The 56,614-nt window shown below is 61.8% G+C and carries 53 protein-coding genes, 1 pseudogene and 1 riboswitch (2 of these 55 running past the window's edge); of the genes and pseudogenes, 41 read left to right on the top strand and 13 right to left on the bottom strand.

Going from position 1 to position 56,614, the window contains the following annotated elements; genetic code table 11:
• Positions 1-392: pseudogene (locus tag LPB73_RS12780) on the bottom strand (IS1595 family transposase) (its annotated part extends 76 nt beyond the left edge of the window); the annotation flags it as partial.
• A 285-nt stretch (positions 393-677) separates the two neighbouring features.
• On the opposite strand from LPB73_RS12780, the gene eno reads away from it, so the two are divergent.
• Together eno and LPB73_RS12770 are read left to right on the top strand one after the other, a co-directional pair.
• The gene (gene eno, locus LPB73_RS12775) at positions 678-1,961 is read left to right on the top strand and encodes a phosphopyruvate hydratase (RefSeq protein ID WP_231080787.1); all 1,284 of its coding nucleotides are present in this window, start codon (positions 678-680) and stop codon (positions 1,959-1,961) included.
• A 210-nt stretch (positions 1,962-2,171) separates the two neighbouring features.
• Positions 2,172-4,193 carry a glycoside hydrolase family 113 gene (locus tag LPB73_RS12770; RefSeq protein WP_231080786.1) on the top strand — a complete coding sequence of 674 codons (2,022 nt, stop codon included), beginning with the start codon at positions 2,172-2,174 and terminating at the stop codon, positions 4,191-4,193.
• Positions 4,194-4,269: 76 nt separating this feature from the next.
• Here LPB73_RS12770 and LPB73_RS12765 read toward each other — a convergent pair whose 3' ends face one another.
• A complete protein-coding gene (locus LPB73_RS12765) occupies positions 4,270-4,950 on the bottom strand; it encodes a hypothetical protein (protein ID WP_231080785.1) in 681 nt (226 codons plus the stop codon).
• A 215-nt stretch (positions 4,951-5,165) separates the two neighbouring features.
• Here LPB73_RS12765 and LPB73_RS12760 point away from each other — a divergent pair, with 215 nt between their 5' ends.
• The 4 genes from LPB73_RS12760 to LPB73_RS12745 are packed head-to-tail and all read left to right on the top strand — an operon-like array spanning position 5,166 to position 9,467.
• Entirely contained in the window at positions 5,166-6,446 is a 1,281-nt protein-coding gene (locus LPB73_RS12760; protein ID WP_231080784.1) for a hypothetical protein, read from the top strand.
• 18 nt (positions 6,447-6,464) lie between these two features.
• Positions 6,465-7,052: a protein-S-isoprenylcysteine O-methyltransferase gene (locus LPB73_RS12755; protein ID WP_231080783.1), complete on the top strand. Its 588-nt coding sequence runs from the start codon at positions 6,465-6,467 to the stop codon at positions 7,050-7,052.
• Positions 7,053-7,092: 40 nt separating this feature from the next.
• Positions 7,093-8,229 (top strand): zinc-binding dehydrogenase, encoded by a 1,137-nt coding sequence (locus LPB73_RS12750; RefSeq protein WP_231080782.1) that lies wholly within the window; start codon positions 7,093-7,095, stop codon positions 8,227-8,229.
• Complete coding sequence (locus LPB73_RS12745) at positions 8,226-9,467, top strand: MFS transporter (RefSeq protein ID WP_231080781.1); 1,242 nt, start codon at positions 8,226-8,228, stop codon at positions 9,465-9,467. The genes LPB73_RS12750 and LPB73_RS12745 overlap by 4 nt, the downstream gene beginning before the upstream one ends.
• A 5-nt stretch (positions 9,468-9,472) precedes the next feature.
• On the opposite strand, the gene LPB73_RS12740 is transcribed toward LPB73_RS12745, so the two are convergent.
• On the bottom strand, positions 9,473-10,084 hold the full coding sequence (locus LPB73_RS12740; protein WP_231080780.1) for a LysE family translocator: 612 nt from the start codon (positions 10,082-10,084) through the stop codon (positions 9,473-9,475).
• 70 nt (positions 10,085-10,154) lie between these two features.
• Positions 10,155-11,906, bottom strand: coding sequence for a caspase family protein (locus LPB73_RS12735; protein ID WP_231080779.1), 1,752 nt, complete (start codon positions 11,904-11,906; stop codon positions 10,155-10,157).
• A gap of 324 nt (positions 11,907-12,230) precedes the next feature.
• Between LPB73_RS12735 and LPB73_RS12730 the strand changes: the two genes are divergently transcribed.
• From LPB73_RS12730 to LPB73_RS12680, 11 genes are all read left to right on the top strand, one after another.
• Positions 12,231-12,785 (top strand): NADPH-dependent FMN reductase, encoded by a 555-nt coding sequence (locus tag LPB73_RS12730; protein WP_231080778.1) that lies wholly within the window; start codon positions 12,231-12,233, stop codon positions 12,783-12,785.
• Between the two features lie 67 nt (positions 12,786-12,852).
• Positions 12,853-13,170: an FtsB family cell division protein gene (locus LPB73_RS12725; RefSeq protein ID WP_068730817.1), complete on the top strand. Its 318-nt coding sequence runs from the start codon at positions 12,853-12,855 to the stop codon at positions 13,168-13,170.
• 274 nt (positions 13,171-13,444) lie between these two features.
• On the top strand, positions 13,445-14,476 hold the full coding sequence (gene pdhA / locus LPB73_RS12720) for a pyruvate dehydrogenase (acetyl-transferring) E1 component subunit alpha (protein WP_068730816.1): 1,032 nt from the start codon (positions 13,445-13,447) through the stop codon (positions 14,474-14,476).
• Between the two features lie 32 nt (positions 14,477-14,508).
• On the top strand, positions 14,509-15,909 hold the full coding sequence (locus LPB73_RS12715; protein WP_231080777.1) for a pyruvate dehydrogenase complex E1 component subunit beta: 1,401 nt from the start codon (positions 14,509-14,511) through the stop codon (positions 15,907-15,909).
• A 3-nt stretch (positions 15,910-15,912) separates the two neighbouring features.
• The gene (locus tag LPB73_RS12710; RefSeq protein WP_068730814.1) at positions 15,913-16,218 is read left to right on the top strand and encodes a DUF5076 domain-containing protein; all 306 of its coding nucleotides are present in this window, start codon (positions 15,913-15,915) and stop codon (positions 16,216-16,218) included.
• 2 nt (positions 16,219-16,220) lie between these two features.
• Positions 16,221-17,588: a pyruvate dehydrogenase complex dihydrolipoamide acetyltransferase gene (locus tag LPB73_RS12705; RefSeq protein WP_231080776.1), complete on the top strand. Its 1,368-nt coding sequence runs from the start codon at positions 16,221-16,223 to the stop codon at positions 17,586-17,588.
• Between the two features lie 19 nt (positions 17,589-17,607).
• Positions 17,608-17,856, top strand: a complete 249-nt coding sequence (locus LPB73_RS12700; protein ID WP_092142489.1) for a hypothetical protein — start codon at positions 17,608-17,610, stop codon at positions 17,854-17,856.
• Entirely contained in the window at positions 17,849-19,270 is a 1,422-nt protein-coding gene (gene lpdA / locus LPB73_RS12695; protein ID WP_092142492.1) for a dihydrolipoyl dehydrogenase, read from the top strand. The genes LPB73_RS12700 and lpdA overlap by 8 nt, the downstream gene beginning before the upstream one ends.
• A 163-nt stretch (positions 19,271-19,433) precedes the next feature.
• A complete protein-coding gene (locus tag LPB73_RS12690; RefSeq protein WP_231080775.1) occupies positions 19,434-19,679 on the top strand; it encodes a hypothetical protein in 246 nt (81 codons plus the stop codon).
• A gap of 289 nt (positions 19,680-19,968) precedes the next feature.
• Entirely contained in the window at positions 19,969-20,649 is a 681-nt protein-coding gene (locus LPB73_RS12685; protein WP_231080774.1) for a dihydroxy-acid dehydratase, read from the top strand.
• Positions 20,636-21,448 carry a tetratricopeptide repeat protein gene (locus LPB73_RS12680; RefSeq protein WP_093758718.1) on the top strand — a complete coding sequence of 271 codons (813 nt, stop codon included), beginning with the start codon at positions 20,636-20,638 and terminating at the stop codon, positions 21,446-21,448. The genes LPB73_RS12685 and LPB73_RS12680 overlap by 14 nt, the downstream gene beginning before the upstream one ends.
• 222 nt (positions 21,449-21,670) lie before the next feature.
• Here the strand turns inward: LPB73_RS12680 and xth are convergent, their stop codons facing one another.
• Positions 21,671-22,462, bottom strand: a complete 792-nt coding sequence (gene xth, locus LPB73_RS12675) for an exodeoxyribonuclease III (RefSeq protein ID WP_093758717.1) — start codon at positions 22,460-22,462, stop codon at positions 21,671-21,673.
• A gap of 169 nt (positions 22,463-22,631) precedes the next feature.
• Here xth and LPB73_RS12670 point away from each other — a divergent pair, with 169 nt between their 5' ends.
• From LPB73_RS12670 to LPB73_RS12660, 3 genes are read left to right on the top strand one after another with little or no spacing between them, the layout of a single operon-like run.
• Complete coding sequence (locus tag LPB73_RS12670) at positions 22,632-23,762, top strand: efflux RND transporter periplasmic adaptor subunit (protein ID WP_089264722.1); 1,131 nt, start codon at positions 22,632-22,634, stop codon at positions 23,760-23,762.
• Between the two features lie 3 nt (positions 23,763-23,765).
• Positions 23,766-26,894 carry an efflux RND transporter permease subunit gene (locus LPB73_RS12665; protein WP_231080773.1) on the top strand — a complete coding sequence of 1,043 codons (3,129 nt, stop codon included), beginning with the start codon at positions 23,766-23,768 and terminating at the stop codon, positions 26,892-26,894.
• Between the two features lie 11 nt (positions 26,895-26,905).
• Positions 26,906-27,748, top strand: coding sequence for an amidohydrolase family protein (locus tag LPB73_RS12660; RefSeq protein WP_231080772.1), 843 nt, complete (start codon positions 26,906-26,908; stop codon positions 27,746-27,748).
• A gap of 26 nt (positions 27,749-27,774) precedes the next feature.
• Here the strand turns inward: LPB73_RS12660 and erpA are convergent, their stop codons facing one another.
• The gene (gene erpA, locus LPB73_RS12655; protein WP_093758714.1) at positions 27,775-28,122 is read right to left on the bottom strand and encodes an iron-sulfur cluster insertion protein ErpA; all 348 of its coding nucleotides are present in this window, start codon (positions 28,120-28,122) and stop codon (positions 27,775-27,777) included.
• A 100-nt stretch (positions 28,123-28,222) separates the two neighbouring features.
• Here erpA and LPB73_RS12650 point away from each other — a divergent pair, with 100 nt between their 5' ends.
• The 11 genes from LPB73_RS12650 to serS all read left to right on the top strand — a co-directional run bounded on the left by LPB73_RS12650 (position 28,223) and on the right by serS (position 39,589).
• Complete coding sequence (locus LPB73_RS12650) at positions 28,223-29,437, top strand: deoxyguanosinetriphosphate triphosphohydrolase (protein ID WP_256461301.1); 1,215 nt, start codon at positions 28,223-28,225, stop codon at positions 29,435-29,437.
• A gap of 168 nt (positions 29,438-29,605) precedes the next feature.
• Positions 29,606-31,399 carry an arginine--tRNA ligase gene (gene argS, locus LPB73_RS12645; RefSeq protein WP_231080771.1) on the top strand — a complete coding sequence of 598 codons (1,794 nt, stop codon included), beginning with the start codon at positions 29,606-29,608 and terminating at the stop codon, positions 31,397-31,399.
• A gap of 105 nt (positions 31,400-31,504) precedes the next feature.
• Positions 31,505-32,989, top strand: coding sequence for an SPOR domain-containing protein (locus tag LPB73_RS12640; protein ID WP_231080770.1), 1,485 nt, complete (start codon positions 31,505-31,507; stop codon positions 32,987-32,989).
• A 46-nt stretch (positions 32,990-33,035) separates the two neighbouring features.
• Positions 33,036-34,061 (top strand): beta-N-acetylhexosaminidase, encoded by a 1,026-nt coding sequence (gene nagZ, locus LPB73_RS12635; RefSeq protein ID WP_231080769.1) that lies wholly within the window; start codon positions 33,036-33,038, stop codon positions 34,059-34,061.
• The gene (locus tag LPB73_RS12630; protein ID WP_089264484.1) at positions 34,058-34,885 is read left to right on the top strand and encodes a segregation and condensation protein A; all 828 of its coding nucleotides are present in this window, start codon (positions 34,058-34,060) and stop codon (positions 34,883-34,885) included. The genes nagZ and LPB73_RS12630 overlap by 4 nt, the downstream gene beginning before the upstream one ends.
• A gap of 21 nt (positions 34,886-34,906) precedes the next feature.
• Positions 34,907-36,013, top strand: a complete 1,107-nt coding sequence (scpB, locus tag LPB73_RS12625) for an SMC-Scp complex subunit ScpB (protein WP_231080768.1) — start codon at positions 34,907-34,909, stop codon at positions 36,011-36,013.
• A gap of 141 nt (positions 36,014-36,154) precedes the next feature.
• Positions 36,155-36,394 carry a twin-arginine translocase TatA/TatE family subunit gene (locus LPB73_RS12620; protein ID WP_231080767.1) on the top strand — a complete coding sequence of 80 codons (240 nt, stop codon included), beginning with the start codon at positions 36,155-36,157 and terminating at the stop codon, positions 36,392-36,394.
• Between the two features lie 85 nt (positions 36,395-36,479).
• Positions 36,480-37,004: a Sec-independent protein translocase protein TatB gene (gene tatB / locus LPB73_RS12615; protein WP_231080766.1), complete on the top strand. Its 525-nt coding sequence runs from the start codon at positions 36,480-36,482 to the stop codon at positions 37,002-37,004.
• On the top strand, positions 37,001-37,816 hold the full coding sequence (tatC, locus tag LPB73_RS12610; protein ID WP_089264481.1) for a twin-arginine translocase subunit TatC: 816 nt from the start codon (positions 37,001-37,003) through the stop codon (positions 37,814-37,816). Before tatB ends, tatC begins: the two co-directional genes overlap by 4 nt.
• A gap of 77 nt (positions 37,817-37,893) precedes the next feature.
• Entirely contained in the window at positions 37,894-38,205 is a 312-nt protein-coding gene (locus LPB73_RS12605; protein WP_231080765.1) for a hypothetical protein, read from the top strand.
• A 79-nt stretch (positions 38,206-38,284) separates the two neighbouring features.
• Positions 38,285-39,589: a serine--tRNA ligase gene (gene serS / locus LPB73_RS12600; RefSeq protein WP_231080764.1), complete on the top strand. Its 1,305-nt coding sequence runs from the start codon at positions 38,285-38,287 to the stop codon at positions 39,587-39,589.
• Positions 39,590-39,610: 21 nt separating this feature from the next.
• Here the strand turns inward: serS and LPB73_RS12595 are convergent, their stop codons facing one another.
• Positions 39,611-40,114, bottom strand: a complete 504-nt coding sequence (locus LPB73_RS12595) for a hypothetical protein (RefSeq protein WP_231080763.1) — start codon at positions 40,112-40,114, stop codon at positions 39,611-39,613.
• 256 nt (positions 40,115-40,370) lie between these two features.
• Here LPB73_RS12595 and surE point away from each other — a divergent pair, with 256 nt between their 5' ends.
• Positions 40,371-41,138, top strand: a complete 768-nt coding sequence (surE, locus tag LPB73_RS12590) for a 5'/3'-nucleotidase SurE (protein WP_231080762.1) — start codon at positions 40,371-40,373, stop codon at positions 41,136-41,138.
• Between the two features lie 27 nt (positions 41,139-41,165).
• Here surE and LPB73_RS12585 read toward each other — a convergent pair whose 3' ends face one another.
• Entirely contained in the window at positions 41,166-41,543 is a 378-nt protein-coding gene (locus LPB73_RS12585; RefSeq protein WP_120289904.1) for a response regulator, read from the bottom strand.
• 291 nt (positions 41,544-41,834) lie between these two features.
• Between LPB73_RS12585 and LPB73_RS12580 the strand changes: the two genes are divergently transcribed.
• From LPB73_RS12580 to metE, 3 genes are all read left to right on the top strand, one after another.
• Positions 41,835-42,485 (top strand): protein-L-isoaspartate(D-aspartate) O-methyltransferase, encoded by a 651-nt coding sequence (locus tag LPB73_RS12580; RefSeq protein WP_231080761.1) that lies wholly within the window; start codon positions 41,835-41,837, stop codon positions 42,483-42,485.
• A 107-nt stretch (positions 42,486-42,592) separates the two neighbouring features.
• A complete protein-coding gene (locus tag LPB73_RS12575) occupies positions 42,593-43,996 on the top strand; it encodes a M23 family metallopeptidase (RefSeq protein WP_231080760.1) in 1,404 nt (467 codons plus the stop codon).
• A 168-nt stretch (positions 43,997-44,164) separates the two neighbouring features.
• A riboswitch (cobalamin riboswitch) is annotated at positions 44,165-44,376 on the top strand.
• Between the two features lie 104 nt (positions 44,377-44,480).
• The gene (gene metE, locus LPB73_RS12570; RefSeq protein ID WP_231080759.1) at positions 44,481-46,856 is read left to right on the top strand and encodes a 5-methyltetrahydropteroyltriglutamate--homocysteine S-methyltransferase; all 2,376 of its coding nucleotides are present in this window, start codon (positions 44,481-44,483) and stop codon (positions 46,854-46,856) included.
• Between the two features lie 47 nt (positions 46,857-46,903).
• On the opposite strand, the gene LPB73_RS12565 is transcribed toward metE, so the two are convergent.
• Positions 46,904-47,887, bottom strand: coding sequence for an ATP-binding protein (locus tag LPB73_RS12565; RefSeq protein ID WP_231080758.1), 984 nt, complete (start codon positions 47,885-47,887; stop codon positions 46,904-46,906).
• A 194-nt stretch (positions 47,888-48,081) separates the two neighbouring features.
• Here LPB73_RS12565 and yajC point away from each other — a divergent pair, with 194 nt between their 5' ends.
• From yajC to LPB73_RS12540, 5 genes are read left to right on the top strand one after another with little or no spacing between them, the layout of a single operon-like run.
• Positions 48,082-48,453: a preprotein translocase subunit YajC gene (gene yajC, locus LPB73_RS12560; protein ID WP_093758697.1), complete on the top strand. Its 372-nt coding sequence runs from the start codon at positions 48,082-48,084 to the stop codon at positions 48,451-48,453.
• Positions 48,454-48,497: 44 nt separating this feature from the next.
• Positions 48,498-50,096, top strand: a complete 1,599-nt coding sequence (secD, locus tag LPB73_RS12555; RefSeq protein WP_231080757.1) for a protein translocase subunit SecD — start codon at positions 48,498-48,500, stop codon at positions 50,094-50,096.
• Positions 50,097-50,127: 31 nt separating this feature from the next.
• A complete protein-coding gene (secF, locus tag LPB73_RS12550; RefSeq protein ID WP_170849718.1) occupies positions 50,128-51,129 on the top strand; it encodes a protein translocase subunit SecF in 1,002 nt (333 codons plus the stop codon).
• Between the two features lies 1 nt (position 51,130).
• The gene (locus LPB73_RS12545) at positions 51,131-51,514 is read left to right on the top strand and encodes an Mth938-like domain-containing protein (RefSeq protein ID WP_089264470.1); all 384 of its coding nucleotides are present in this window, start codon (positions 51,131-51,133) and stop codon (positions 51,512-51,514) included.
• On the top strand, positions 51,511-52,356 hold the full coding sequence (locus tag LPB73_RS12540) for a phytoene/squalene synthase family protein (protein ID WP_231080756.1): 846 nt from the start codon (positions 51,511-51,513) through the stop codon (positions 52,354-52,356). The genes LPB73_RS12545 and LPB73_RS12540 overlap by 4 nt, the downstream gene beginning before the upstream one ends.
• Here the strand turns inward: LPB73_RS12540 and LPB73_RS12535 are convergent.
• The 3 genes from LPB73_RS12535 to LPB73_RS12525 form a co-directional block, all read right to left on the bottom strand.
• Positions 52,348-53,451: a serine/threonine protein kinase gene (locus LPB73_RS12535; protein WP_231080755.1), complete on the bottom strand. Its 1,104-nt coding sequence runs from the start codon at positions 53,449-53,451 to the stop codon at positions 52,348-52,350. The two genes, LPB73_RS12540 and LPB73_RS12535, sit on opposite strands and share 9 nt — an antisense overlap.
• A 30-nt stretch (positions 53,452-53,481) precedes the next feature.
• Positions 53,482-54,915: a methylenetetrahydrofolate--tRNA-(uracil(54)-C(5))-methyltransferase (FADH(2)-oxidizing) TrmFO gene (gene trmFO, locus LPB73_RS12530; protein ID WP_089264467.1), complete on the bottom strand. Its 1,434-nt coding sequence runs from the start codon at positions 54,913-54,915 to the stop codon at positions 53,482-53,484.
• A 200-nt stretch (positions 54,916-55,115) separates the two neighbouring features.
• Positions 55,116-55,268 carry a DUF1127 domain-containing protein gene (locus LPB73_RS12525; protein WP_081421766.1) on the bottom strand — a complete coding sequence of 51 codons (153 nt, stop codon included), beginning with the start codon at positions 55,266-55,268 and terminating at the stop codon, positions 55,116-55,118.
• Between the two features lie 774 nt (positions 55,269-56,042).
• Here LPB73_RS12525 and LPB73_RS12520 point away from each other — a divergent pair.
• A complete protein-coding gene (locus tag LPB73_RS12520) occupies positions 56,043-56,273 on the top strand; it encodes a hypothetical protein (protein WP_349768809.1) in 231 nt (76 codons plus the stop codon).
• A 61-nt stretch (positions 56,274-56,334) separates the two neighbouring features.
• Here LPB73_RS12520 and LPB73_RS12515 read toward each other — a convergent pair whose 3' ends face one another.
• Positions 56,335-56,614: the 3' end of a lytic murein transglycosylase gene (locus LPB73_RS12515; protein ID WP_184516344.1), read on the bottom strand. It continues 533 nt past the right edge of the window; 280 of the gene's 813 nt are visible here — the last part of the coding sequence; the start codon falls outside the window, past its right edge — the gene reads right to left on this strand; its stop codon occupies positions 56,335-56,337.

Raw genomic sequence — 56,614 nt, 5'->3', positions numbered from 1 at the left:
CGCATGGTGTCATTGATGCCAAGCGCAGTGCGGTTGTTATAGCGGAAATCAAATTCAGCCAGATAGCGGTGCAAGTGCTGTTCGCCGCAGTGCTGATAGACGCCCTTCATGCCGCGCTTGAAGATCGAAAAGAAGCCTTCAATCGTGTTGGTGTGGACGGTGCCGCGAACGTATTCTTTGGCGGTGTGATTGACTGTCTCGTGCGAAGCGTAGGCTTTGCCAGTGTACGTGTAGAGCGCGCTTTCGTCGGTGTGCAGCGTGGTATCGCGCTTCACATTGGTGAAAAGGATGGTGCGCAGGTTATCGGCGTTGGCTTTGTCAACTTTGAACGAGCGGACTTTGCCACCACGCTCAACGAGCGAAACGATTGCGATCTTGTGAGCCGCGCGGCCGGTACGGCAGGTATATAAATAGGAATATAGTCGCAGATCTGTGCGAACGGAGATATTTTCCGAACGGAGATGTTTTTCCTGTGAAATTGCTCCGTTATTTCCGTGGGAAACCATTGATATTATTGAGTAAAATATCGGCCCAGGGCATCTTTGACATAAATATCTCCGTTATGGCGGTTCATAGCCAATCCCGGGCCAGTCGTCACGTCAGGCGGGGTTTTCCCGCCGGGAGGCTTGCTGTAGAAGCGGCGCCAACGACCCACCCCCAGCACAAAGAGGGCATTCATGACCGCCATCGTCGACATCATCGGCCGCGAAATTCTCGATAGCCGCGGCAATCCCACGGTTGAAGTCGACGTCGTCCTCGAAGACGGGTCGATGGGCCGCGCCGCGGTTCCGTCGGGTGCCTCCACCGGCGCCCATGAGGCGGTCGAGCTGCGCGACGGCGACAAGTCCCGCTATCTCGGCAAGGGCGTGCAGAAAGCGGTCGATGCCGTCAATGGCGAGATCTTCGACGCCATCGGCGGCATGGACGTGGAGAACCAGGTCCAGCTCGACGAGATCATGATCGAGCTCGACGGCACCCCGAACAAGTCGCGCCTCGGCGCCAATGCGATCCTCGGCGTCTCGCTGGCCGCCGCCAAAGCGGCTGCGGAATCCTTCGATATGCCGCTGTATCGCTATGTCGGCGGGACCTCGGCCCGCACGCTGCCGGTGCCGATGATGAACATCATCAATGGCGGCATGCATGCCGACAATCCGATCGACTTCCAGGAATTCATGATCATGCCGGTGGGCGCATCCTCCTTCGCCGAAGGCCTGCGCTGCGGCGCCGAGATCTTCCATACGCTGAAGGGCGAGCTGAAGAAGGCCGGCCACAACACCAATGTCGGCGACGAAGGCGGTTTCGCACCCAATATCGGTTCGGCCGAAGCGGCGCTGGACTTTGTGATGGCCGCCATCACCAAGGCTGGCTACAGCGCCGGCAAGGACGTGATGCTGGCGATGGATTGCGCCGCCACCGAATTCTTCAAGGACGGCGCCTATGTCTATGGCGGCGAGAACAAGACCCGCAACATCTCCGAGCAGGCCAAGTATCTCGCCCAGCTCGTCGCCAACTATCCGATCGTCTCCATCGAGGACGGCATGTCGGAAGACGATATGGACGGCTGGAAGCAGCTCACCGACCTGATCGGTTCGAAGTGCCAGCTGGTCGGCGATGATCTGTTCGTCACCAATGTCACGCGTCTTGCCGATGGCATCAGGAACGGCCGCGCCAATTCGATCCTGATCAAGGTCAACCAGATCGGCTCGCTGACCGAAACGCTGAGCGCCGTCGAGATGGCCTACAAGGCTGGCTATACCGCGGTCATGTCGCACCGTTCGGGTGAGACTGAAGATTCCACGATTGCCGATCTCGCCGTCGCCACCAATTGCGGACAGATCAAGACCGGCTCGCTGGCACGCGCTGATCGTACCGCCAAGTACAACCAGTTGCTGCGCATCGAGCAGCAGCTCGGCACCCAGGCGAAATATGCCGGCAAGACCGCACTGAAAGCTCTCGCGTAAAGCGCAAGCGCGGCCTTCGGCCGAGCAAGAAACTACGCGATCAACGCCGTTCGCTGAAATAGCGGGCGGCGTTTTTCATTGAATGACCCTGACCGCGTAAGCCTACAACGAGGTTCAATTTGTAGACGTCATCATGATACCCCATTGCGGTCGCGAAGGTATCACGTTGCGGGTTCAGGCTTCTCCAGGCAATGCCGATGGAGAGCGCGAATGCCCAACATCTTTAAGGTCCAAGGTTTCGGTGCACTATCGGAGTGGAATGGACAGTTCTCCAGTGCGTCGGCCGATCAGGCGTTTCAGGCCATGGCGTCCCTCGGATCGAATTCGATCGCGCTGACGACGCGGATATGGACCGACAGCCGTACGGGCAATGACGTGCTCGCCGTGCCGGACAAGACCGAAAGCGATGCGAGCCTGCTGGCTGGCTTTCAGAAGGCCCATGCTGCGGGGCTGGATGTTGTCTTCAAGCCAGGCATCACAGGTCTCGACGGCACGATCTCGCACAGTCTGGCGCCGTCGGATGCCGGTGCGTTCTTCGCGTCGTACAAGGCCGAGATCGTGCATCTGGCCGAAATTGCGGAGCAGGGTGATGTCGCCAGTTTCGCTATCGGCAACGAGATGAGCAGCCTGTCGGGCGACGCCTATCGCAGCTACTGGGTCGATATCATCGACGCTGTGCGCGGCGTCTATCATGGCGAAGTTACTTACGCGGCGGCAACCGACGAGGCATCCAAGGTCAGCTTCTGGGACCAGGTCGATACGATCGGCATCAACGCCTATCCACCCTTGACGGCCAGCACGACGCCGACGGTGAACGATCTCGTGCACGCCTGGAATGAGGTGCCGTATAATCCGTATTACGCCAAAGCGTTCGGCTATCAATCGCCCGTCGATTTCTTTCATTCGCTGTCGATGGATTACGGCAAGCCGGTGCTGATGACCGAGGTCGGCTATCGCAGCATCGACGGCACGGCTATCAATCCGGGCGGTGGATCATCCAAGGCGCCTGCGGATCTCGCCGAACAGGCCGATGCCTATAATGCCTTCTTTCAAGTCTGGAGCGCGCATGGCGGCAGCTGGCTGAAGGGCGTCGAGTTCTGGCAGTGGGACCTCAACAACTTCTACTCCGAGACCGGCTATTCGGTCATGGACAAGCCGGCGCAGGATGTGGTGGCGCAGTATTTCCATGGGACAGGAGTAACGCCGGGTATCACCGTCACGGGCTCGTCGATCGGCGATACCATCGATCTCGGAGGCGGCAACGACGTCATCTTGGGTGGGCTCGGACACGACGAGATCTATGGCGGTGCCGGGAATGACACGATTGTCGCCGGGCCCGATACTGCGGGAAAGCTCGCAACAACCACCATCAGCCTGACGGGCTATGGTTCGGTGGTGAACGGCATCGGCGCGCAGGCGCAGGTTCTGGTCAATGGCCAGCCGGTTTCGGGCGTGCTTGAATTCACGCCCGCGAGCGATCCGTCGGGCTACCAGACCTACACGATCACTTTCGACAATCCCGCCAGCATCTCCAGTGTCGCGATCAATCTCGCAAATTCCGAGCCCGGGCGCGCGCTGCATTTCAAGGACATTGCCATCAATGGCGTCGATCTGGTGCCGGCCGACGGCACCAATGCCAGTTCACCCGGCTCGTTCGATCTCTATGTCCGCAGCATCCAATTCGACACGACCAAGCATCAGGACTGGTTCTTCGGTGCCTCAAGCGACAACGATGTCGTCCGCGGTGGAGATGGCGATGACTACATTGCTGGCGGGATCGGCAACGACATCATCAATGGCGGCAACGGCACCGACACCGCGGTATTCTCCGGCAATGTGGCCGACTACAGCATCAGCCGCAGTGGCGCTCAGACGATCGTCACCGACGGAATCGCTGGCCGCGACGGCACTGACTATCTCACCAATACGGAGTTTCTGAAATTCGCAAATGCCAGTATTGCCGTCGATACGCTCGGCCAAGCACTTGCAAGCAGTACTGGCAGTGAGAACTTTGCTTTCAGCCCGACGTCCGGCCACACGACGTCCGCGCACACGGAGGTGCAGAATAGTGCGCAGGGCGAGGGCGCTGCGGAAGTCGCTCTTGCTCAGGTCCTGACGGCGTCCAGCCATCCCGTCGCGGCCGCGCCGGCACCGGACGACGCTCTCGGCACACACGATGCCGCGCTCGCGCCGGTGACGCCTCCGTCACATCATGACGTGCTGATCGTCTGAGGATTCCGGATGGCCAAAACAATTCAGCCGAGGTGACGATCACCTCGGCTGAATGCGTTTCGATATTTGCCGCGTATTATTGCGGAGCAGCCGAGACCTGCGCAGGCTTCGGCGCCGCCGGCTTGCGGCGAATACCGCCGCCGGTCACGGCCATGACACGGGCAATGGCCTGACGCTGCAGGCTGTCGTCCTTGTCGATCGAGAAGTGGTTGGTGGTGGCGTTCTCGTTGACGTTGGCAAGCTTGCCCTTGAAGCGGGGATCCGCAGACACCGCGCGCCCCCAGCCGGCAGGTACGTAATAGTTCACGATCTGCTTCACATTGTTGGGGACGGCATCGGGCGCCACCGGATCGAAGTTCACGATCAGCGCCACCGGGATGTTGTACTGCGCGAGCTTGCGGGCAATCGAGATGGTCACGTCGGCACCGGCCGAGTGGCCCATCAGGATGATCGGTTCGCGGTTACCGGCCTTGTACCGGGCAATCATGTCGTCTGCCTGGCCGCTCCACAGCGTGTGATTGCTGACCGAGGAGGCGACGCCGGCGGCTTCGAGCTTGTAGGCGATCTGATCCATGCCGAGCGAGAACACGTTCATGAGGCCGCGATAGAGGTAGACATGGCCGGGGCGACGGCCGGGCGCCGCATCGGCATCCCCGGAACTCGCGAGTGAGGCCACAACGAGCGACGACAGAATCAGCAAAACGGCCGCTGGAGAGGTCCACGACGGCCGTTTGAAGCCCTTGAGAGCAATCGACATAGTGCTTTCTTTCTTCGAAAAAACCCGCGACATGTTCAGACATAAGACCCTGCCGTCAATCACAGTCCTGCCTCGATTCCCGGAATTGTGATGAAGGGGGTTGCGAAAGAGCGGCTGTGTGACCTGAGGGCGACAAAATCCTGCCGGACGCTAGCGTTTTGGGCATGGGCAGGTTTGTCGGCGCAGGCGAATTTGCTATGCACCGGATCAGAACGGTGCGTGATGCACTCGGGAGCGAACGGACGATGATCGCGCGGCGACATGTCTTTCACATTGGCGGCTACGACCCGATTCTGCCGGACACGCAGCTCGAGCGGTTCCGCCGTTCGCTGTCGAGTTTCGAGAAGACGTGGAGCGTGTCTGCGAAAGCCTCTGGCGTGCTTGACGCTACGGAAGTGAGCGCCTCCTGGCGGGCCGAGACCTCCGGGCCGAACTGGAAGACGGAAACCACCTACGAGATGCTGCGCTGGGATGACCTGATCCTGCAGGATCACACCCGAAGCATGCTGTCGCGATTGGGCGCCGCCTTTGTTACGCTGGGCGACTGGCTGGTGACGGGAACCCTGTTCCGCTTCTTCTTCGCGAGCTGGAAATATGCCGGCTTCTTCCTGTTCTCCTATCTGTGGATCGCGGGCTTTGCTGCATCTGGCGCAGCGGTGGGCTATGGGCTGACCTGGCTGCTTGGCATGAATGCCGCCGCCGCATGGATCGCTGGCGCAATTGTTGCTGCTGCCGTCTTCACGGCGCTGTTGCACCATTACGGCTGGCGCAAGCCGATCAATCATGTGTTCGACGACTGGATCTTCTCGCGGCAATATGTCCATGGCCAGCGGCCAAAGATGACGGCGCGCGTCGATGAATTCGCCAGGGTAATCGCGGCGCGCGCGCAGAAGGCCGATGTCGACGAGATCGTCATCGTCGGGCATTGCCTTGGTGCGGCATTGGTGATGGAGGTGGTGGCCCGCGCACTCGCGCTCGACCCGGATCTGACAAAACATGGCCCGACCATCTGCGTGATGACGGTGAGCGCGACCATCCCGAAATTCTCGCTGCATCCCGCCGGCAAGAGCGTACGCGCAGCAACGCGTCTCGTCGCCGACACGCCGGCGATCCGCTGGACCGAATATCACGCCCGCGACGACGTCATCAGTTTCTACCGCTTCGATCCGGTGACCTTGAAACGCCGCAGTCGCGATCGCGACGAGGGCAGGCCGAACATCCGGCGCGTCCAGATGCATGCCATGATGGGCATGGAACAGTTCAAGCGCTATCGCTTCAACTTCATGCGCATTCACTATCAGATGGTGATGGGCAACCAGTGCCGCGCGCCCTACGACTATTGCATGGTGATCTGCGGTCCTCTGCCGTTTGACGAGATCACCGCGGGCGAAGGCGGCCTCAAACGCTTCGGTGCGGATGGCGCGCTGCTAGACATGCCACTGTCCAAGATCACATCCTCTCAATCGCAAGCCGGGGCATCCGTGAATGCCGCATGATGGCCTGATCGGACGACAATGACCGCGTCACTTCTTGGAACATATGTCTGGGCGATCGGTCTGATCGCCTGGTTCATCATTCGCTACCCCTATGCGCGCAAAGCCCGCCGCACGGCGACGCTGCGTGCGGTCGGCTGGAGCCGTGAACGCATCCTGCTGGCGATCGCCACCATCGGCCTATTCGTGGTGCCGCTGATCTGGCTGGTGACCGGCTGGCCGGCCGCGCTGAACTATCAGCTGAATTATGTGGCGGTCGTGGTCGGCGGCGCACTCTATGTGCTGTCGCTCTGGCTGTTTCGCCGGTCGCACAAGGATCTCGGCCGGCAGTGGTCGGCCAGCCTGGAAATCCGCGAGGCTCACCAGATCGTGCGTGCCGGCGTCTATCGCAGCATCCGCCATCCGATGTATGCCTCGTTCTGGTTGTGGGCACTGGCGCAGGCATTCCTGCTGCCGAATGCCATGGCCGCGCTGGGCGGGCTGGTCGCGATCGCGATCCTGTTCTTCACCCGCATCGACTATGAAGAGCGGATGCTGATCGAGGCATTCGGCGACGACTACCGGGCCTATATGCGCGAGACCAAGCGCATCATTCCGGGCATCTACTGACGCGGCACCAGACCGCCGGACATATTGAGGGGGATCGATCATGACTGACATCACATCCGGACTTGAACTGCGTTCGCTCATCAAGAGCAGCGGAGAACTGGAAATCTCGTTGCAGCAGGTGTCGATCCCGGCGCCGGGCCCCGACGAAGTTGTGGTGCGCATCGAAGCCGCGCCGATCAATCCGTCGGATCTCGGTCTCCTGCTCGGCGCGGCCGATCCGGCCAGCGCGAAAGCCTCCGGCTCTGGCGCGTCCTCGATCGTCACAGCAACCGTGCCGCAGGCCAATATGAAGGCGATGGGCGGTCGTCTCGACGAGTCGATGGCGGTCGGCAATGAGGGCGCCGGCACGGTGGTGAAGGCCGGACCGTCCGAAGCCGCGCAGGCGCTGCTCGGCAAGACCGTCGCGCTGATCGGCGGCGCCATGTATGCGCAGTATCGCGTCATCAAGGCCAAGGAATGCCTGCCGCTGCCCGAGGGCACGACGGCCACCGAGGGCGCATCCTGCTTCGTCAACCCGCTGACCTCGCTCGGCATGGTCGAGACCATGAAGCGGGAAGGGCACACGGCGCTGGTGCATACGGCCGCCGCGTCCAATCTCGGCCAGATGCTCAACAAGATCTGCCAGAAGGACGGCATCGATCTCGTCAACATCGTTCGCAGCGAGGAGCAGGAGAAACTGCTACGCGGGATCGGCGCGAAATATGTCTGCAACTCGACGTCGCCGAGTTTCATGGAAGACCTGACTGCCGCATTGATTGCCACCAATGCCACGCTGGCTTTCGACGCCACCGGTGGCGGCAAGCTGCAGGGCCAGATCCTGCAGGCGATGGAAGTCGCCGCCGTCAAGGCCATGAAGGTCTATAGCCGCTATGGCTCGACGACCCACAAGCAGGTCTATGTCTACGGTCGGCTGGATCTACGCCCGATCGAATTCGTCCCTGCCGGGATGGCCTGGGGCATGGGCGGCTGGCTGCTGTTCCCGTTCCTGCAGAAGATCGGCGCGGCTGATGCCGCGAAGCTCCGTGCCCGCGTGGTCGCCGAACTCAAGACCACCTTCGCCAGTCACTACACCAAGGTGATTTCGCTCGAAGGCGTCTTGCAGCTCGACAATCTCCGGGCCTATGCGAAGCGCGCCACCGGCGAGAAGTATCTGATCAATCCGAACATGCCGGGATGACACTCGCCGATCAGTCTGCCGGCGTGGTCACGGACGGGGCGCGGCTTTTGCTGCGCCATCCGCCGTATCTGTACTATATGGTGTCGCGCAGCTTCTCGCGCTTCGCGTCGCAGATTGCCGCTGTCGCGGTCGGTTGGCAGATCTATGATCTGACCGGCAGCGCGTTCCAGCTCGGCATGGTCGGCCTCGCGCAATTCGTGCCGATGCTGGCGCTGGTCTTCGTCGCCGGCCATATCGCCGACCGCTACGACCGCCGCCGCGTGGTGCAGATCTGCCAGATGCTGCAGGGGCTGACGGCGATCCTGCTCGCCTGGGGCACTTATGCCGGCTGGATCACCGTGCCGCAGATATTCGTGGCGTTGGTGGTGATCGGCGCTGCCACGGCCTTCGAGGCGCCGGCCGGCTCGGCACTGCTGCCCGGCGTCGTACCGGAGGGGCGCCTGCAAAAAGCGACGGCACTTTCCACCGGCGTGTTTCAGGTTGCGATGATCTGCGGCCCGGCGCTCGGCGGTATTGCCTATGCGCTATCTCCGTCGACGCCCTATGTGCTGATGGCGGCATTCTGGCTGATCGGCGGCGCGCTCAACAGTGCCATCAAACTGGCGCGCGATGTGGCGGTGAAGGATCCGCCGTCGCTGCGGACTTTGTTTGCCGGCGTTGGCTTTGTGCGCAGCAATCCGGCGATCCTCGGCACCATCTCGCTCGACCTGTTCGCGGTGCTGCTCGGCGGTGCCACCGCGCTTCTTCCGATCTATGCGCGCGACATTCTGCAGACTGGTCCGTGGGGCCTAGGCCTTATGCGCGCGGCGCCGGCAGTCGGCGCGCTGCTGACCACCATCGTGCTGACGCGCTGGTCGATCAACCGCCGGGTCGGCATGCGGATGTTCCAGGCTGTTATCATCTTCGGCCTTGCGACAGCGGTGTTCGCGGTGTCGCACTGGCTGTGGTTGTCAGTCGCCGCACTCGCGGTACTCGGCGCGGCCGATACGGTCAGCGTGGTGATCCGTTTCTCGCTGGTGCAGCTCGCGACCCCGGATGACATGCGCGGCCGGGTCGGCGCGGTGAACTACCTGTTCATCAACACCTCGAACCAGCTCGGCCAGTTCGAGAGCGGCGTCACCGCGGCGCTGTTCGGCACTGTGCCCGCCGCCCTGATCGGTGGCCTTGGCACCGTCGCCATTGCGCTGCTGTGGATGCGGCTGTTCCCGACGCTGCGCAATGTCGAGCGGCTGGAATAGGCGCGTCAGCGATCCGCGAAAGCCAGCTTGGCACCGAGCACGGCAAACGCGCCGGCAAAGCTGCGGCGCATGCAGGTCAGCACCCGTGGCCGTGTGATGACGTGGTTGCGGATCGACGCAGCAAACAGGCCGTAGAGCGCAAAGACAACGAAGGTCATCAGCATGAATACCGCGCTGAGCAGCAGCATCTGCGATAGCGGATGCGCCTCGTCGGCGCTGATGAACTGGGGCAGGAAGGCGAGGAAGAAGATCGACAGTTTCGGATTGAGGATGTTGATCAGGATCGCTGTGGTCGTTACCTGCAGCGCGGACTGCGCGCTATCGTCGGTCTCGACCTTCAGCGTGCCATGCTCCTGCAGCGTCTTCCAGGCCATATAGAGCAGGTAGGCGACGCCGACATATTTGAACACCTGAAACGCCACGGCGCTGGTGTGCAGCAGTGCTGCGAGACCAAGGATCGCGGCGGCCATATGCGGAACGATGCCGAGCGTGCAACCGAACGCGGCGACGACGCTGCTGCGGCCTCCGCGCGAAAAGCCGGTTGCTAGTGTGTAAAGGGCGCCAGTGCCCGGCGACGCCACCACGATCAGCGAGGTGATGAGAAATTCGATGGTCACAATGATGGCTCCGGCTTGCAAACTTGGATCGTCAGAATGTCGCTTGCGATCCTGTCAGGCAAGCACGTCGTCAGTTGCACACCTCGACATTGGTGAGGCCGATGCGCATGTCGCGCGACACCAAGCGGCAGCCGGGACGCACCGGACGGCAGCCGGCATTGTCGCAGACGATCTGGCCGGACGGCTGTGCGCGCGGCGAGCGGGCCTGAATTTGCGGGCGATCAAGCTCATCGCGCTCGCGGCGCGGCGCGTTGCGTTTGGCCTCGTTGCGGTTGCGCTTCTTCTCACATTCATTGTCGTCATTCAGGAACGTGCCGGCGCGGCATACGATTTTCACACAGCGGTCGCCGTCCGCCTCTGAACCATGCGCACAGACCAGCGGGCAGACGCGGGACGACCTGGTCTTGATCGCGTCGAGCGCATCGGTGCTGGCTGCCTTGGCATCGAATTTGGTCGACGCGTAGCGATTGAAGCGTTCGAGCGACTTGCGGGAAGCCGCAGTCCATGTGTTGTCGACTGAGCCCTGCAGGCAGCCCACCCGCTGAAGCTCGACCTGGATCTGACGGGGTAGATCGGTCGGTGCGGGTGTTCGTGACACATCGGCTGTGGGGGAAGGGAGTGTCGCCAACTGCGGTCCGGCGGCAGGCGTGTCCAGCTTGCCGGCATCGACCCTGGCTTCCGCTGCCGCGCGGGCGCGCTCGCCGGCGGCGGCGCGTTCCTGCTCGGCGGTCTTGAGTTTCTCGGCAGCGATCCGGGCATCCTCGGCGGTCTTGGCATCGGCCGCTGCCTTGGTCTGTTCGGCCTTCCTGGCGCCTTCGGCAGCCAGACGGGCTTTCTCTTCAACGGCGAGGCGGGCTTTCTCCGCAGCAGCGGTATGGGCGTCCTCGGCTGCGAGCTTCGCTAGTTGGGATTTGGCCAGCGACGCATAGAAGCCGTCGGGGTGCTGGGTCAGGAACGCGTTCCAGCCGTCTCTGGTCGCAAGCTGCAAAGCCAGCTCGTAGTCACGGCGGGTTTCGGCCTGGACACTGACGGCGGGCGACGTGGCGACGGCAGCCACCGGGACCAGCGGCACGTCGTCGCCGCCGAGCGAACCGTAGACATACGGTTCCTGGCGGTTGCTGGTGTTCTTCATGACGTCGTCGCGGATGAAGCCGAAGGCCTTGCGGAGGTCGAGGCCAGGCGTCGCGATGTGGCGGACCAGCGCGGCCGTGAAGGGGCTGTTCTTGCTGTCGCCGTCCAGCGCCGTCGAGCCGGCCTTGGCCGAATAGGCGATCAGCGTGTTGGGGCTGGCCGGCTCCACCTTGGCGAGGCCGCGGGTGATCGCCCGGGATGCCGTGGTGCGCTTCATGTTCTTGATGAAGGGGTTGTCGCGGCAGGCATCGAGGATCACCAGCCGCAGCTTCCTGGCCGGCTCGATGGTCACGAGGATGCGCTCCAGCGAGAACGCCTCGTCATAGACGTCGGTGTCGCGTTCCAGCAGTGCGTCGACCGGAATCAGGTAATTGGTGCCATCGACCTCGATGCCGTGGCCGGCGAAATAGACCAGAGCAACGTCCGCATCGCGCGCCTTGTCCGCGAAATCGCGCAGGGCCCGGCGCATCTCAGTCGCCTTCAGATCCCGTCGGGCTTCGACAATGTCGAAATTCGCGGTCTTCAAGGTCTCGGTCATCGCCGCGGCGTCGTTGGCCGGGTTGGCGAGCTTAATGACGTTCTGGTAGGCCGAGTTGCCGATCACCAGCGCGACGCGTTTGTCGGCGAAGGCCGACTGACTGAGCAAGCTCAAGGCGAAGACTACGGAAGCCACAAGACCAAGGTTGCGCATCGGAAGCCCCGCAATTGCGACGGTCGAATTCGAGCAGCCTGGCCAGACGTCGCAGATCAGTCGGGACTGGCGTGCGTGGTTTGTCTTACGTGGTTTGTCGCGCAGCACTCTCCGAAGGTTCGATCACAGCGGCGCTCCGGGCGTCATCCATTTGAGCGATATCAGCATAACGAAGATGTGTTTGGGCGGGCGAGGCGGACGTGCCGGTTCGGTACGATTACGGCCGTCAAATACAATCCATGCACTTGCATCTTTTGCCGGGATAGGTGACAGGTTCCAGATGCGCTCCGCGCTTTTTGGAAGCAGTTATTCAGGGGATATCTCATGGCCACCTACAGCGTTGCCGTCATTGTCGGCAGCCTCCGCAAACAGTCATTCTCGCTCAAGGTTGCGAATGCACTCGCCCAGCTGGCGCCGCCGTCGCTGAAGCTGAACGTCATCACGCTGAACGAGCTGTCATTCTTCAATCAAGACCTGGAAGCCGCGCCGCCGGCCGACTGGGTCAAGTTCCGCGAAGCGATCCAGGCCTCGGATGCGGTACTGTTTGTCTCTCCGGAATATAACCGCTCAGTTTCGGGTGTCCTGAAAAACGCCATCGACGTCGGTTCGCGGCCCTATGGCAAGAGCTCGTTCCTCGGCAAGCCCACCGGCATCGTGGTTAGCTCGCCCGGTCCGATCGGTGGCCTGGGTGCAGCCCTCAGCTTGCGCCAGACCCTGCCGGGGATTGTCGGTCCCATCATGCAACAGCCTGAAATCTATCTGAATGCCGTCGGTGACGCGTTCAGTGAACAGGGCGAGATCGTCAAGGAATCCATCCGGCCGGTGCTGCAGGCCTATATCGACGCTTTCGCCGTCTGGGTCGACAAGCTGAAGAAATAACCGGCGCAAATTCAGGTTGCGGCCCGGTTGTTAGGTTCGCCTTAACCGGGCCGTCGCATTTTCGGGAATGGTCAAGCATACCCGTCTCAAATCGATCCTCACCGGGCTCGTGCTCTATGCACTGGCGGCGATGATGATCAGCTATTTCGGGGTCAATGCCTATACCGGCAAATACGGCCTCAATGCGCGGCAGGAGCTCGACCAGGAGATCGTCGCGCTGACCTCCGAACTGGTGCAGTTGAAGAAGGAACGCACCAAGGCCGAGCAGCGCGTGGCGCTCCTGCGATCTGGTGGACTCGATCCCGACATGCTCGACGAGCGCGCGCGCTACCAGCTCGACTACGCGCATCCGCGCGACCTCGTGAAGGTCATCAAGCCAAACTAAGATTCTCTCTTCGGCGGCGAGTCGTCCTCGCATGAAGCAACACAGCTTTGCATCAAAGCTATGGATCGCTCGCGCCTGCTCATCGTGACGGCAACGTGACCACGACACGCGCTTTCATTCCTCAAATTACAAAACCGATCCAATTCGATTTCGAAAGTTTCACGCCTTCGCTGCAGTGCGAAACAACCGTGTGGCATTCCGCGCGACGCAATCCCTTTCAAGCCGCAAGCACTTGGAGTAGGAAGGGCCATTCACTCTCGCATCCGGAATTTTCATGGCCGCACCGAAGAAAAGCGTCGCTCCCGCAGGGCAGGCAACGAGCAATGGCGCAACCCCGTCATCGCCGCCAGATTTCACCCGCGATCAGGAGATGCACGCGCTTCGCGACATGCTGCTGATCCGGCGTTTCGAGGAGAAGGCCGGCCAGCTCTATGGCATGGGCGCGATCGGCGGTTTCTGCCATCTCTATATCGGTCAGGAAGCCATCGTCGTCGGCATGCAGATGGCATTGAAGGATGGCGATCAGGTCATCACGGGCTATCGCGACCACGGTCACATGCTGGCCTGTGGCATGGACGCCAAGGGCGTCATGGCCGAGCTCACGGGGCGCAAGGGCGGCTACTCCAAGGGCAAGGGTGGCTCCATGCACATGTTCAGCCGCGAGAAGAATTTCTATGGCGGCCATGGCATCGTCGGTGCGCAGGTGTCGCTCGGAACGGGTCTCGCTTTTGCCAACCGTTATCGCGGCAATGATCTCGTCAGCCTCGCTTACTTCGGCGACGGCGCGTCGAACCAGGGCCAAGTCTATGAGAGCTTTAACATGGCGGAGCTGTGGAAGCTCCCGGTGATCTACATCATCGAGAACAACCGCTACGCCATGGGTACCTCGGTGACGCGCTCCTCGGCTCAGACCGACTTCTCCAAGCGCGGCATCTCCTTCAACATTCCGGGCGAGCAGGTCGACGGCATGGACGTCCGCGCCGTGAAGGCCGCCGGTGACCGTGCGGTCGCCTGGTGCCGCGCCGGCAAGGGTCCGTTCATTCTGGAAATGCAGACCTATCGCTATCGCGGCCACTCGATGTCCGATCCGGCCAAGTACCGGACCCGCGAGGAAGTAGACAAAGTTCGCCACGATCAAGACCCGATCGAGCAGGTGCGCAACCGTCTGCTGGCCGCTGACGTGACCGAGCAGGACCTCAAGGCGATCGACGCCGAGGTGCGTGACATCGTCAACGCATCGGCGGATTTCGCGCAGCAGGACCCTGAGCCCGATGCATCCGAACTTTACACCGATGTGTACCGCTAAGCGCGCGGCTTAAAGACCGATCTGGAGTTATAATGGCCATTCAAGTTCTGATGCCCGCGCTGTCCCCGACCATGGAGAAAGGCAACCTCTCCAAATGGCTCAAGAAGGAAGGCGACACGATCAAGTCCGGCGATGTTATTGCCGAAATCGAGACAGATAAGGCGACGATGGAAGTCGAAGCGACCGATGAAGGGACGCTCGGCAAGATCCTGATCCCGGAAGGGACCAACGACGTCGCGGTCAACACGCCGATCGCGACCATCCTCGCCGATGGCGAAGACGCATCTGCCGCGGCGGGCTCACCGGCCCCCGCGAAGCAGGAGAAGGCCGCAGAATCCGCGCCGCCTGCTGCGGAAGCGAAATCTGCTCCGGCTCCGAAGGAAGAGGCTACAGCGCCAGCAGCTCCGACGGCTTCGATCCAGCCCGATCCTGAAATTCCTGAAGGCACCGAGATGGTGACCATGACCATCCGCGAAGCGCTGCGCGACGCGATGGCAGAGGAAATGCGCAGGGATGAAGACGTCTTCATCATGGGCGAGGAAGTCGCCGAATATCAGGGCGCCTACAAGGTGACCCAGAACCTGCTGCAGGAATTCGGCGCACGCCGTGTCATCGATACGCCGATCACCGAGCACGGCTTCGCCGGTGTCGGCGTCGGCGCGGCGATGTCCGGCCTGAAGCCGATCGTCGAATTCATGACCTTCAACTTCGCCATGCAGGCGATCGACCAGATCATCAACTCCGCAGCCAAGACGCTGTACATGTCCGGCGGCCAGATGACCTGTCAGATCGTGTTCCGTGGCCCGAACGGCGCCGCGGCGCGCGTCGGCGCCCAGCACAGCCAGGACTACTCGGCCTGGTACTCGCAGATCCCGGGCCTCAAGGTTGTCGCGCCCTATAGCGCCGCCGACTACAAGGGCCTGCTCAAATCCGCGATCCGCGATCCGAACCCGGTGATCTTCCTCGAAAACGAAATGCTCTACGGGCATTCCGGCGAGGTGCCCAAGCTCGACGACTACATCGTGCCGATCGGCAAGGCCAAGGTCGCACGTGTCGGCAAGGATGTGACGCTGATCTCGTGGTCGAACGGCATGACCTATGCTCTGAAGGCTGCCGAAGAACTCGCCAAGGAAGGTATCGAGGCGGAGGTTATCGACCTGCGCACGCTGCGTCCGCTCGATACCGACACCATCATCGAGTCCGTGAAGAAGACCTCGCGCGCCGTGACGGTGGAAGAAGGCTGGCAACAGTCGGGTGTGGGCGCCGAAATCGCCGCACGCATCATGGAGCACGCGTTCGACTATCTCGATGCGCCGGTCGCGCGCGTGTCGGGCAAGGACGTGCCGATGCCTTACGCCGCCAATCTTGAAAAGCTGGCGCTGCCGTCGGTGGCCGACGTCGTGGCTGCGGCCAAAGCCGTTTGCTATCGGTGAACCATGGCAGGTCCGAAGGAACAGCCACTGCCGCCGGATGTCATGGATCGCGAGGACGCCACCGAGGTGTTGCGCGCGTTCGTGCTGGATGGCGGGCTGTCCATCGCCTTCATGCGTGCCTTCGAGGAGCCCGACATGTGGGGGCTCCTGCTGGTCGATATCGCGCGCCATGCCGCACGCGCCTATGCGCGTGAGGCCAACTATTCCGAGGACGAGGCGCTGAACCGCATCGTCGAAATGTTCGAAGCTGAAATCGCGCGTCCGACTGACATGGGCAACACCACGCCGCGGTCGCAACAAGGTCACTGACAATGCCAATCAACATTCTGATGCCTGCGCTGTCGCCCACCATGGAAAAGGGCAACCTTGCCAAGTGGCTCAAGAAGGAGGGCGACAAGGTCAAGTCTGGCGACGTGATCGCGGAGATCGAGACCGACAAGGCGACGATGGAAGTCGAAGCTGTCGACGAAGGCACCATCGCCAAGATCCTGGTGGCGGAAGGTACGCAGGATGTTGCTGTGAACGCCGTCATCGCGGTGCTCGCCGCCGACGGTGAGGACGTGAAGGCCGCGAGTTCGGGGGCAGGGGCTGACAAGCCGAAGCCCGCGCCTGCTGCCGAAGCTCCGGCGCCGAAGCCTGCAGCTGCTGCACCTGCGCCGGCTGCTGCTTCCGCAGCGAAAGCACCGGCAGCGGCCGCTGCGCCAGCTCCGCAGCCAGCCGTCTCACAGAGCAATGGCGCGCGCGTATTCTCGTCACCGCTGGCGCGTCGTCTCGCCAAGGACGCCGGCATCGAACTCGGCCGTATCAACGGATCGGGTCCGCATGGTCGCGTTGTGGCTGCAGACGTCGAGAAGGCGAAGTCTGGTGGCGGCCTGAAGGCATCAGCCGCGGCTGCCGGCGCTCCAGCAGGTGCAACTGGAGCGATCGGTGCGCCTGCAATGTCCGATCAGCAGATTCTCGGGCTGTACGAGCAGGGTGCTTACGAGAGCGTGCCGCATGACTCGATGCGCCGCACGATTGCGCAGCGTCTCACCGCTGCGACCAACTCGATGCCGACCTTCTATCTCACCGTCGATTGCGATCTGGGCAAGCTCTCCTCCGCGCGCGAGGAGATCAACGCTGCCGCCGGCAAGGACAAGGACGGCAAGCCGCTCTACAAGCTCTCGGTCAACGATTTCGTCATCAAGGCGATGGCCATCGCGCTGCAGAAGATTCCGGAAGCGAACGTGTCGTGGACGGAAGCAGCGATGCTCCGTCATAAGCATTCCGACATCGGCGTAGCGGTGGCGCTGCCGTTCGGCCTGATCACGCCGATCATCCGCCAGGCCGAGATCAAGTCCATTTCGGCAATCTCCAACGAGATGAAGGAACTTGCCGCGCGCGCCAAGGCCAAGAAGCTCAAGCCCAACGAATACCAGGGCGGCGCGTCATCCGTGTCCAATCTCGGCATGTTCGGCATCAAGGACTTCACGGCGGTGATCAATCCGCCGCAGTCGTCGATCCTTGCGGTTGGCACGGGCGAGGAACGGGCCGTGGTGCGCAATGGCCAGATCGTCGCTGCAACCATCATGAGCGTGACACTTTCCTGCGATCACCGCGCCATCGATGGCGCGCTCGGCGCCGAACTGATCACGGCATTCAAGAAGCTGATCGAAAATCCCGTGATGATGGTGGTGTAAGGCTCAGGTCCGGTGGCTCATGAAAGTCAAAACATCATGGCCCTGGATCTCGCTATTGACCGCCGCCGTCGCTGCGCTGAATCCGGTTGGATATGGGATCATCGACAACGCGTTTCATTCAGGTGAACAACTGGCGCGCAGCCTGGGACAGTTTTTGGTCTATTGCGCGCTGGGCATCCTTGCGGCGCTGGGATTGATCGAATTCGGCATCCGAAAATTTCTGATTTCAAGACAGCGCCGATTGGCGAGTGGAGTGACCCATGGCTGATACATCCTTCGACGTCGTCGTCATCGGCTCCGGTCCCGGCGGCTATGTGACGGCCATTCGTGCCGCGCAGCTCGGCTTCAAGACGGCGATCGTCGAGAAGGCCTATCTCGGCGGCATCTGCAATAACTGGGGCTGTATCCCGACCAAGGCGCTGCTGCGCTCGGCGGAAATCTATCACTACATGCAGCATGCCAAGGATTATGGCCTGTCGGCGGACAACGTGACGTTCGACATCAAGGCCGTGATCGCGCGCTCGCGCGGCGTCGTGAAGCGCCTCAGCGGCGGCGTCGAATATCTGATGAACAAGAACAAGATCTCGATCATTTGGGGTGAAGCGACCCTGGATGCGCCGGGCAAGTTCACTGTCAAGAAGACGGAAGCCGCAGCACCCAAGGGCGCGCTCGGGGCAGGCAGCTATACTGCCAAGCATATCATCGTCGCCACCGGCGCCCGGCCGCGCGTGCTGCCGGGTCTCGAGCCCGACAAGAAGCTGGTCTGGACCTATTTCGAGGCCATGAACCCCGACAAGATGCCGAAGTCGCTGCTGGTGGTCGGCTCCGGCGCCATCGGCATCGAATTCGCGTCGTTCTACAAGACCATGGGCGCCGACGTGACTGTGGTCGAGGTGCTGCCGCAGATCCTGCCGGTCGAAGACGCCGAGATCGCCGGTTTCGCCCGCAAACAGTTCGAGAAGCAGGGCATCAAGATCATGTCCGGCGCGAAGGTGACCAAGCTCGACAAGAAGTCGGATTCGGTCACCGTGACCATCGAAGATGGCAAGGGGGCTACCCAGCAACTCACCGTCGACCGCGTCATCTCGGCGGTCGGCGTGGTCGGCAATATCGAAGGCTTTGGCCTCGAGAAGCTCGGCGTGAAGACCGAGCGCGGCTGTATCGTGATCGACAAATACGGCAAGACCAACGTGCCCGGCATCTATGCCATCGGCGACGTCGCCGGTCCGCCGATGCTGGCCCACAAGGCCGAGCATGAGGGCGTGATCTGCGTCGAGGCGATCAAGGGGATGAACCCGCATGCAATGGACAAGTCGCTGATCCCGGGCTGTACCTATTGTCACCCGCAGGTGGCCTCGGTCGGTCTCACCGAAGCCAAGGCCAAGGAAGCCGGCAAGGACATCCGCGTCGGCCGCTTCCCCTTCGTCGCCAATGGCAAGGCCATCGCCCAGGGCGAGGACCAGGGCATGGTGAAGGTGATCTTCGACAAGAAGACCGGCCAGCTGCTCGGCGCCCATATGGTCGGCGCTGAGGTCGTCGAGATGATCCAGGGCTTTGTGGTCGCCATGAACCTGGAGACCACGGAAGAGGAACTCTTCCACACCATCTTCCCGCATCCGACCATCTCGGAGACGATGAAGGAAGCCGTGCTCGACGCCTATGGGCGCGTCCTGAATACGTAGTCGGAAGCATTTCCGATCGATAATTTTGATCGCCGCATCGTGAAGTTGCGGCGGGCTTACGTTCCGGTCTCCCGACGTTATCTGCCGTCAAGGTCAGACGCGAATGCGTCCAAGGCGCAAAGTGCTGTCATTTCCGAGTGACGCTAAATTCAGGGAGCTTTTCATGAAAACAACGATCACCACTGCCGCGGCTTCGGCCCTCATTGCTCTGATAATGTCCGGTGTCGCCACTGCGTCAGAGCAGCGCTCTGCACACCGGCATGCTCAACCGCAGGCCGTTACAACCCATGGCGACTCACGCGATGCCTTCGCCTATTACCCGGGCTGGGGCCGTGATCCCGTGCTCGTCCGCGGTGTTTATCCCGGGCTGGTCTACGGTGGTGCCACCTCCGCGCCCGCCGGACGTTGAGATCGGCAACGAATGGAAAGGTCGGCCTTGCGCCGACTTTCCGGTAACGCGGCAGCGATTTTAGCCTCGCTCAAAAGGGTTGCCGGTGCGCCACAAATGTTGCTTGGTTGCCACAGTCCCCCAAGATTTAACCCTGTCGTGCTGTGGGTATTGTAACCGCCGCTATTTGGCCACACGCCTTCGTGAAATCATTTCTCACCAGCCAGAAGGCTGGAGCGCTTTGTTGATCGGCGGGATGTCAGTGGGATTGTCCCGGATCGCCGAAGCGGCCTGAGAAACCAGGTTCGCGATGGACGCCAAGACGAACATCAAGTCGCGTTTGCCTAGCCGTCTTATGACGGAGGGCCGGGAGCAGGCGTTGCGTGTCGCGCTCCCGTCCGCGATGAGTCTGGCTATGTCACAAGGCGAACAGGCCGTCGCCGGCCAAGAGCTGCGCGCGGAAGAATCTCGCACCGTCGAAATCTTCAAAAAGACACCATATGGCACCGATTTGAAGCGGGTGAGCCGTTATGTCGCCAAAGACATATTGGAAGTTGCCGACATACTGTTGCTGAAGACGACATTGCTCGATCACAGCCGGTCGCAGGGAGCGTGCCTCACTGCGACGGGGCAGACGATCGCGGAGAAAATGAAGCCCGTGACGCGGAATTCCCATCAGGACGTCATTCGTTCTGCCGACAAGCTGATCGCCGTTATCGGTGACCTTGTTGGATCGAAGGGGACTCTGGCTCCTGACACCTTCGAATCGATGGGCGGTAGCACCATCGGGCGCGAAACCGGTGAGGGCTGCCTTAACGTAAAATTGACCGACAAAGAATTGGCCGCGCACCCGACCAAACGGAAGCGTCGCGCGACTAACCATATGTCAGGGACGCTGTGGACATATGCCCAGCAGGTTGGATCGGCCATTGGTTGCGCCGTGACCCAAACTGGCCGGGCCCACGAGAAATACTGTTATGCGGATAGTTGAGCGTACCATTTTTGTAGCGTTTGCTTTGGGGGCCGCGTCAGTGGCCGCGCCGGCCTTTGCCTTTGACGGTGCGCCCGTTGGCAGCAGCGACGCGGCCCTGCCAGTTGTAACGACCATTCCCGGTGCTGCTCCGGTCTTGAAGAAGTCCGCCAAGCCTGACACCTCGCTGACTGCGCTCCAATATGCCGCCGAAGGCGGTCATCCGATCGCCCAGTGGAAGCTCGGCCGGATGTATGCCGACGGTAACGGTGTGGCACAGGACGACCTGCGCGCCTTCGAATATTTCAGCCGTATCGCCAATGCCCATGCCGAGGACTCGCCGTCCGCGCCGCAGGCCACCATCGTCGCCAACGCCTTCGTGGCGCTCGGTCGCTATTACCTCGACGGCATTCCGAATTCGAAGATCAAGGCCGACACCGAACGCGCGCGCGAGATGTTCTCCTACGCTGCGTCCTATTTCGGCAATGCCGACGCACAATACGATCTGGCCCGGCTGTATTTGAAGGGCATCGGTACCCCGCGCGACACCAAGTATGGCGCCCGCTGGCTGGGCCTTGCTGCGCAGAAGGGCCAGCACCAGGCGCAGGCGTTGCTCGGCCAGATGCTGTTCAACGGTGAATCGCTGCCACGGCAGATGGCGCGCGGTCTGATGTGGCTGACGCTGGCCCGCGACAATGCCGGCCCGGACGACACCTGGATTCGCGACAGCTACAACAAGGCGATCGCCAAGGCCTCCGAAGACGACCGCGCCATGGCGCTGCAGATGCTCGAGCACTGGGTGTCCGGCAAACGGGACTGAGGGTTGTCCCGGACTAAGCGACCGTTTCCGAGCGCGATGACCTCACACTCGACAGTCGTCACCCGGCTTGACCGGGTGACCCAGTAATCGCCAGCCTTCATTATTATCAACGAGTGCTCGCGTCAGGCGCCGTCTCGGAACGTTGCCCCGGGCGTTTGCTGGATCGCCCGGTCAAGCTGGGCGATGACAATTTGTGTTTGGGGAGCGCTTGGCGACCGGCCTTTACGCCGCTTCAAGATCCAGATCGACCCACACCGGCACGTGATCGCTCGGCTTCTCCCAGGCGCGCACATATTTGTCGATCCCGACGTCGATCAGCTTGTCGCTGGCCTGCGGCGATAGCAGCAGGTGGTCGATGCGGATGCCCCAGTTCTTCTGCCAGGCGCCGGCCTGATAATCCCAGAACGTGTACTGGCCGGGTTCGTCGGTGACGGCGCGCAGGGCGTCGGTCATCCCCAATCCGAGCAGGGTTTGGAAGCTCGCGCGGGTTTCCGGCTTGAACAGCGCGTCATTGATCCAGGCCGCCGGATTATAGGCGTCGGCCGCCGCCGGGATGACGTTGAAGTCGCCGGCGAGAATCAACGGCTCCTCGGTCTTCAGCCGCAGCTTGGTGAATTCCTGCAGCCGCGACATCCATTTCAGCTTGTAGGGATACTTCTCGGTGTCGACCGGATTGCCGTTGGGCAGATACAGGCAGGCAACCCGGACCACCCCGGATTTCAGCGACACTACGCCTTCGATGAAGCGCGCATGGAGATCCTCGTCGTCGCCCGCCAGCCGGGGCGTGGCTTCCTCCAGCGGATATTTCGAGAGCAGGGCAACACCGTTGAAGGTCTTCTGGCCGTGGGTGACGACATTGTAGCCGAGCGCCTCGATGGGCTCGCGCGGAAACGCCTCATCGAGGCATTTGATCTCCTGCAGGCAGACGATGTCCGGTGAGCAGTCGCGCAGCCACGTCACCAGATGGTCCAGTCGCTGGCGGACAGAATTCACATTCCAGGTGGCAATTCTCATCTGATGGGATTCCGGTAACAACAATGGCAAAAATACGTCAACGTGGCATACCATCATCCCTGCCAACATGATAAGCTTTAAGCCTAAAGCGCACAGACGCTGTCTTTAAAGCTGCCATGGGCGGGAAACGGGGGCGACCCGATCTTCTGTACCAGGTGACATGGACCATATGAAGAAACGCACATCGATCGCTCTACTCGTTCTCGTCGGCGCTGCCGCGGTTGCGGCCTACACGACGCGCTCCTCGTGGACCGGTGGCAACACCAATGCACAGGCCCCGCAGCGCGCGCGGATCGTTGCGGTCGAGATTGCCAAGGCGGAACGCAAACCGGTTCCGGTCGATGTCGATTCGATCGGTACAGTAACGCCGATTTCGAGTGTCGCGCTCAAGTCGCGGGTGGAAACCACCATCACCTCGGTGCATTTTGAAGACGGCGCCAAGGTCAAGGAAGGCGATCTGCTGTTCACCCTCGATTCGCGGCAGATTGATGCCCAGATCGAGCAGGCCGAAGGCACGCTGGCCCGCGATCAGGCCCAACTGGCCGGTGCGGAACGCGACGTGCGGCGCTTTACCGATCTGATCGGGAAGGGCGCTACCACCCAAGTGAGCGTCGATAATGCCAAGACCCAATCCGACATCCTGGCCGGAACCATCCGGGCCGATCAGTCGGCGCTCGATAATCTCAAGGTCCAGAAGAGCTACACCATCATTCGCGCGCCGTTCTCCGGCCGGATCAGTGCAGCCAATGTGAAGGTCGGCAATTTCGTGCGCCCGGCTGATACGGCGCCGCTCGCCACCATCAATCAGATGGCTCCGGTCTATGTCTCCTTCGCCATTCCGCAGCGCGTGCTTGGCGATCTGCGCGAAGCGATGGCGGCGGGATCGACCTCGGTCATTGCGACCATCCCGAACAGCGGCCGTTCTGAAACCGGCAAGGTGGCGATGGTGGAAAACACTGTGGATTCCACCACCGGCATGGTCACTGTGCGCGGCATCATGAGCAATCCGAACGAAACCCTGTGGCCGGGCATTCTGGTACAGACCAAATTGATCGTGCGCACCGAGGACGGCGTTGTTGTGCCCACCGTGGCCGTGCAGCGCAGCCAGACCGGGAACTTCGTCTTCATGGTGAAGGACGGCGTCGCCCGTGTTCAGCCTGTCGAAGTCGATCGGACCTTCCAGGGGATTTCGGTGATCTCGTCGGGTTTAAAAGGGGATGAGGACGTCGTCGTCGACGGCCAGCTCTTGCTGACACAAGGCACACGGGTCGAAGCCCGGGCTCGCAAGGCCGGGGCATAAAACATGACCCTCTCGGAGCTCTGCATCCGTCGCCCTGTGATGACCACGCTCATCACGGCGACGATTATCGCGTTTGGCATTTTCGGTTTCCGGTTGCTGCCGGTGTCGGCGCTTCCGAAAGTGGACTTTCCGACCATCGCGGTGACGGCGACCCTGCCAGGCGCCAGCGCCGACACGATGGCGGCCTCGGTCGCTGGCATCATTGAGCGTCAGCTCTCGACCATCGCTGGTATCTCTTCGATGTCGTCGAGCTCGTCGCAGGGAACGACCCAGATCATCATTCAGTTCGATCTTAACCGCAATATCGATGCGGCGGCGCTGGACGTGCAGACCGCGCTGACGATCGCACAGCGCCGGTTGCCGATCGAAATGACGATCCCGCCGAGCTTCCGCAAGGTGAATCCCGGCGACTTTCCGGTGCTGTTCATTGCGCTGAGTTCATCGACGCTGCCGCTCTCGGCCGTCAATGAATTCGGCGATATCACCATCGGACAGGCGCTGTCGCAGATCCCCGGCGTGGCGCAGGTGCTGATCTATGGTACGCAGAAATTCGCCATTCGCGTCCAGGCCGATCCCGAAGCTGCGGCGGCTCGTGGATTGTCGCTTGAAGATATCCGCACGGCGGTGTCACGCGCGAACTCTTCGACGCCGGTCGGAACTCTGAACGGACCGAAGCAGGACATCTCGTTGCAGGCATCCGGACAGATGTCCAAGGCCGCCGACTATGGCCAGGTCGTTGTCGCCTGGCGCAATGGCTCGCCGGTCAAGCTGAACGAAGTCGCCAAGATCTATGACGCCGTCGAAAACGACAAGGTCGCGACATGGTTGAATGGTGAGCGCGCCATCGTGCTGGCGATCCAGAAGCAACCCGACGCCAACACGGTCGCTGTGGTCGACGGCGTCCGCGCCAAGTTGCCGTCGCTGCGCGCGCAATTGCCGCCATCGGTCGAAGTCAATATGATGATGGACCGCTCGATCTCGGTCCGCGAAGCCGTCGCCGACGTCGAGGAGACATTGCTGATCGCCGTCGTGCTGGTGATCTTCGTGATCTTCCTGTTCCTGCGCTCAGCCTCCGCGACCTTGATCCCCGCACTGGCGGTGCCGATCTCGATCTTCGGCACATGCGCCGCGATGTACATGCTGGACTACTCCATCAACAACATGACGCTGCTGGCGTTGACACTGTCCGTCGGCTTCGTTGTCGACGACGCCATCGTCATGCTGGAGAATATCGTCCGACACATCGAGCTCGGCATGAAGCCGTTCGACGCGGCACTGAAGGGCGCGCGCGAAATCGGTTTCACTATCGTCTCGATCACCTTCTCGCTGATCGCGGTGTTCATTCCCGTGCTGCTGATGGGCGGAATTGTCGGCCGCGTGTTCCGTGAATTCGCGGTGACGATCGCGGTGGCGATCATCGTCTCCGGCTTCGTGTCGCTGACGCTGACGCCCATGCTCTGCGCGCGCGTGCTCAAGGCGCACAATCCCGAGCACAAGGAAAATTTCATCCTGCGCGGTTTCGAGCGCATATTTGCGGCTTGGCTGCGTGGTTACGAATGGGCGCTCGATCGCGTACTGGCACACAAGGGCATCATGTTGGTGGTGACGCTCGCGACCCTCGGCGGCACCGTTTATCTCTACAACATCGTACCGAAGGGCTTCTTCCCGCAGGAGGATACCGGGTTCCTGACCGGTACGACTGAAGCCGCAACCGATACGTCCTTCGAAGCGATGAGTGCGCGGCAGCAAGCGCTCGCTGATCTGCTGAAATCCGATCCTGCCGTCGAATACATCAACAGCACCGTGGGCTCCGGCGGTCCGAATGCGACGGCGAATTACGGTCGTCTGTTCGTTGCGCTGAAACCGCGCCAGGATCGTGATCCCGCACAGGTGGTGATGACGCGGCTGCGCCAGAAGTCGTTGGCCGTTCCTGGCTTGCAGGCCTTCTTCCAGAGCATCCAGAATCTGAACATCGGCGGCCGACCGTCGAAGAGCCAGTATCAATACGTGCTTCAGGGCAGCGACACCGACACGCTGTATCGCGTATCGCCGGAGATGCGCGACCGCATCGCCAAGGTGCCGGGCCTGCTCGATGTGACCACCGACCTCTACATCAAGAACCCGCAGATGACGGTCGATATCGACCGCGAAAAGGCGGCGGTCTACGGCGTCACCGTCGATCAGGTTCGTAACCAGCTCTATAATGCGTTCGGCTCGCGTCAGGTCGGCACCATCTATATGCCGACCAACGACTATCAGATCATTCTGGAAGCACAGCCGCAGTTCCGGATCGATCCGAGCGATCTCTCCAAGCTCTATATGAAGACATCGAACAACCAGACCATTCCGCTGAGTGCGGTCGCGCGTCTGGTACCGACGGTTGGGCCGCTGCAGATCAACCATCAGGGTCAGCAGCCGGCGGTGACGATCTCGTTCAACCTCGTGCCCGGCTATTCGCTGGGTTATGCGGTAGACCAGATCACGCAAATCGAGGCGGATTCCAAACTGCCGGTGACCATCGCTACCGGCTTCTCTGGCACGGCGCAGGTGTTCCAGGATTCGTTGCGCGGGCAGGGCGTACTGATCCTCGCCGCCGTGTTCGCGGCCTTCGTGATCCTCGGTATCCTCTACGAGAGCTTCATCCACCCGATCACAATCATCTCCGGCCTGCCATCGGCGGGTATCGGCGCGATCCTGACGCTGATGCTGTTCAAGATGGAAATGTCGGTCATTGCCATGATCGGCATTGTGATGCTGGTCGGCATCGTCAAGAAGAACGCGATCATGATGGTCGACTTCGCACTCGAGCGTCGTCGCGTCGGCCTGTCGGCCGAACACGCGATCCGCGAAGCCGCGCTGCTGCGTTTCCGCCCGATCATGATGACGACTTTTGCGGCCATCTTCGGCACGCTGCCGATCGCGCTCGGCGCCGGTGCCGGCGCCGAACTGCGTCAGCCGCTTGGTGTTGCCGTGGTCGGCGGTCTGTGTGTCTCGCAATTGCTGACGCTGTTCATCACGCCGGTCATCTACATCTATCTCGACCGCATCGACCGCAAGCTGAAGCGCAAGCTGCAGCCGCAGCTCGAGGAAGAAGACCACGACGATCGTCCGCGCGTCGTGGCTGCGGAATAGGGATGTCTTCAATGCCGGTGAGAACACTCACTGCGGCCGCTTTGCTGGCTGCACTCGTTGTCGCGCCGGTTCGTGCCGACGATCGGATCGAAATCTTCGATGCCCATTTGCATTACAACTGGGAGCCGAAGCCGTATTATCAGCCCGACGAAGTGTTGGAGGTTTTCAGGAAGAACCGCGTCACCGGCATTCTCGCCACCAGCCGTCCGAACACTGGCACGCATGTGCTGATGGACGACAAGGCGAAGGGCAAGGCGGGTGAGCTGCAGGTCGTGCCGTTCATCCGGCCGTATCGCGTGCGCGCCGATATCGGCAGCTGGTTCAACGATCCCGTGATCTTCGATCTCGTGCAGGAGGAGTTCAAGCGCGGCTACTATCGTGGCGTCGGCGAATTTCATCTGACAGGCAAGGCGGCCGATACCGAGATGGTCAAGAAGACCGTTGATTTTGCCGTGGCCAACAATCTCTATCTGCACGCCCATGCCGACGACGAAGCGGTCGAGATCCTGATGCGGCACAATCCGCGTGCGCAGATCATCTGGGCACATACCGGCTTTAGCCTCGCGCCGGACCGTGTCGCAGCGATGCTGATAAAATACCCGAAACTGTGGGGTGAATTGTCTTACCGCAGCGGCATCGTGGACGGATCAGGCAAACTGACGCCGCAATGGCGCGTGCTGTTCGAGCGCTACCCCGATCGCTTCCTGCTGGGCTCCGACACCTGGGTGCCGGAACGCTGGGCGAGCTATGGCGATATCATGGATGGCTATCGCGCATGGCTGGCGCAACTGCCGCCGGCGGTCGCTAAACAGATCGCGCACGGCAATGCGCGGGCGCTGTTCGCCGTGAAATAGACCGATCTAAATGAGCAGAATAGAGGTCAGATCGAGAAGCTGGTCCCGCAGCCGCAGGACGCCGTCGCGTTCGGATTGACGACGCGGAACGAGGCGCCGATCAGGTCATCGACGAAGTCGAGTTCGGAGCCGGCCAGGAACGGTGCTGAGGAGGGGTCGACCAGCACCACGGCGCTGTCACGTTCGATCAGGATGTCGTCGTCCGCCTTGGCGCGCTCGACGTCGAACTTGTACTGGAAGCCGGAGCAGCCGCCGCCTTCAACCGACACGCGGAGCATGGCGCCGTTGCCTTCGGTCTTGAGGATCTCGCCGATCCGGCGCGCAGCACGCGCGCTGACGGTGAGGGGGGCCTCGGTGACTGCAGTGTCGGTCATATCTGGCTCTCCGGGCAGGATTCGAACCATTTGAATCTGCCGCTCCCCATAGTTAAGTGCGGCAGGCTCAGGAATCAATTGGATCAAGGATAAACACGCCGTGTCGGTCGGAATGGCTGCTCCCCGCGCACCCTATGCCTGCGACCCCGATCGCAGCCGCGGACGGCTGTTTTCCGAGGCTCCGAGCCGGACCCGCAGCGCGTTTCGCCGAGATTGCGACCGGGTCATCCATTCGACCGCGTTTCGGCGCCTCAAGCACAAGACCCAGGTCTTTGTGTTCCACGAGGGCGATCATTATCGCACCCGTCTCACCCACACTTTGGAAGTGGCGCAGATCGCCCGCGCCGTAGCCCGGCAACTGGGGCTCGACGAAGACCTGACCGAGACCCTGGCGCTGGCCCATGACATCGGCCATCCGCCGTTCGGCCATGCCGGCGAGCGGGCGCTGGATGCCTGTCTCGAGGCCCATGGCGGCTTCGATCACAACGCACAGACCTTGCGCCTCGTCACGTCACTTGAGCATCGCTATCCGGAATTCGATGGCCTCAACCTGACTTGGGAAACCCTCGAAGGCATCGTCAAGCACAACGGGCCGCTGACGAACGCGTTAGGCGCCCCCGTGGGACGTTATGCCACCCATGGCGTGCCGTTCGGGATCACCGAATATGACCGCACCTTTGATCTGGAGCTGTCCAGCTTCGCTTCGCTTGAAGCTCAGGTCGCGGCGATTGCCGATGATATCGCTTACAACGCTCATGACATCGATGACGGACTGCGCGCAGGGCTGTTCACCGTCGATGACCTCAAGGCGATGCCGCTGACGCAAGGCATGATCGCAGAGATCGATGGACGCTATCCCGGTCTCGACGAGAGCCGCCGCGGCGCCGAACTGGTGCGCGAGCTGATTTCCTATCTGATCGGTGCGGTCGTCGGCGAGACGGAACAACGACTAGCCGCTTTGTTGCCGAAATCCGCGGAGGACATTCGCCGCGGCGGGCGCAAGCTCGTCGCGTTTCGTGCCGACGCGGCAGAAGCCGAGGCTGGGATCAAGGCCTTCCTCTGGCAGCACATGTATCGCCATGAGCGTGTCATGCGGGTGATGGTCGAGGCGGAATGTCTGGTTACCGACCTGTTCGCACGCTATCAGCGCGCGCCCGAGGATCTGCCGCCTGAATGGCTGCCCCCTCAAGGCGCCGAGCCGGAATCGGAGGGCGAACAGGCGCGCCGGATCGGCAATTTCATTGCCGGGATGACCGACCGTTTTGCCATCACCGAACATATCCGGCTCTTTGACTCGACCCCCGAATTGCGTTAGGCGACACGTCTAAGTGCCTTTCAGGGCTTAAATATTTGTAATTTCCGTTGCCTTGCATTTGCTTGGATTCAAACAAAATGCAGCGGAACGCAAACCAAACCGCTATCCATCCTCCTGATACAAATCCAGCCGGAATGATCCGGCGCAAGTTCTGGTTCCCGTACCGCCATGGCCACCACCGCTCCGTCCCCGCATCTGTTTGCCAACGTGCTCGCGCGCGTTCATGCGATTTGTAACGCCCTCGTCGGTGCAGGCGTGCTGCCGGCTGGCATCGATCTGTCGCGCGTCGTGGTAGAGCCGACCAAGGACGCGTCGCATGGCGACATGGCGAGCAATGCCGCAATGGTGCTGGCGAAAGAGGCGAGAGCCAAGCCGCGCGATCTGGCTGACGCTATCGCTGCGAAGCTGCGCGAAGACGATCTGGTCACGTCGGTGGATGTCGCCGGACCCGGCTTCATCAATCTCACGCTGAAGTCGTCCGCCTGGGCCGACGCATTGCGCGCGGTGCTGCGCGACGGTGCCTCGTATGGCCGGAGCGCGGTCGGAGCCGGTGAGAAGGTCAATGTCGAATACGTGTCGGCCAATCCGACGGGACCGATGCATGTTGGCCATTGCCGCGGCGCCGTGTTTGGCGATGCACTGGCGAGCCTGCTCGATTGCGCCGGTTATGACGTCACCCGCGAATACTACATCAACGACGCCGGCGCACAGGTCGACGTGCTCGCGCGCTCGGCGTTCCTCCGCTACCGCGAGGCACTCGGCGAGACCATCGGCGAAATCCCGGAAGGGCTTTATCCAGGGGACTATCTGGTTCCGGTCGGGCAGGCGCTGGCCGCCGAACACGCCGGCGCGCTCAACCAGATGACCGAAGACAAGTGGCTGCCGATCGTGCGGCCCAGGGCCATTTCCATGATGATGGAGATGATCCGCGGCGATCTCGCCGCGCTCAACATCACGCATGAAGTGTTCTTCTCGGAACGTTCGCTGATCGATGGCGGTACCGACATGGTCGGCGCAACGATCGAATTCCTGCGCGGCAAGGGTGACGTCTATATCGGCCGGCTGCCACCGCCAAAGGGCAAGCCGATCGACGATTACGAAGACCGCGAGCAGACCCTGTTCCGCGCCACCGCCTATGGCGACGATGTCGATCGTCCGCTGCTGAAGTCGGATGGCGGTTACACGTATTTTGCGTCCGATATCGCCTATCACAAGACCAAGTTCGACCGTGGCTTCCTCAACATGGTCGACGTCTGGGGCGCCGATCACGGCGGCTATATCAAGCGTGTGCAGGCGGCGATCAAGGCGGTAACGGCAGGGAAGGCTGAACTCGACGTCAAGATCGTGCAGCTTGTGAAGCTGTTGCGCAATGGCGAGCCGGTGAAGATGTCGAAGCGCTCCGGCGATTTCGTTACCCTGCGCGAAGTGGTCGACGAGGTCGGCTCCGACGCCGTGCGCTTCATGATGCTGTTCCGGAAGAACGACGCGGTGCTGGATTTCGACCTCGCCAAGGTGATCGAGCAGTCCAAGGACAATCCGGTTTTCTACGTGCAGTATGGCCATGCCCGTGGCCATTCGATCTTCCGCAATGCGCGGGAGATGCTGGCCGACCTGCCTCTGGAAACCGAGGCCCGCATTGCCTATCTGAAAGACGCGGTAATGGAGCGGCTCGACGATGTTGCCGAACTGGGCCTGATGCGGCAGTTAGCATTGTACCCACGGATGATAGAATCTGCGGCCACGGCGCATGAGCCGCACCGCATAGCTTTCTATCTGTATGATCTCGCCAGCGAATTTCATGCGCTCTGGACGCGCGGACGGGATATGCCTCATTTACGCTTCATTATCACTAATGATGCAGAACTTACCAAAGCGCGATTGGCACTCGTCCAGAGCGTCGTCTCAGTCCTGGCTTCGGGCCTCGCCGTTCTCGGCGTCACCGCACCGGACGAGATGCGGTAGACAGGGGACGGCCGCTCACATGGGGATCTGTGGGTGGTTCTTGATAGCAGCTGTTTCGTTTGAAAAGCGGGTTGGCGGCTTTCCCGAAGGGGATGCGACATCACAATGGCTAATCGATACCAGAACCGACCTTTCCCAGCGGATGACGATTACGGCCGCGACGCTCAATCGCGGACGAAGGGCGAGGGCGATCCGCTCGCCGAACTCGCGCGGCTGATCGGGCAGACCGACCCGTTCGCGAGCAACAGCCGCCCTGCGCCCGCGCCGCGCCAGGCTGAACCGGCCTATCAGGACGAGCCGGAATATGAGGAAGAACCCGCGCAGCCCGGCCCGCCGCCATGGATGCAGCGTGCAGCAGCCCACGAGCCGCAGCAGCAGGAGTTCGAGAATCTTCATCCGGTGCAGCGTTACGGCGCTCAGCATCAGGAGCCGCAGCATCTGCAGCCGGAGGCCGATTATCATCAGGCGCCGGCATTTGCCGCGCATACGGATCATCAGGCGCAGGACTATCAGGGCCAGTACGACCAGGCTCACGCGCCGCATGATCCCAATCGTTATGACGATGCGCTGTATGGCCACGCCGATGGCGCACAGGCCCAGCATCCGCAGGACGATCAGTATCAGGATGATCCCTACGCCTATCAGGACGGTTATGCCGAGCAGGAAGAGGCGCCGAAGCGCCGCGGTGGCATGGCGACCGTCGCCATCGTGCTGGCGCTGGCCGTAGTGGGTACCGGTGCTGCCTTCGCCTATCGTACATTTATGGGATCGGCGCGCACCGGCGAACCGCCGGTGATCAAGGCCGAGCCCGGTCCGAACAAGATCGTCCCGCCGTCGGCGACAGCCGCGGCCGACGGCAAGCCGATTCAAGATCGTCTCGGCGGCGCAGCCCCCGAGCGGTTGGTGTCGCGCGAAGAGCAGCCCGTCAACGTGCAGGATGCCACCAAGGCTGGTCCGCGCGTGGTATTCCCGCCGCTGAACCAGAACGCCAACCCGCCATCGACAGCCAGCGTCTCGCCATCCAACAAGCCGATGGTGGGCAATGGCGCGATGCAGGGCGATGAGCCTCGCAAGATCCGTACTTTTGCCGTCAAGGGTGACCAGTCCGACGCGGGAGCCACACCGGCCGCGCGTCAGGCGCCAGCCCGCATCGCCGCTCCGGCAGCGGTTCCTGCAGCCGCGCCCGCTGCGGCACCGCGCGCGACCAATGCCAACGCATCAGCCAATGCCCCGATGTCACTGTCGCCGCAGGCTGCGCCTCCGGCTGCAGCCGCTCCACCGGCGCCCTCACGTATGGCCTCGACCAACCCGACCCAGCAGGCGGCCCCGGTCGCCTCCGGCGGCGGCTATGTGGTCCAGGTATCGTCCCAGCGGTCGGAGGGTGATGCGCAGGCGTCGTTCCGCGCCCTGCAGACCAAGTTCCCCTCGGTGCTGGGATCGCGTGCGCCGTTGATCAAGAAGGCCGACCTTGGCGACAAGGGGACCTATTATCGGGCCATGGTCGGACCGTTCGGCTCGCAGGAAGAAGCCTCGCAGGTCTGCGGGAACCTGAAATCTGCCGGCGGACAGTGCGTCGTCCAAAGGAATTAACGGCCGTTTCCTTGACCCTGGGCGTTGATGGGGGCTAATCGGCCCCATGAGCACACGCGCATTCATCACCGGTGTATCTCGGCTGGAGCTGACCGCTGAAGAGCGCGCATTTTTGCGCGCAGAACGGCCGTGGGGCTTCATTCTCTTCAAGCGTAATATTGATAATCCCGCCCAAGTCGCTCGACTTGTTGAAGATTTACGCGGCGCGACCGGTGATCTCGATGCGCCGGTCCTGATCGACCAAGAAGGCGGGCGTGTGCAGCGTCTGGGACCGCCGCACTGGCCGGTCTATCCGCCCGGTGCTGTGTTCGGCACGCTCTATGACGCGGACCCGGAAGCAGGCCTCAGGGCCGCCTGGCTGAGCTCACGGCTCATCGCGAGTGACCTTGTGGACCTCGGTATCACCGTGGACTGCCTGCCGCTGGCAGACGTCCCGGTGGAAGGCGCTGATGCCGTGATCGGCAATCGCGCCTATGGCACCCAGCCCGGCAAGGTCGCGATTATTGCCCGCGCCGTGACCGACGGTCTCTCGCAAGGTGGCATTCTACCGGTCCTCAAACACATTCCCGGCCATGGTCGGGCTACGGCCGACACCCATTTCAAATTGCCGATCGTGGATAACGCGAAGAGTGAGCTCGAAGCCTCTGATTTCGAAGCGTTTCGTCCGCTCGCCGACCTGCCGATGGCGATGACTGCACATGTTGTGTTTAGCGCTCTGGACGCCACCCAACCGGCCACGACTTCTGCGACAATCATCGAGCAGGTGATTCGCGGCAGTATCGGGTTCCAAGGTTTGTTGATGAGTGATGACGTGTCCATGAATGCTCTGGCGGGATCGATCGCGGAACGCACGCGGGCGATCGTCAGCGCCGGGTGCGACATGGTCCTGCATTGCAACGGCAAGCTGGACGAGATGCGCGACGTCGTCAGCGAGACCCCGGTTCTGGCTGGGAAGGCGCTTGAGCGCGCCAAGGCGGCTCTTGCTGCTCGCCGTCAGCCGCAGCCGTTCGACCGTACCGCCGGCCGCGCGGAGCTGGACGCCTTGATCGCTCGAGCAGGAGCAAGTGCATGAGCGCTGAGATTTTGTCGTTTGAAACCGGACTGCCGGCCGAGGTCGTTCCCGACGACGAGCCGGCGCTGGTCGTCGACGTCGAAGGTTACGAAGGCCCGCTCGACCTGCTGCTCGCGCTCGCACGTCAGCAGAAGGTCGACCTGCACAAGATTTCGATCCTCGCGCTGGCCGACCAGTACCTGCTGTTCATCGAAGCCGCGCGGAAGATCCGTCTGGAACTCGCTGCCGACTATCTGGTGATGGCGGCGTGGCTGGCATTCCTGAAGTCGCGCCTGCTGCTGCCGGATACGACGGTGCCGGGCGAAGGCCCGAGCGCCGAGGATATGGCGACCGCGCTGGCCAACCGGCTGCGCCGCCTCGAAGCCATCCGCGAAGCCTCGAACAGGCTGATGACCAGGCCGCAGCTCAACCGCGACATCTTTCCGCGCGGCGTTCCCGAGTCGATCGCCGAGGTGAAGCATCCGCGCTTTACGGCGACGCTTTACGACCTGCTGTCGGCCTATGCGACCCAGCGCCAGGCTCGCGTGCTGACGCGCGTCCATCTCGCCAAGCGCACCGTCTGGTCGCTGAGCGAAGCGCGCGCCTCGCTGGAACGGTTGGTCGGCATGGCAGAGGACTGGAGCCGCCTCGACGAATATCTGCTGGCCTATGTCGCCGACCCCGCGCAGCGCGCGACGGTGATGGCCTCGAGTTTTGCAGCTGCGCTTGAACTGGTGCGTGAGGGCACGCTCGACCTCAGCCAGAAAGAAGCATTCGCGCCTTTGTATTTCCGCAAGCACATCGCCCAGCCTGTGCAGGTGGAGCCGGAAGTTCCGGCCGAGTAAGTGGAAGAAGGAGATCCAGACATGGCAAGCCTCGCCGAGAAACGCATCGACGATGTCGAGGATCAGATCGTGCAGTCCGAGGGACAATCCGAGGTCCAGTCGGAGGCGCGCCCAGAAGAATTGCGCCTGCTCGAAGCGCTGTTGTTCGCATCCACCGAGCCGCTCGACCAATCCGCGCTGGCCAAGCGCATGCCGGATGGCGTCGATATCAAGGCGGCACTGGCGCAGTTGCAGGCCGATTACGCCATGCGCGGCGTCAATCTGGTCCGTGTCGCCAACAAATGGACGTTCCGCACCGCCGGTGACCTGTCCTGGCTGATGACCCGCGAGACCACCGAAACCCGCAAGCTGTCGCGTGCGGCGATCGAAGTGCTCGCCATCGTTGCCTATCACCAGCCGGTGACCCGCGCCGAAATCGAAGATATTCGCGGCGTCATCACCTCCAAGGGCACGCTCGACGTGCTGTTGGAAACCGGCTGGATCAAGCCGCGCGGCCGTCGCAAGACGCCGGGCCGTCCGCTGACCTTCGGTACCACCGAGAGCTTCCTGTCGCAGTTCAGCCTGGAGGCACTCGGCGATCTGCCGGGTCTTGAGGAACTCAAGGGCACTGGCCTCTTGGATTCGCGGCTGCCGTCCGGCTTCAGCGTGCCCAATCCGTCTGACGATCCGACGCTCCGCGAGGACGAGGATCCGCTGGAGGGCGGCGAACTGGAACTGGCGCTGTCGGCACCCGATCCGGAATTCCCCGAACTGCAGCTCAAGGAGCCCGGAGCCGGGACTGTCGGATACGCTGGTGAGGCCCAGGAATTTGCCGAGGCCAAGGCCGAATTCACTGAAACGGCAGATGTTGTGGAGCCAGAGAGCGAAGCGGCCGAGGTCGCGGAACTTGAAGCGCGCGATCTCGACGTGATCGAGCCCGAGCAAGGCGAGGCCGAAGCGGCTGAAGTCGGAGAGCCCGAGTCGGATGAAGACGAGACCGCTGAGCCCGAAACGGCCGAACTCGACGACGATGAAGACGATTCCGACGACGCGGAAGACGACGAGCTCGACGAGGACGATCAGGACGAAGATGAGCCGGATGACGCTGAGCCGGACGCAACCGACCGGGACGACGACCGCAAGCACTGATCGCGGCATTAACGCTCGCGGCATTGCGCCGCGACATCCGCGATTCCACGAGGGTTAAGTCCTTGTTTTTGACACCCCCGCAGCCTACGTTCCGGTCAGATCAGGCCGGGCGACTGGCCGCGTGTTTGGAGGGTTAGCAGGATGGGTTCACTCAGCATTTGGCACTGGATCGTCGTGATCGGAGTGGTCCTGCTGTTGTTCGGGCGCGGCAAGATTTCCGACCTGATGGGCGACGTTGCGCAGGGTATCAAGGCCTTCAAGAAGGGCATGGCGGACGACGAAAAGCCGGCAGACAAGCCGACCGAGCCGGTCCGCACCATCGACCAGACCCCGCCGGCGCCGACCGCCAACCGTACGGACGTCGGCAGCAAGGTTGTCTGAGGTTCCGAAGGGATTGTCCTTGGGGATCGCGGCGGCCATTGAAGGAGACGCGGGCACATCCAGCCCCGCGTGAGCGGATTTTTTCATGTTCGATATCGGGTGGAGTGAACTGGTCGTCATCGCGGTCGTCGCGCTGATTGCCATCGGCCCGAAAGAACTGCCCGGCGTGCTGCGCATGGTCGGGCAGTGGATGGGCAAGGCCCGCAAGATGGCCTCGGAATTCCAGGGCCAGTTCAACGAGGCGATGCGCGAAGCCGAAATGGCCGACGTCAAACAGGCCTTCGACGACGTGAAGGATGTCGCCTCCGGCTTCACCACCAACAACATCATGACCTCGCTGACCAAGGACGTCAGCGATGCCATGGCCATCGACAAGGCTGACAATCTCGACACGCCTCCGGCCGTGCCCACCACGCCCGAGCCGCCTACACCCGAGACCTTCGTTGAGGCCGAGACGCATGCGCAGGAAACTGCTGCGGTAAACGAGCCGCTGGCCATTACCCGGGAAGTGCAGCCGTCGCCGGTCGAAACCCACGCTCCTGCTAATGATGGCGCGGCAGCCCCCGACGCGGCCAATCCCGACGTTCTGAAGGACGCCAAAGCGTCATGAGTGCCGAAGATATCGAAGCCTCCAAGGCTCCCTTGATGGACCACCTGATCGAGCTGCGGTCGCGGCTGATCAAGGCGCTGCTCGCATTTGCCGTGGCCTTCATCTTCTGCTTCTTCTTCGCCAAGCAGATCTACAACGTGCTGGTCTGGCCGTTCGTCTGGGTCGCCGGCCCCGAGAACTCGAAATTCATCTACACGGCGCTGCTGGAATACTTCCTGACCCAGCTGAAGCTCGCGATGTTCGGCGCTGGGTTCATCTCCTTCCCCGTGATCGCCGCGCAGATCTACATGTTCGTGGCGCCCGGCCTCTACAAGCACGAGAAGGGCGCGTTCCTGCCGTATCTGATCGCGACGCCGTTCTTCTTCGCGTTGGGCTCGCTGCTGGTCTATTTCCTGGTGCTGCCGATGCTAATCCGGTTTTCGCTGGGCATGCAGCAGACCGGAAGCTCCGATACCGCGCAGATCGCGCTGCTGCCCAAGGTCGGCGAATATCTCTCGCTGATGATGTCGTTGATCTTCGCCTTCGGCATCGCCTTCCAGCTCCCCGTCATCCTGACACTGCTTGGCCGCATCGGCATCCTCACGTCGAAGCAGCTGCGCGAAAAGCGCCGCTACTTCATCGTCATCGCTTTCGTTATCGCGGCCGTGCTGACGCCGCCCGATGTGATCAGCCAGGCCTCCCTCGCAATCCCGCTGCTGATCCTCTACGAAGGTTCGATTATCGCGGTCAGCATGGTCGAGAAGAATGCCGCCAAGGCCGCTGCTGCCAAGGCTGCGGCGGGGACCGGCACGGACGTGACGCCGGCGGAGTAGGCGCCTACGTGTTCTTGTAATTGCAATTGTGGCAATCTACCTTAAGTTGTGCAGCTGGCGCTGCTACGGAGGTGATTGTGGCCTTTGCATTTGATACACTCGGCTATTCCAAGCGGCTCCGCGAAGCCGGGGTAGCGAACAATCAGGCCGAGGCTCATGCCGAAGCGGCACGGGATTTCATCATGACCGAGCTTGTCACGAAATCCGATCTCTTCGCTGTTAAGTCCGATCTGGACGCGCGATTGTTGGCGACGCGCAACGATTTGCAGGCAGCCATGGAGGCTCAGACGCTTCGTCTTACAGTGCGCTTGGGTGGCATCGTCGTTACCGCAGTGAGTGTCGCCGTCGCCTGCATTGGAATACTTGCGTTTCTGCTGCGAGCGCACTAACGGGGCGATCGCGCCATTTCATGTTCCAAATGTCAGCTATTCGGGGTACTCAGAGCCGCTTTCGCTCAGGAATCCCGTCATGCACGACATTAAATCGATCCGCGACAATCCCGAAGCTTTCGACGCTGCGCTGAAGCGGCGGGGGCTGGCGCCACTGTCGGCATCGCTGTTGGGGATCGATGAAGCGCGCCGGACCGCGATCCTTGCGTCCGAGCAGGCGCAAGCCCGGCGCAATGCGGCCTCGAAGGAAATCGGTGAAGCCAAGAAGACCAAGGACGAGGTGCGCGCCAATGCGCTGATGGCTGAGGTCACCGAACTCAAGACGACGATGCCGGCGATGGAAGCCGCGGTGAAGGACGCCCAGGATAAGCTCAGCGTCGCGCTTGCCGAAATCCCGAATCTGCCACTCGACGAAGTGCCTGAGGGTGTCGACGAACACGGCAATGTTGAGCGTCATCACTTCGGCGCCAGGCGCAACTACGCGTTCACGCCGAAAGCTCATTACGATATCGGCGAAGCCATGGGCTTCATGGATTTCGAGGCCGCGGCCAAACTCTCGGGCGCACGCTTCGTCGTGCTTAAGAAAGGCCTTGCACGGCTGGAGCGTGCCATCGGGCAGTTCATGCTCGATCTGCATACGAATGAGCATGGCTACACGGAAGTGAACCCACCGCTCTTGGTTCGCGACGATGCGATGTTTGGCACTGCGCAGCTTCCGAAGTTTCGCGATGATCAATTCGCCGCCGGTGCGATCGGTAGTGAAGGGCAGGGTTACTGGCTGATCCCGACCGCCGAAGTCCCGCTGACGAATCTCGTTCGTGAATCCATCCTTGACGAAAAAGAGCTGCCGCTGCGTATGACGGCGCTGACGCCGTGCTTCCGCGCCGAGGCTGGTGCTGCCGGCCGCGATACGCGTGGCATGATCCGCCAGCACCAGTTCACCAAGGTCGAATTGGTTTCGATCACCACGCCTGAGGAAAGCAAGAACGAGCATGAGCGCATGCTGTCCTGCGCCGAGGAAGTGCTGCGCCGGCTTGGCCTGCATTACCGCGTGATGACGCTGTGTACTGGCGACATGGGTTTTGCTGCGCAGAAGACCTACGACATCGAGGTCTGGATGCCGGGCCAGGGCGACGGCGGTGCTTACCGCGAGATTTCGTCCTGTTCGGTCTGCGGCGATTTCCAGGCGCGTCGCATGGATGCGCGCTCGCGCGGGCCGGATGGCAAACCGCGCTTCGTGCACACTCTGAATGGTTCGGGCACCGCCGTCGGTCGCGCGCTGATCGCCGTGATGGAAAGCTATCAGCAGGAAGATGGCTCGATTGCCGTGCCGGATGTGCTGCAGCCTTATATGGGCGGGCTTAAAGTCGTCCAGGCCGGCTAGGCGTCGTCGCGCGCCAGCCGCTCAGGCGCGGCTGGCTGTGACCAGCGCGCATTTGGCTTTTTCGGCTTTTATGTTGACAAAGCCCATATGCGTCATCGGAAACGCCTTGCGGCTTTTCGTGCTGACGGTCTCCGCGATGACGCGACGACGCTCCGTCACATAGCGTCCATCCCGGCTGCGGAAGGCACAGGCGATTTCGAGGTCCTTGACCGGATAGTCGTTGGCGTTGCGGACGGTGAAAGTCATCAGCGCCCTGGAGCCGAGACCGCCGCGGCGAAATGATTGGCGGGAGAGGCTGAGACGGTTGAGCTCCGCGGCGTCGGGGACGCTGACGAGTTGTGAAGGAGTGGGTTTCGCAAAGTCCTCCTCACTCAACTCGTCGGGCATAGTTGCCATCACCGCCGTATTGAGGGCGAGATCGGGCTTGGTCTCGGCCAATCTGGGAAGCAGCAGCCACCCCGTCAGGGCGACAACCGCGATCGCCGGCAATCCGATGATCAACACCCGTTCGAGCTGTTTCGCCATCTCCGTCGCCCTGTGGGGCGCTGCGACCAAGGCCATCCGGGTCGAGCGCGCATGCTTCAGACGCAATTGGCACTCACCTACCTAGATAAGAAATCGCGGCGACGCCGAAATGTTCCGGCTCGCGGGAAAAATCGCCTTCGAGACAGCCCTCGGCAGCGCACGAGCAGCGCCCAAAATGGGGGTGGCAAAAGCGGGCACATGCTGGCAAAAACCGGTGCCGGCCAGCGGCCCTCCCGATCGAAAAGGCACCTCACGAATGCGCATTCTCTGCACCAATGACGACGGCATTCACGCCCCCGGCCTGAAGATCATCGAGCAGATCGCCAAGGAATTGTCCGATGACGTCTGGGTGGTGGCGCCCGAGCTCGATCAGTCCGGTGTGTCGCATTCATTGTCGCTGAACGATCCGTTGCGGCTGCGCGAAGTCGGCCCGCGGCACTATGCCGTGCGCGGCACGCCGACCGACTGTGTCATCATGGGCGCGCGTCATATTCTGAAAGACAAACAGCCCGATCTCGTATTGTCCGGCGTCAACAAGGGCCGCAACGTCGCCGAGGACGTGGTCTATTCCGGTACCATCGCCGGTGCGCTCGAGGGCACCATTCTCGGCATTCCGTCGGTGGCGTTGAGCCAGGAATTCTCGATGGAAACGCGTCACAACCCGCAATGGGAGACCGCGTTGAAATATGGGCCGGACGTGCTGCGCAAGGTCATCAAGGCGAGCGTGCCGAAGAACACCGTCATCAACGTCAACTTCCCGGCCTGTGCGGCCGACGAGGTGAAAGGTGTCGTTGTCACCCGGCAGGGCAAGCGTAATCAGGGCTTTCTGCGCGTCGATGAGCGGCGCGATGGCCGCAACAATCCGTATTTCTGGATCGGTTTCGAGCGCATCGTCGCCGCGGAAGCCCCGCCGGAGGGCACCGATCTCGCAGCCCTTGCTGCGCGCTATGTCTCGGTGACGCCGCTGCGTCTCGATCGTACGGACGATGTATTCTCCGAAGCGCTGACCAAGGCGCTTGGCTGAGATTTCGAGATAGGCGAGCGGGCTCGCCTAGACCGCGACGCCCTTGAGCGTCGTTGACAGCACCTGCGCCAGCGTTTCCATCTGGAAGGGCTTCTGCAGCGTCGGGCGGTCACGAAATTCTTCCGGCAGGCCTTGCGCGCCGTAGCCAGTCGCGAAGATGAACGGGCGGTTGCGCGATGCAATCACCTCGGCGACCGGCGAAATCACCTTGCCGTTGACGTTGACGTCGAGGATCGCAATGTCGAACTTGGCAGACCCAGCCAGCTTGATCGCTTCGTTGATATCACCGGCTTCGGCGGCCACGCTGTAGCCGAGTTCCTCGAGCATATCGGCGACCATCATGCGGATCATGACCTCGTCTTCGACCAGGAAGACGGAGCCGCCCGGCGGGTTCGTTGCAGTCATGGCCGGTTTCCTTGCCCCAATCCTCTGAACAAAATCGCAAATTCCCGGGTTGAACGCAATCTCGACGCATTGCCATTTTCGTGACCCAAAGACGCAGTCGCGTGTTCGGTACCAGATAGAGCAAGATCAGGATTTCAGCGCCCCGCCCATAACAGGCTGGTATGTTGCTGGTTCCGCGTGCGGAACAATAAAAGTTGTCGTTAGGCTATCCCGGTTCCGATCGCAGAAATACATCAATCTATCTTTGCTAGATCGAGAGTGTTTCTAACCTGTGCTGCGTGAGGCATTTCCATGATTACCGTCGGACAGCCGCCCGAACAGATGACGTTTCAGCTTGGTCTGCGGCGCCGTGGGATCAGCGATCGGCTGGTGCTGCGCGCAATGGAGGATATTCCGCGTGATCGCTTCGTCGAGCCGAACGATCGCGCCCATGCCTGGCGGGATACGGCCTTGGCCATTGCCTGCGGTCAGACCATCAGCCAGCCCTTCGTGGTGGCCTATATGACCGAACAGCTGCAATTGAATGCCGGTCACCGTGTGCTCGAGGTCGGCACGGGATCGGGCTACCAGGCCGCGATCCTGTCAAAGCTCGTCCGCGACGTGCTCAGCATCGAGCGCTATCGCACGCTGGCCGACGCCGCCCGGACCCGGTTGGAGGCACTCGGCCTCCACAATATCGAGGTCATGCTCGGCGATGGCCTCAACCCGGCTGCCAATTTGGGATCGTTTGACCGGATCGTCGTGACCGCCGCTGTGGAGGAGGTGCCCGCGGCGCTGACCGACCGACTTGAGGAGGGCGGTATTCTGGTTGCGCCAGTTGGTCCTCACAATGGCGTCCAGACCCTGGTCCGGATCCGCAAAACCGGGGATGGATTGGAGCGAAAGGAGCTCGTGGACGTGCGTTTCGTGCCTGCACTTCCGGGCATCGCGCGCGAACTCTGAAAAAAGTTCGTGAACGGCTGTCACGTGTTGGTCGCAAGGTTAAAGGCTTGGTAACGGAGACGGTGTTTACTCAATTCAGTTGTTTGTTGCGTATGAGTGAGTAACCAATGTCCAGCGTTGTCGAGTTGCTTTACTCGCGCCGCGCTCCGCAGGTCGCGGTGCTGGCGCTGATGTCTATCGGTTTTGCCGGCTGCAGCGCCGACATGCAGACACGGCTATCTCAGAATCCAAATTTTGACTCAGGTCAGTCCCGTGGCTTTGGCTGGCAAGGCGAAACCACCGGCTCGGTGCCGCAGCGAGCACCGCGCGCGCCGGTCGAGCGCCAGGAGCTGCCGCAGTATCAGCGCCCGGCCTATAATCCGCAGCGGCAGTATCAATCCCAGGCTTTGCCGCCGCCGATCTCGGCGCCGCAGTCCTATCCGACAGCTCGTCCGGTTGCGTCGGCTGCTCCCGTCAGCGGGGGCGGCAACGGTATGTATACGCCGCCGCCCGCACGCGCGCCGATCGAAACCACCGGCTCCACGGCGCCGCGCTCGGTTGCAGCGACCAACGGCCTTGCCCGTGATGGCGGCACCTCGATCATCGTCGGCACCAGCGACACGCTCGACGGTCTGGCGAAGCGCTACAACGTCTCGTCGGCCGCGATCCTGCAGGCCAATGGCTACAAGGGTCCGCGCGCGCTGTCGCCCGGCCAGTCGCTGATCATTCCGCGCCAGGGCGCTGCGGCAACTCCGGCCGTTGCCGCTGCTGCGAGCAAACCTGCCGTCGGCGCATCGACCATGCATTTCGTCAATCGCGGCGATACGCTGATGAGCATCTCGCGCCGGAACAACGTGTCGGTCGCCGAACTCGCGCGCGCCAATGGTCTGGCGCCGACTGCCCAATTGAAGCTCGGCTCCAAGATCACGGTACCCGGTGCGCGTACGGCCAACGCAGCTCCTGTAGCCGCGCCGCTCGCTGCGCCCGTCGCAGCCGTGACGGCTGCTCCGGCTGGTGCGGTCACGTCCGCTGCCGTGGCCCGTGTTGCTTCTGCCGAACCCGCACAGAAGGCCCGTCTCGCAAGTGCCACGACGACGCCTGAAGAAACCACGCCGGAATCGCCGACTAAAGCCGCTGACGCAACCGGCGCTTTGCCGACGTTCCGTTGGCCGGTGCGCGGCCGCGTGGTCACAGGCTACGGCGCCAAGACCAATGGCAAGTCCAACGACGGCATCAACGTCGCCGTGCCGGAAGGCACGCCGATCAAGGCTGCCGAAGATGGCGTCGTTGCCTATTCCGGCAACGAGCTGAAGGGTTACGGCAATCTGGTCCTCGTTCGTCACTCCAACGGCTACGTCACCGCATATGCCCATGCGAGTGAGCTGATGGTGAAGCGTGGCGAGACCATCAAGCGCGGTCAGGTGATCGGCAAGTCCGGCCAGTCCGGTGAGGTTACTTCGCCGCAGCTTCACTTCGAGATCCGCAAGGGCTCGTCGCCGGTCGATCCGCTGCAGTTCCTCAACGGGGCGTAAGCGCAATCCACGAAGTGTAGTTCGCATTTAAGCAAGCCCGGCCTCGTGCCGGGCTTGATGCGTTTGATCTCGGGGCTGCGGCCCACTCCAGCTCCGGAATCTTCAACGCGCTGCTGCGAGTGGGCAGCTTGCGCACGCAAGCTCGGTTGACTGCCGCGCGATGTTGCCCATATGTGGACATGTCGTGGTTCTTCGGGAAGGTTTGCCCGAAGCTAAGAGGGAAGCCGGTGAGGCGTTAAGCCAAGGCCGGAGCTGCCCCCGCAACTGTAAGCGGTGAGCCGCTGTCCATTAAAGTCACTGAGACCCGCAAAGGTTTTGGGAAGGCCGGACAGCAGCATTGACCCGCGAGCCAGGAGACCTGCCTCGACAACATAAACGTCCTCGGGCGGGGTGTCCCGGTGGTGCGGTTGCGATTCCGCGACTGCCGTCGTGGAATCCAGACGTGTCACTTTGGCCTTTTGCCCCCAATCATTGGGGTTAAGCCATGTCTACTGTGTCAAAGTCTACTTCTTCAAAATCAGCTACTTCACTTCCTGTTGCTACATTGGGCACGCCACGGATCGGTCCGCGGCGTGAGCTCAAGATGGCGCTGGAAAGCTATTGGTCCGGTGCAATCGACGAGAATGCGCTGATCGATGTCGGCGTCGGGCTGCGTGCCGCAAACTGGGCACGTCAGAAGTCGCTCGGGATCACGGTCATGCCGTCGAACGACTTCTCATTCTACGATCAGGTGCTCGATACCAGCGTCATGGTCGGCGCCATTCCCAAAGTCTATGGCTGGAAGGGCGGAGACGTTTCCTTCGCGACCTATTTTGCCATGGCACGTGGATCACAAGGCGCCGCGCATGACGAGGCCTGTACGCACGGCCCTCATGCGCATGACTCGTCGCAAGGCGTACCAGCACAGGAGATGACCAAGTGGTTTGATACCAACTACCACTTCATGGTGCCTGAACTGGCGCAGGATCAGACCTTCAGTCTCGCATCGCGCAAGCCGATCAAGGAGTACGAGGAGGCGAGATCGCTGGGTTATCAGACACGACCTGTGCTAGTCGGGCCTGTGACCTATCTCAAACTGGCCAAGAGTATGGATGCGTCATTCGACCCGGTGACGCTGCTCGATCGATTGCTGCCCGTCTATGTCGAGGTGCTCGGGGAATTAGCCGACAGCGGCGCTGAGTGGGTGCAACTGGATGAGCCGTGTCTGGTGCTCGATCTCGACGCGCCCGCAAGGCAGGCGCTGCAGCGGACTTACGCTGCTTTTGCGGAAGCGGTCCCGCAACTCCGGATCATGCTGAACACTTATTTTGGCGAACTTGGCGACAACCTCGATCTGGCCCTGTCACTTCCCGTCGCCGGGCTTCATCTCGATCTGGTCCGTGGACCGGAGCAGTTTGACGAAGTCGCTGCGAAGGCGCGGAAGGACATGATCCTCTCGCTCGGCGTGATCGATGGCCGCAATATCTGGCGGTCCGATCTGTCCAGTCTGCTCGATGGGTTGGAGCCCATGGTCGATCTCCTGGGACGGCATCGCGTTGAGCTGGCGCCGTCCTGCTCACTGCTGCATGTGCCGATTGATCTCGGCCTTGAGACTGATCTCGATCCGGACGTCAAAAGCTGGCTGGCTTTTTCGATCCAGAAGATGGAAGAGCTGGCCGCACTTGGAGCAGCGCTGGCTGGCAGCCGCGCGGATGTCGCTGCATCGCTTGCCGCGTCGGATGGCGCGGCGGCTGCGCGAATGGCATCGTCGAAGATCCACGATCTTGCGGTCGCCAAACGCGTCGCTTCTGCTGATGCGACCATGCGTCGTCGCGGCAGTGACTTTGCCACACGTGCGGCCGATCAGCATCGACGCTTCAAGCTGCCGGCATTCCCGACAACGACCATCGGCTCGTTTCCGCAAACCGCGGAAGTGAGAAACGCTCGCGGGGCCTATGTCAGGGGCACGCTCAGCGATGCTGCCTACAAGACGTTCCTGCAGAACCAGACGGCGAGGGCGGTGCGCTGGCAGGAGAATATCGGCCTCGACGTGCTGGTGCATGGCGAGTTCGAGCGCAACGACATGGTGCAGTATTTTGGTGAGCTACTTTCCGGCTTCGCCTTCACCAAACACGGCTGGGTGCAATCCTATGGCTCCCGCTGCGTGCGGCCACCTGTGCTGTTCGGCGACGTGTTTCGGCCGCATCCGATGACCGTCGAATGGTGGCAGTACTCACAGTCGCTCACCGAACGTCCGATGAAGGCCATGCTGACAGGGCCTGTCACGATCCTGAACTGGTCGTTCGTGCGTGACGACATTCCCCGCGAAGTCGCCTGTCGCCAGATCGCGCTCGCGATACGCGATGAGGTGGCCGATCTGGAAAAGGCTGGCGCCGGCATGATCCAGATCGACGAAGCGGCACTCCGCGAAGGGCTTCCGCTGCGCAAATCGGAATGGAAGTCCTATCTCGATTGGGCCGTGGAGAGCTTCCGCATCTGTTCGTCAGGCGTGCGGGATGACACGCAGATCCATACGCATATGTGCTACTCGGAGTTCAACGACATCATCGACGCGATCGGTGCCATGGACGCGGACGTGATCTCCATCGAAACGTCACGATCGAAGATGGAGCTGCTCGATGCGTTCAGGACCTACAAGTATCCAAACGAGATAGGTCCCGGGGTCTATGACATCCACTCGCCGCGGGTGCCTGAAACTCGCGACATGGTCGATTTGCTCAAGCTTGCACGGCAGCGGCTGGCGGACGCCCAGCTCTGGATCAACCCCGATTGTGGACTGAAAACCCGCAAATGGGAGGAGGTGCGGCCTGCGCTCGTAAATATGGTCGCGGCAGCACGCGAGTTGCGAGGCCTAGTATAAAAGAAGGCTGGCGTCGCCCCGTTGTCATGACGGGGCGGCACTTGTCTTTACTTTGGGGCCAGCTTCACGCCCAGGCGTCCTGCGAGCTCCTGCACGAACTGCCAGGCCACGCGACCTGAGCGCGAGCCACGGGTGGTCGACCATTCCAATGCGTCTCGCTCGAGCTCGGCGGCGTCGGTCTTGAGGCCGTAGTGGCTGCAATAGCCGCGCACCATGTCGAGATATTCGTCCTGGCTGCATTTGTGGAAGCCGAGCCAGAGGCCGAAACGATCCGACAGCGACACCTTCTCTTCGACCGCTTCGCCGGGATTGATCGCGGTCGAGCGTTCGTTCTCGATCATCTCGCGCGCCAGCAGATGGCGGCGGTTCGAGGTCGCATAGAGGATCACGTTGTCCGGCCGGCCTTCGATGCCGCCTTCCAATACGGCTTTCAGCGATTTGTAGGACGCATCGTTGCCGTCGAAAGAAAGATCATCGCAGAACACGATGAAATAGAAATCCGAGGCGCGGATCTGTTCCATCAGGGCGGGCAGACTTTCAATATCCTCGCGATGGATCTCGACCAGCTTGAGGCGGCCGGCGACGGACTTGCTGGCATTGACCGAGGCATGCGCGGCCTTGACCAGCGATGACTTGCCCATGCCGCGCGCGCCCCAGAGCAGCGCGTTGTTGGCCGGCAGGCCGTTGGCGAAGCGCCGGGTGTTCTCGATCAGGGTGTCGACCTGCTGATTGATGCCCTGCAGCAGGCCAATATCGACCCGGCTGACTTTGGGGACTGGGGCCAGACGGCCGTCGGGATGCCAGATGAAGGCGTCGGCCTGGGCCAGAGAATCGGCATTGGAGCGCTTCGGCGCCGCGGCGGCCATGCCGGCGGCAATGGCCTCAAGGGCGAGTGCGATCCGTTCGTCGATCAGGGGGGCGGCGGCTGGTCGCGGACGTTTTGCCGCGGTCGTGCGGACGGTCTTTGACGAGCGGGTCGCGGGAGCCTTTTTGGTAGGGCGGCGGCTTGTTTTATTGGGCTTTTTTGACATTTTTGACTTTCCTCGGCGCGCACCCATATCGAGCCCGGAACACATCCGCAAGCGGTACAAATCGCAGACAAATCAGAGGGGTTACCGGCGTTGCAATTGGGACGCCGGCCGCTATAGTCCGCGCGAATTTACCCAAACCGGCCGAACGCCGACGCGTCGCCGGTTTATTCCCCAGCGTTTACGAGGACTTCCCGATGTTCATTACCCCTGCGTTTGCCCAGGCTGCAGCCGGCGGCGACACCAACAGCATGCTGATGTCGCTGCTGCCTTTCGCGCTGATCTTCGTGATCATGTATTTCCTGATCCTGCGTCCGCAGCAGAAGAAGGTGAAGGACCACGCCGAGATGGTGAAGAACATCCGCCGCGGCGACACCATCGTCACGTCGGGCGGTCTCGTTGGCAAGGTCACCAAGGTGGTCGATGACGAGCAGGTTGAGTTCGAACTCGCCGAAGGCGTTCGCGTACGTCAGCTCCGCACGATGATCTCGGGCGTGCGCACCAAGGGTGAGCCCGCCAAGGAAAAGGCGGACAAGGCTGATGCCAAGGACGACGCGGCCGCGAGCTGATGCGTTTGCGCGTCGCCATTTCAAGAATCTGACGGATCATCTCGATGTTGTATTTCACGCGGTGGAAGGCGCTGGCGGTCATTCTGACGGCGCTCGTGGTCTGCCTGTGCGCGGTTCCGAATTTCTTCCCCGAAGCCACCGTGAAAACCTGGCCGAAATGGGCGCAGCGCCATCTGGTGCTGGGCCTCGACTTGCAGGGCGGCTCGCACATCCTGCTCGAAGTCGATGCCAATTCGGTCAAGAAGGACAAGCTCGATCAGGTGCGCGACGACGTCCGCCGCACGCTGCGTGATGCCAAGATCGTCTATACCGGCCTTGGCGTTCGTGGCGACAATGTCGAAGTCCGTATCACCAAGGACACCGAATATCAGACCGCGCTCAGCAAGCTGCGCGAACTGTCGCAACCGCTCGGCGGCCTGATGGGGCAAAGCGGCCAGCGCAGCCTGGAAGTCTCGGACGCAGGCAACGGCCTGATCCGCCTTTCGGTACCGCCGGCAGCGATCAATGACCGCATCCGCCAGTCGGTCGAACAGTCGATCCAGATCGTCGAGCGCCGTGTCAACGAACTTGGCACCGTTGAACCGCTGATCCAGCGTCAGGGCCTCGATCGCATCCTGGTGCAGGTGCCGGGCCTACAGGACCCGACCCGCCTCAAGGAATTGCTGGGCAAGACCGCGAAGCTCGACTTCCGCATGGTCGACACCTCGCTCCCGGCCGAGCAGGCGCAAGGCAGGGTGCCGCCGGACTCCGAACTCCTGATGAGCTCGCAGTCTCCGAAGACGCCGTATCTCGTGAAGAAGGAAGTGCTGGTCTCGGGCGCTGACCTGACCGATGCGCAGCCGGGCTTCGATCAGCGCACCAACGAGCCGATCGTCTCGTTCCGCTTCAACACGTCCGGCGCCCGCAAGTTCGCCGATGCCACGGTGAAGAACGTCAATCTGCCCTTCGCCATTGTGCTCGATAACGAAGTGGTCTCCGCCCCGGTCATTCGCGAGCCGATCACCGGCGGCTCCGGCCAGATCTCCGGCAGCTTCACGGTGCAGGGCGCCAATGATCTCGCGATCCTGCTGCGTGCCGGCGCGCTGCCTGCGCCGCTCAGCATCATCGAGGAGCGTACCGTTGGCCCCGGCCTCGGCGCCGACTCGATCGCCAAGGGCGAGCTTGCGGCCTATGTCGGCTCGATCCTAGTCATCGTCTTCATGCTGCTGACCTACCGCCTGTTCGGCCTGTTCGCCAACATCGCGGTGACCATCAACGTGCTGATGATCTTCGGCATCCTGTCGCTGCTCAACGCCACGCTGACGCTGCCCGGTATCGCCGGCATCGTGCTGACAGTCGGCATCGCCGTGGACTCCAACGTGCTGATCTATGAGCGCATCCGCGAGGAATTGCGCGCCGGCCGCACCGCCATTTCGGCGATCGATGCCGGCTTCAAGCGCGCGCTGGCGACCATTCTGGATTCCAACATCACGACCTTCATCGCCGCTGCGGTGCTGTTTTACATCGGCACCGGACCGGTCCGCGGCTTCGCCGTGACCTTTGGCATTGGCATCATCACAACGGTTTTCACGGCCTTCACCGTGACCCGTCTGATCGTCGCCGGCTGGGTCAGGTGGAAGCGGCCGACCAGCGTGCCGATTTGAGTTTACGGAGCAGACTTTGACAACGACACAAATGGTTCTGGCAGGCCTGGGCGCGCTGATCGTCATTCTGTCGATCGTGGCAATCTTCGATCTGTTGCCGTCGCTCCGCATCGTGCCCGACGATACGAAGTTCGATTTCACGCGCTTCCGCCGCATCTCGTTCCCGATTTCGGCGCTGCTGTCGATCCTCGCCATCGTGCTGTTCTTCACGCACGGGCTGAATTTCGGCATCGACTTCAAGGGTGGCACGCTGCTCGAAGTCCAGGCCAAATCCGGTACGGCCGATATCAGCGCGATGCGCTCGACGCTCGCCGCCCTGCAACTCGGCGACGTGCAGCTGCAGCAGTTCGGCGGCGCGGCCGACGTGCTGATCCGTCTGGCCGAACAGCCGGGTGGCGATGCCGCGCAGCAGGCCGCCGTTCAGAAGGTTCGTGCAGCCCTCGGTGACAGCGTCGAATATCGCCGCGTCGAAGTGGTGGGTCCGCGCGTCTCCGGCGAATTGCTGGCTTACGGCATGCTCGGCCTGATCGTCGCGATCATGGGCATCCTGATCTATCTCTGGTTCCGCTTCGAATGGCAGTTCGCCTTGGGCGCCATGATCGCCAACGTCCACGATATCGTGCTGACGATCGGCTTCATGTCGATCACGCAGGTCGACTTCGATCTCACCAGTATTGCGGCGCTGCTGACCATTCTCGGTTATTCGCTGAATGACACCGTGGTCATCTACGATCGTATTCGCGAGATTCTGCGTCGCTACAAGAAGATGCCGATGCCGGAGCTGCTGAACGAGTCGATCAATTCGACGCTGTCGCGTTCGATCATCACCCACGTCACCGTGACGCTGGCGCTGCTGGCGCTCTACGCGTTTGGCGGCCAGGCGATCCACTCCTTCACCGCCGTCATGATCTTCGGCGTCGTGCTGGTCGGCACCTACACCTCGATCTTCATCGCCGCGCCGCTGCTGATCTATCTCGGCGTCGGCGAACACCGCGAAGACGCCGACAAGCCGGCCGCGAAGCCGAAGCCCTGAGATGCCGGTCGATCCCGAAGCGCCGCACCTTCCGCGCTCGGCCGCCATCGAAGCCTACGGCAAGGGTGGCTTCCACTTCGACACCATGTCGCATCAGGGCTCGCTGCTGTGCCTGCCCGATGCGGTGTGGGCGTGGTCGGTCACCAAGGCCAGTGACATCGACCGCCATTCGCTGCGGCGCGTGTTCGAAGGCGCGGCAGGCATCGACACGCTGATCATCGGCACCGGCAACGAGGTCTGGATCGTCCCGAACGATCTTCGCAACGCTTTGCGCAATCTTCACGTGGTGATCGACGCGATGCAAACCGGCCCGGCGATCCGCACCTATAATGTCATGTTGGGCGAGCGCCGCCGCGTTGCCGCTGCGTTGATCGCGGTGCCATGAGTGGTGCTGATCAGAGCTCCGCGGCTTTCTGCGCGCAGTTGGTGCGCAGCCATGACTTTGACCGCTACGCGGCGACCTTGTTCGTGCCTGCCGACAAGCGCCGTTCGCTGCTGGCGCTCTATGCGTTCAATACGGAAATTACCCGCGTCCGCGAGCTCGTGAAACAACCGTTGCCCGGCGAGATCCGGCTGCAATGGTGGACCGACATGCTGGCCGGCGCAGGTCACGGCGATGTCGAACAGAACCCCGTTGCTGCCGAATTACTTCTGGCGATCCGCGCGCACGATCTTTCCGTCGACAGGCTGTCCAAGCTGATCGATGTGCACATCTTCGATCTCTACAACGACCCGATGCCGGATCTCGCGCTGCTCGAGAGCCACTTTCGCGATACGCTCGGGACTTTGCTGTTCTCATCGGCAAAGATCCTCGGCGACGGGTCTGAGGCCAGCGCTCATGTCGCCGAGCATGCCGGGCTGGCCCAAGGCGTCGCGTGGATCATTACGCGTCTGCCCTATGACACGATGCGGCGGCAATTGTTCGTTCCCCAGGACATGCTCCTGCAGAACGGCAGCAGCGCCGATCAGATGTTTGCCGGCAAGATGACGCCAAGCATCCGTGCAACGCTGGATCGGCTGATATCAGGCGCGCAGGAGCAACTCGCGACAGCGCAGGGAATGCTCGCCGATGTGTCGCCGGCTGCGCGTAGGGCGTTCCTGTCCATGGCGCTGGTGAAGCACGATCTGGCGCAGATGGCCCGAGCGGATCACGATCCGTTCGAGCTCCACCTCAGATCGCGGCTGCGGACCCTGTGGACGCTGTGGCGCGCCTCGCGCTCAGTGTGACGTCAGCTTCTGGTCTGTCGTCTCGAAGTTGAAACGGTCGCGCAGGTTCTTCCGCGACTCCAGGATGCCCTTCAGGAATGCGCGGTCGGCGTCGCTGGTCATCAACGGCTCCAGCAGATCGACCTGGTTCATGGCGACGAGCTGCAGCACTTCGGTGCGAACGCGGCCTGACGCGTCGCGGGGCAGGGCTGCGACGACTTGCAGATGCTCAGGCGGCTTTGCGCCCTTGGCGGCGGCTAACTCATTCTGTAGCTTCGTTTCCAGCGCGACGTCATCAGCCTCCACGAAAGCATAGAGCCCGACGCCAGTGCGCCGGTCGGCAAAGGCGACGATCGACGCGTCGCGCACCGCCGGGTTCTGCTTGATGATCTCGAGCAGAGGGGGCGCGTCGTTGACCAGACGCTTGCCGCCGCCCTCGCGGTCGGTGAAGTTGAAGATGCCGCGGGTGATGGCGCGATAGACCTTCTTGCCGGTCATCAGCCAGATCCGTGCCGGCAGCGACTTCTTCGCCAGAATCGCCTTTTCCTTCGGCGTCAGAAGCTCCGGCGCGTAAGTCCGCTTGTGCTTCAGGAGGTGACGCAGATCTTCATAGGCGGCGATGCGAAACAGCTGGCTGCGGGACTTGAAACAGACCGCGAGCTGGAAGTCGGTGACGTAGGCGAGGCCATCGCTGCCGCGCAGCCAGTTCTGTTCCTTGGCGAGATCGTTATGGCACACGCCCATGCGATGCAGCTTGCGCAGCGCCAGCTTCGCGGATTTGAAATAGCGCGCATCGTGATGCGGCTTGGCGAGATGCAGTGCGACGCCGTCGATGAAGCCGCGCACCAGCGCGCGGTCGCCGGCCCAGAGCAATTCAGGCCCGACGCGCAGATCGCGCGCCAGCGTCAGTGCGCGGCGTTCCCGCGTGAACAGATGCAGCGCCAGCAGATATGACCACCACGGCACCTGGTCGAGCCGGCGCAGCACCGCATCGACTTCGCCCGATGACGTGCGATAGCGGCCGCGCTCGACGGTCGAGAACACGTCGCGTTTCAGCAACACGCCTTCGGTCCAGGTCTTGGACAGCGCAGCGGCGTCCTGTGGCGGCAAACTCATCGAACAATCCTGAAATTCAAATCGCCGGCGTCATGCTGCGGCTGCAACGGGCAGGCTGGCGGCAATCCAGTCATCCATGTCGGCCAGCGCCCGCACGCTCATCGCCTGCTTCTTGGCAACGGTCTTCTCATTGCCGCGCAGCCGCGAGCCGTCGGGCTTCTTGGTAGGCGCCTGAGCCAGCGGCGGGAACAGGCCGAAATTGATGTTCATCGGCTGGAAAGAGCGCGGGCCTGCATCGACGGTTTCGATGTGGCCGCCGGTGATATGGCCGAGCAACGAGCCCAGCGCCGTCGTCACGGGCGGGGGCGCCAGCGACTGGCGCTTGGCATCGGCCGCGGCATAGAGGCCGGCGATCAGGCCGACGCTGGCGGACTCCACATAGCCTTCGCAGCCGGTCATCTGGCCGGCGAAACGCAGGCGCGGTTGCGCCTTCAGGCGGAGTTGCTCGTCGAGCAGCTTTGGCGAATTCAGGAAGGTGTTGCGATGCAGGCCGCCGAGCCGTGCGAATTCGGCATTCTGCAGGCCGGGGATCATCCGCAATGCCTGCTGCTGCGGGCCGTATTTCAGCTTCGTCTGGAAGCCGACGATGTTGTAGAGCGTGCCGAGCTTGTTGTCCTGGCGCAGCTGCACGATGGCGTAGGGCTTCACGAGGGGATCGCGTGGGTTGGTCAGACCCACAGGCTTCATCGGGCCGTGACGCAGCGTCTCGCGGCCGCGCTCGGCCATCACTTCGATGGGCAGGCAGCCGTCGAAATACGGCGTGTTGGTTTCCCATTCCTTGAAGTCGGTCTTTTCGCCCGCCAGCAGCGCATCGATGAAGGCATCATATTGCTCATGGGTCATCGGGCAGTTGATGTAGTCGGCGCCGGTGCCGCCGGGCCCGACCTTGTCGTAGCGCGACTGGAACCAGGCGATCTCCATGTCGATCGAGTCTTTATGAACGATCGGTGCGATGGCATCGAAGAAGGCCAGCGCGTTCTCGTCGGTTAGCCCACGGATGCCGTCCGCGAGCGCTGCGGAGGTCAATGGCCCTGTCGCGACGATGACATTGCGCCAGTCGGAAGGCGGCAGGCCGGCGACTTCGGCGCGGTCGATGGTGATGAGCGGGTGATCGTTCAGCGCCTTGGTCACGGCATCGGAGAAGCCGTCGCGGTCGACGGCCAGCGCGCCACCGGCGGGCACCTGGTTGGCATCAGCGCAGCGCATGATCAGCGAGCCCAGCTTGCGCATTTCGGCATGCAGCAGCCCGACAGCGTTGTTGAGTGCATCGTCAGAACGGAAGGAATTGGAGCAGACCAGCTCGGCGAGGCCATCGGTACGATGGGCGTCGGTCATCTGGTGCGGCCGCATCTCGTGCAAGATCACGGGAATGCCGGCATTGGCGACCTGCCAGGCGGCTTCCGAGCCGGCGAGGCCCGCGCCGATCACATGGACGCAGTCGTCTGGGTTTGGGGCTGTTGTCATGGCCCCGCATGTAGCGCGTTTCGGCGCGAAGTGGAATTCGCTTCGCGGAAATTCGGCCGGTTAGCCAAAGCTTTGAAGACGCTTTGGTTCGAAGGCGTCTGGCTCCGAAGACGGTGTCTTCAGGGAACCACGATTGCGCCCGCGCGAGGCGGGCGCAATCCGTGAAACGTCAGGCAGGACAGATAGAACGTCCTGACGGATCAGCCGTTATAGGCGCCAGAAGCAACACGCGGAATGTCCGAACGGTCGAGACCGATGTCGGAAAGCTCGCGATCGCTGAGCTGGGAGAGTTCGGCAACGTTGCGCTGATAGTCGCGGAACGCCTGGATCATGCGGATGAATGAAAGCAGCATTTGAGTTCTCCTTCGTTAAGCGATTCATCTCTTGCGAGGTGCTTCGCTGTTGAAGTGAATATAGGTGACAATATCGCAGTGCAGCAGTCGAGATGTTGCGATGCAGCTAGTCAAGGATTGCATAGCTCGCGCAAGGAATGATTAACCTCTTGGCGCTGGGAGGTGATTTTGCGGGGACAGTGCGTATTGAGGCACCTTTAGCGATGATTATAGCTGTTAATTAGTTAGTTAAATCATGCGTTTGGAGGTGTTCCAAAGCTCAGCCGGATACCAGAGGCTGAACCGGCGCGATAGAGCCTTTCTGACCTCAATCAGCCAGCGCACTCGGCGGTTCCTCGTAAGTTCCTGCTCGGCGTCGCTATGCGTGATTCGCATACGAGTATTAGGAATGAACAATAAATCATCCTTACGTGAGGCTTGTGGGGCGACTTTTCGCTAAACTGCATGCGTGAAGGCAAATACATATGCAACTCGACGTCCTGCCGAAACGCGATTGCTGTTGGCCTCCGGAGGCACATCAAAAGGCCGATGCCGCGACGTCAGTGAATGCGTGCGAATTACATTTGTGTAAGTTTGTTGCTCTCGATTTCTGAAGCGCCAAAAAGCTGAGTGTTCTTGGTGGCGATCACAACCGCCTCACATTCAATTCACTGCGGCTGTTATTTCCTGGATCGCAGCCGGACGTATCAATTCCTTCTACAGAATCCGGCAATGGCGTCGGTTCTGTTGCGAAGGACAAACAAGATGATCACAAGATTACTGGGAGCGGCCGCCATGGCTGCTGTTGTGTTCGCTGCGGTGCCGGCTTCGGCTGCGCGTATGGAAGGCTGCAGCGGCAGCAACCTGCTGAAAACCGAAACCGCCGTCGAGGCGATGCCGGACGGCGATGCGAAGTGGGTTGCCTTCAAGGAAATGACGGATGCGCAGACCGCGTTGCTCGACAACAAGATGGGCGTGTGTGCGGTCCATCTGACCAGGGCCATGCATGTTGGCATGACGAAGTAGGACATCACGGGAGGGGCCGCTTGCTGAGGAGCGGACGGCCCTTCCATCATCTCATGCGAGTCTACGGTTCTTTGGCGAGCTGACTGGCGAAAGTGGCGATGGTCTTCGAATAGACCTCGCTCTTGTTCCACTGCTGAATGACCGCGAAGTTCGCAGTCCCCGGCGCAAAATCCTGATCGCGCTTCCAGCCATAGCTGGCGAGATAGTTTGCCGTTGAGGCCAGCACGTCGGGCGCGCTGCGCAGCAGGTCGCGATGGCCATTGCCGTCGAAGTCGACAGCGAATTTCAGGTAGGACGATGGCATGAATTGCGTCTGACCGATTTCGCCGGCCCAGGCGCCA

The sequence above is a fragment of the Tardiphaga sp. 37S4 genome, assembly GCF_021044645.1.
Classification (GTDB): Bacteria; Pseudomonadota; Alphaproteobacteria; order Rhizobiales; family Xanthobacteraceae; genus Tardiphaga; species Tardiphaga robiniae.
Note: the sequence above shows the minus strand (reverse complement) of the source record. Positions and strands in the feature narration are given on the sequence as shown.

Bases quoted from the DNA above. Each gene is read 5' to 3' on its own strand.
- LPB73_RS12770 (WP_231080786.1), top strand. From the start codon at position 2,172: ATGCCCAACATCTTTAAGGTCCAAGGTTTCGGTGCACTATCGGAGTGG.
- LPB73_RS12705 (WP_231080776.1), top strand. From the start codon at position 16,221: ATGCCAATCAACATTCTGATGCCTGCGCTGTCGCCCACCATGGAAAAG.
- tatB (WP_231080766.1), top strand. From the start codon at position 36,480: ATGTTCGATATCGGGTGGAGTGAACTGGTCGTCATCGCGGTCGTCGCG.
- yajC (WP_093758697.1), top strand. From the start codon at position 48,082: ATGTTCATTACCCCTGCGTTTGCCCAGGCTGCAGCCGGCGGCGACACC.
- LPB73_RS12690 (WP_231080775.1), top strand. From the start codon at position 19,434: ATGAAAACAACGATCACCACTGCCGCGGCTTCGGCCCTCATTGCTCTG.
- trmFO (WP_089264467.1), bottom strand. From the start codon at position 54,915: ATGACAACAGCCCCAAACCCAGACGACTGCGTCCATGTGATCGGCGCG.
- LPB73_RS12710 (WP_068730814.1), top strand. From the start codon at position 15,913: ATGGCAGGTCCGAAGGAACAGCCACTGCCGCCGGATGTCATGGATCGC.
- xth (WP_093758717.1), bottom strand. From the start codon at position 22,462: ATGAGAATTGCCACCTGGAATGTGAATTCTGTCCGCCAGCGACTGGAC.
- LPB73_RS12725 (WP_068730817.1), top strand. From the start codon at position 12,853: ATGGTCAAGCATACCCGTCTCAAATCGATCCTCACCGGGCTCGTGCTC.
- LPB73_RS12715 (WP_231080777.1), top strand. From the start codon at position 14,509: ATGGCCATTCAAGTTCTGATGCCCGCGCTGTCCCCGACCATGGAGAAA.
- surE (WP_231080762.1), top strand. From the start codon at position 40,371: ATGCGCATTCTCTGCACCAATGACGACGGCATTCACGCCCCCGGCCTG.
- LPB73_RS12520 (WP_349768809.1), top strand. From the start codon at position 56,043: ATGGCTGCTGTTGTGTTCGCTGCGGTGCCGGCTTCGGCTGCGCGTATG.
- erpA (WP_093758714.1), bottom strand. From the start codon at position 28,122: ATGACCGACACTGCAGTCACCGAGGCCCCCCTCACCGTCAGCGCGCGT.
- LPB73_RS12750 (WP_231080782.1), top strand. From the start codon at position 7,093: ATGACTGACATCACATCCGGACTTGAACTGCGTTCGCTCATCAAGAGC.
- eno (WP_231080787.1), top strand. From the start codon at position 678: ATGACCGCCATCGTCGACATCATCGGCCGCGAAATTCTCGATAGCCGC.
- LPB73_RS12575 (WP_231080760.1), top strand. From the start codon at position 42,593: ATGTCCAGCGTTGTCGAGTTGCTTTACTCGCGCCGCGCTCCGCAGGTC.
- tatC (WP_089264481.1), top strand. From the start codon at position 37,001: ATGAGTGCCGAAGATATCGAAGCCTCCAAGGCTCCCTTGATGGACCAC.
- LPB73_RS12765 (WP_231080785.1), bottom strand. From the start codon at position 4,950: ATGTCGATTGCTCTCAAGGGCTTCAAACGGCCGTCGTGGACCTCTCCA.
- LPB73_RS12660 (WP_231080772.1), top strand. From the start codon at position 26,906: ATGCCGGTGAGAACACTCACTGCGGCCGCTTTGCTGGCTGCACTCGTT.
- LPB73_RS12665 (WP_231080773.1), top strand. From the start codon at position 23,766: ATGACCCTCTCGGAGCTCTGCATCCGTCGCCCTGTGATGACCACGCTC.
- serS (WP_231080764.1), top strand. From the start codon at position 38,285: ATGCACGACATTAAATCGATCCGCGACAATCCCGAAGCTTTCGACGCT.
- argS (WP_231080771.1), top strand. From the start codon at position 29,606: ATGGCCACCACCGCTCCGTCCCCGCATCTGTTTGCCAACGTGCTCGCG.
- LPB73_RS12620 (WP_231080767.1), top strand. From the start codon at position 36,155: ATGGGTTCACTCAGCATTTGGCACTGGATCGTCGTGATCGGAGTGGTC.
- secF (WP_170849718.1), top strand. From the start codon at position 50,128: ATGGTTCTGGCAGGCCTGGGCGCGCTGATCGTCATTCTGTCGATCGTG.
- LPB73_RS12640 (WP_231080770.1), top strand. From the start codon at position 31,505: ATGGCTAATCGATACCAGAACCGACCTTTCCCAGCGGATGACGATTAC.
- LPB73_RS12730 (WP_231080778.1), top strand. From the start codon at position 12,231: ATGGCCACCTACAGCGTTGCCGTCATTGTCGGCAGCCTCCGCAAACAG.
- LPB73_RS12595 (WP_231080763.1), bottom strand. From the start codon at position 40,114: ATGGCGAAACAGCTCGAACGGGTGTTGATCATCGGATTGCCGGCGATC.
- pdhA (WP_068730816.1), top strand. From the start codon at position 13,445: ATGGCCGCACCGAAGAAAAGCGTCGCTCCCGCAGGGCAGGCAACGAGC.
- LPB73_RS12700 (WP_092142489.1), top strand. From the start codon at position 17,608: ATGAAAGTCAAAACATCATGGCCCTGGATCTCGCTATTGACCGCCGCC.
- secD (WP_231080757.1), top strand. From the start codon at position 48,498: ATGTTGTATTTCACGCGGTGGAAGGCGCTGGCGGTCATTCTGACGGCG.
- LPB73_RS12680 (WP_093758718.1), top strand. From the start codon at position 20,636: ATGCGGATAGTTGAGCGTACCATTTTTGTAGCGTTTGCTTTGGGGGCC.
- LPB73_RS12565 (WP_231080758.1), bottom strand. From the start codon at position 47,887: ATGTCAAAAAAGCCCAATAAAACAAGCCGCCGCCCTACCAAAAAGGCT.
- lpdA (WP_092142492.1), top strand. From the start codon at position 17,849: ATGGCTGATACATCCTTCGACGTCGTCGTCATCGGCTCCGGTCCCGGC.
- LPB73_RS12685 (WP_231080774.1), top strand. From the start codon at position 19,969: ATGGACGCCAAGACGAACATCAAGTCGCGTTTGCCTAGCCGTCTTATG.
- LPB73_RS12745 (WP_231080781.1), top strand. From the start codon at position 8,226: ATGACACTCGCCGATCAGTCTGCCGGCGTGGTCACGGACGGGGCGCGG.
- LPB73_RS12540 (WP_231080756.1), top strand. From the start codon at position 51,511: ATGAGTGGTGCTGATCAGAGCTCCGCGGCTTTCTGCGCGCAGTTGGTG.
- nagZ (WP_231080769.1), top strand. From the start codon at position 33,036: ATGAGCACACGCGCATTCATCACCGGTGTATCTCGGCTGGAGCTGACC.
- LPB73_RS12735 (WP_231080779.1), bottom strand. From the start codon at position 11,906: ATGCGCAACCTTGGTCTTGTGGCTTCCGTAGTCTTCGCCTTGAGCTTG.
- LPB73_RS12545 (WP_089264470.1), top strand. From the start codon at position 51,131: ATGCCGGTCGATCCCGAAGCGCCGCACCTTCCGCGCTCGGCCGCCATC.
- scpB (WP_231080768.1), top strand. From the start codon at position 34,907: ATGGCAAGCCTCGCCGAGAAACGCATCGACGATGTCGAGGATCAGATC.
- LPB73_RS12585 (WP_120289904.1), bottom strand. From the start codon at position 41,543: ATGACTGCAACGAACCCGCCGGGCGGCTCCGTCTTCCTGGTCGAAGAC.
- LPB73_RS12630 (WP_089264484.1), top strand. From the start codon at position 34,058: ATGAGCGCTGAGATTTTGTCGTTTGAAACCGGACTGCCGGCCGAGGTC.
- LPB73_RS12525 (WP_081421766.1), bottom strand. From the start codon at position 55,268: ATGCTGCTTTCATTCATCCGCATGATCCAGGCGTTCCGCGACTATCAG.
- LPB73_RS12670 (WP_089264722.1), top strand. From the start codon at position 22,632: ATGAAGAAACGCACATCGATCGCTCTACTCGTTCTCGTCGGCGCTGCC.
- LPB73_RS12535 (WP_231080755.1), bottom strand. From the start codon at position 53,451: ATGAGTTTGCCGCCACAGGACGCCGCTGCGCTGTCCAAGACCTGGACC.
- LPB73_RS12755 (WP_231080783.1), top strand. From the start codon at position 6,465: ATGACCGCGTCACTTCTTGGAACATATGTCTGGGCGATCGGTCTGATC.
- LPB73_RS12580 (WP_231080761.1), top strand. From the start codon at position 41,835: ATGATTACCGTCGGACAGCCGCCCGAACAGATGACGTTTCAGCTTGGT.
- metE (WP_231080759.1), top strand. From the start codon at position 44,481: ATGTCTACTGTGTCAAAGTCTACTTCTTCAAAATCAGCTACTTCACTT.